Annotated in this window: 31 protein-coding genes; 7 read left to right on the top strand and 24 right to left on the bottom strand. The window is 39.4% G+C overall.

Features of this window, described 5'->3' with window-relative positions; all coding sequences use genetic code 11:
* Window positions 1-231: 231 nt before the first annotated feature.
* The 8 genes from icmF to KC820_RS10375 form a co-directional block, all read right to left on the bottom strand.
* Window positions 232-3,462 carry a fused isobutyryl-CoA mutase/GTPase IcmF gene (gene icmF, locus KC820_RS10410; protein ID WP_212370817.1) on the bottom strand — a complete coding sequence of 1,077 codons (3,231 nt, stop codon included), beginning with the start codon at window positions 3,460-3,462 and terminating at the stop codon, window positions 232-234.
* Between the two features lie 19 nt (window positions 3,463-3,481).
* On the bottom strand, window positions 3,482-4,099 hold the full coding sequence (locus KC820_RS10405) for a TetR/AcrR family transcriptional regulator (protein ID WP_212370815.1): 618 nt from the start codon (window positions 4,097-4,099) through the stop codon (window positions 3,482-3,484).
* 5 nt (window positions 4,100-4,104) lie between these two features.
* The gene (gene meaB / locus KC820_RS10400; protein WP_212370813.1) at window positions 4,105-5,046 is read right to left on the bottom strand and encodes a methylmalonyl Co-A mutase-associated GTPase MeaB; all 942 of its coding nucleotides are present in this window, start codon (window positions 5,044-5,046) and stop codon (window positions 4,105-4,107) included.
* Window positions 5,047-5,141: 95 nt separating this feature from the next.
* Complete coding sequence (locus KC820_RS10395; RefSeq protein ID WP_212370811.1) at window positions 5,142-6,281, bottom strand: acyl-CoA dehydrogenase; 1,140 nt, start codon at window positions 6,279-6,281, stop codon at window positions 5,142-5,144.
* Window positions 6,278-6,601: a hypothetical protein gene (locus KC820_RS10390; RefSeq protein ID WP_212370809.1), complete on the bottom strand. Its 324-nt coding sequence runs from the start codon at window positions 6,599-6,601 to the stop codon at window positions 6,278-6,280. The genes KC820_RS10395 and KC820_RS10390 overlap by 4 nt, the downstream gene beginning before the upstream one ends.
* Before the next feature lie 27 nt (window positions 6,602-6,628).
* The gene (locus KC820_RS10385; protein ID WP_212370807.1) at window positions 6,629-7,765 is read right to left on the bottom strand and encodes an acyl-CoA dehydrogenase; all 1,137 of its coding nucleotides are present in this window, start codon (window positions 7,763-7,765) and stop codon (window positions 6,629-6,631) included.
* A 48-nt stretch (window positions 7,766-7,813) separates the two neighbouring features.
* Window positions 7,814-8,665: a 3-hydroxybutyryl-CoA dehydrogenase gene (locus KC820_RS10380; protein ID WP_144089067.1), complete on the bottom strand. Its 852-nt coding sequence runs from the start codon at window positions 8,663-8,665 to the stop codon at window positions 7,814-7,816.
* 31 nt (window positions 8,666-8,696) lie between these two features.
* Window positions 8,697-9,881, bottom strand: coding sequence for an acetyl-CoA C-acetyltransferase (locus KC820_RS10375; RefSeq protein ID WP_212370805.1), 1,185 nt, complete (start codon window positions 9,879-9,881; stop codon window positions 8,697-8,699).
* Window positions 9,882-10,176: 295 nt separating this feature from the next.
* Here KC820_RS10375 and KC820_RS10370 point away from each other — a divergent pair, with 295 nt between their 5' ends.
* From KC820_RS10370 to KC820_RS10360, 3 genes are all read left to right on the top strand, one after another.
* Entirely contained in the window at window positions 10,177-11,058 is an 882-nt protein-coding gene (locus KC820_RS10370) for an ABC transporter ATP-binding protein (protein ID WP_144089069.1), read from the top strand.
* 2 nt (window positions 11,059-11,060) lie between these two features.
* On the top strand, window positions 11,061-13,574 hold the full coding sequence (locus tag KC820_RS10365; protein ID WP_212370803.1) for an ABC transporter permease subunit: 2,514 nt from the start codon (window positions 11,061-11,063) through the stop codon (window positions 13,572-13,574).
* Window positions 13,575-14,766: 1,192 nt separating this feature from the next.
* Window positions 14,767-15,417 carry a VC0807 family protein gene (locus tag KC820_RS10360; RefSeq protein ID WP_212370801.1) on the top strand — a complete coding sequence of 217 codons (651 nt, stop codon included), beginning with the start codon at window positions 14,767-14,769 and terminating at the stop codon, window positions 15,415-15,417.
* Window positions 15,418-15,457: 40 nt separating this feature from the next.
* Here KC820_RS10360 and KC820_RS10355 read toward each other — a convergent pair whose 3' ends face one another.
* The 3 genes from KC820_RS10355 to KC820_RS10345 all read right to left on the bottom strand — a co-directional run bounded on the left by KC820_RS10355 (window position 15,458) and on the right by KC820_RS10345 (window position 20,447).
* Window positions 15,458-17,578, bottom strand: coding sequence for a (Fe-S)-binding protein (locus KC820_RS10355; protein ID WP_144088933.1), 2,121 nt, complete (start codon window positions 17,576-17,578; stop codon window positions 15,458-15,460).
* A gap of 763 nt (window positions 17,579-18,341) precedes the next feature.
* The gene (gene argS / locus KC820_RS10350) at window positions 18,342-20,012 is read right to left on the bottom strand and encodes an arginine--tRNA ligase (protein WP_212370798.1); all 1,671 of its coding nucleotides are present in this window, start codon (window positions 20,010-20,012) and stop codon (window positions 18,342-18,344) included.
* Window positions 20,013-20,015: 3 nt separating this feature from the next.
* Window positions 20,016-20,447 (bottom strand): YwiB family protein, encoded by a 432-nt coding sequence (locus tag KC820_RS10345; protein WP_212370797.1) that lies wholly within the window; start codon window positions 20,445-20,447, stop codon window positions 20,016-20,018.
* Window positions 20,448-20,701: 254 nt separating this feature from the next.
* On the opposite strand from KC820_RS10345, the gene KC820_RS10340 reads away from it, so the two are divergent.
* Window positions 20,702-22,639 carry a transglycosylase domain-containing protein gene (locus KC820_RS10340; RefSeq protein WP_212370795.1) on the top strand — a complete coding sequence of 646 codons (1,938 nt, stop codon included), beginning with the start codon at window positions 20,702-20,704 and terminating at the stop codon, window positions 22,637-22,639.
* Between the two features lie 191 nt (window positions 22,640-22,830).
* Here KC820_RS10340 and KC820_RS10335 read toward each other — a convergent pair whose 3' ends face one another.
* From KC820_RS10335 to KC820_RS10315, 5 genes are all read right to left on the bottom strand, one after another.
* Complete coding sequence (locus KC820_RS10335) at window positions 22,831-23,361, bottom strand: YwhD family protein (protein WP_212370788.1); 531 nt, start codon at window positions 23,359-23,361, stop codon at window positions 22,831-22,833.
* An 88-nt stretch (window positions 23,362-23,449) separates the two neighbouring features.
* Entirely contained in the window at window positions 23,450-23,857 is a 408-nt protein-coding gene (locus KC820_RS10330) for a hypothetical protein (protein ID WP_212370786.1), read from the bottom strand.
* Between the two features lie 20 nt (window positions 23,858-23,877).
* Window positions 23,878-24,246 carry a DUF423 domain-containing protein gene (locus KC820_RS10325; protein ID WP_212370784.1) on the bottom strand — a complete coding sequence of 123 codons (369 nt, stop codon included), beginning with the start codon at window positions 24,244-24,246 and terminating at the stop codon, window positions 23,878-23,880.
* Between the two features lie 23 nt (window positions 24,247-24,269).
* On the bottom strand, window positions 24,270-24,599 hold the full coding sequence (locus KC820_RS10320; protein WP_212370782.1) for a DUF5327 family protein: 330 nt from the start codon (window positions 24,597-24,599) through the stop codon (window positions 24,270-24,272).
* A 145-nt stretch (window positions 24,600-24,744) separates the two neighbouring features.
* Window positions 24,745-26,100 carry a sodium-dependent transporter gene (locus KC820_RS10315; RefSeq protein WP_336511042.1) on the bottom strand — a complete coding sequence of 452 codons (1,356 nt, stop codon included), beginning with the start codon at window positions 26,098-26,100 and terminating at the stop codon, window positions 24,745-24,747.
* A 586-nt stretch (window positions 26,101-26,686) separates the two neighbouring features.
* On the opposite strand from KC820_RS10315, the gene KC820_RS10310 reads away from it, so the two are divergent.
* Window positions 26,687-28,042, top strand: a complete 1,356-nt coding sequence (locus KC820_RS10310; RefSeq protein ID WP_236782630.1) for a YjiH family protein — start codon at window positions 26,687-26,689, stop codon at window positions 28,040-28,042.
* Between the two features lie 82 nt (window positions 28,043-28,124).
* Here the strand turns inward: KC820_RS10310 and KC820_RS10305 are convergent, their stop codons facing one another.
* The 8 genes from KC820_RS10305 to KC820_RS10270 form a co-directional block, all read right to left on the bottom strand.
* A complete protein-coding gene (locus KC820_RS10305) occupies window positions 28,125-29,426 on the bottom strand; it encodes a helix-turn-helix domain-containing protein (RefSeq protein WP_212370776.1) in 1,302 nt (433 codons plus the stop codon).
* A gap of 108 nt (window positions 29,427-29,534) precedes the next feature.
* Window positions 29,535-30,770 (bottom strand): aminopeptidase, encoded by a 1,236-nt coding sequence (locus tag KC820_RS10300; RefSeq protein WP_212370775.1) that lies wholly within the window; start codon window positions 30,768-30,770, stop codon window positions 29,535-29,537.
* Between the two features lie 176 nt (window positions 30,771-30,946).
* Window positions 30,947-32,026: a hypothetical protein gene (locus KC820_RS10295; protein WP_212370774.1), complete on the bottom strand. Its 1,080-nt coding sequence runs from the start codon at window positions 32,024-32,026 to the stop codon at window positions 30,947-30,949.
* Between the two features lie 350 nt (window positions 32,027-32,376).
* The gene (locus KC820_RS10290) at window positions 32,377-33,207 is read right to left on the bottom strand and encodes a TerC family protein (RefSeq protein WP_212370772.1); all 831 of its coding nucleotides are present in this window, start codon (window positions 33,205-33,207) and stop codon (window positions 32,377-32,379) included.
* A gap of 245 nt (window positions 33,208-33,452) precedes the next feature.
* A complete protein-coding gene (gene dctP, locus KC820_RS10285) occupies window positions 33,453-34,559 on the bottom strand; it encodes a TRAP transporter substrate-binding protein DctP (RefSeq protein WP_236782629.1) in 1,107 nt (368 codons plus the stop codon).
* Window positions 34,560-34,641: 82 nt separating this feature from the next.
* Window positions 34,642-35,916, bottom strand: a complete 1,275-nt coding sequence (locus KC820_RS10280) for a TRAP transporter large permease (RefSeq protein WP_212370769.1) — start codon at window positions 35,914-35,916, stop codon at window positions 34,642-34,644.
* A gap of 35 nt (window positions 35,917-35,951) precedes the next feature.
* Window positions 35,952-36,560, bottom strand: coding sequence for a TRAP transporter small permease (locus KC820_RS10275; protein WP_236782628.1), 609 nt, complete (start codon window positions 36,558-36,560; stop codon window positions 35,952-35,954).
* A 1,061-nt stretch (window positions 36,561-37,621) separates the two neighbouring features.
* A complete protein-coding gene (locus KC820_RS10270; protein WP_212370767.1) occupies window positions 37,622-39,424 on the bottom strand; it encodes a cation:proton antiporter in 1,803 nt (600 codons plus the stop codon).
* Window positions 39,425-39,545: 121 nt separating this feature from the next.
* Between KC820_RS10270 and KC820_RS10265 the strand changes: the two genes are divergently transcribed.
* Together KC820_RS10265 and KC820_RS10260 are read left to right on the top strand one after the other, a co-directional pair.
* Window positions 39,546-41,117 carry an FMN-binding glutamate synthase family protein gene (locus tag KC820_RS10265; RefSeq protein WP_212370766.1) on the top strand — a complete coding sequence of 524 codons (1,572 nt, stop codon included), beginning with the start codon at window positions 39,546-39,548 and terminating at the stop codon, window positions 41,115-41,117.
* Window positions 41,118-41,298: 181 nt separating this feature from the next.
* Window positions 41,299-42,060 (top strand): zinc ribbon domain-containing protein, encoded by a 762-nt coding sequence (locus KC820_RS10260; protein WP_212370765.1) that lies wholly within the window; start codon window positions 41,299-41,301, stop codon window positions 42,058-42,060.
* Window positions 42,061-42,138: the final 78 nt, after the last annotated feature.

The raw sequence follows: 42,138 nt of genomic DNA, 5'->3' as shown, positions 1-42,138 counted from the left end.
CTCTGAGGATACCCTACCTCTTTTTTTGTCTTCAAGAGTTTTACACAAACTATTGTACGTCATCTGGCCTTCAACATTAATCCGCGAATCTTCAACATTAATCCGCGGAACTTCAACATTAATTCGCATTCCTTCAACATTAATTTGCAATCCTTCAACATTAACTCGAGAACCTTCAACAAATGTAAAAAATCCGAACGAGACTGATGCGTCTCGTTCGGTTTTGTATGATTACATATTTCTTCTGTATTGTCCGCCGACTTCGTATAGTGCATGGGTGATTTGTCCAAGGCTTGCGACTTTCACGGTTTCCATTAGCTCTTCGAAGATGTTTCCGTTTGAAGCGGCTACTTTCTTCAAGCGTTCCAAAGCTTCTTTTGCTTCTGCTTCGTTCGCTTTTTGGAAGTCACGTAGATTCTTGATTTGTTGTTCTTTTTCTTCTTGCGTTGCACGGGCAACTTCCATTGAGTTAATTTCGTCCTCTGATTGAGGATTTGGATTTAGATACGTGTTCACCCCGATGATCGGAAGCTCTCCGGAGTGCTTCATGCTTTCGTAATAAAGCGACTCTTCTTGAATTTTTCCGCGCTGGTATTGACGTTCCATTGCGCCTAAGACGCCTCCACGGTCGTTGATTCTCTCAAACTCTTGTAAAACAGCGTCCTCCACTAGTTGCGTTAGCTCTTCGACAATGAAGGAACCTTGAATAGAGTTTTCGTTTTTCGTCAGGCCGAACTCTTTGTTAATGATCATTTGAATCGCCATCGCACGGCGTACGGATTCCTCCGTTGGTGTCGTGATCGCTTCATCATAAGCATTCGTATGCAACGAGTTCGTATTGTCTTGAATGGCCAATAAAGCTTGAAGCGTCGTCCGGATATCGTTAAAAGCAATTTCTTGCGCGTGTAACGAACGGCCGGATGTTTGGATATGGTATTTCAGCTTTTGACTTCGGTCATTTGCGCCGTATTTTTCTCGCATCGCAATCGCCCAGATTCGACGTGCAACACGTCCGATGACAGTATACTCTGGGTCGAGCCCGTTCGAGAAGAAGAACGATAAGTTTGGTGCAAATTTATTAATATCCATTCCACGGCTTAAATAGTATTCAACATACGTAAAGCCGTTCGCAAGCGTGAATGCCAGCTGACTGATCGGGTTCGATCCCGCTTCAGCGATATGGTAACCAGAAATCGAAACAGAATAATAGTTACGAACTTCGTTATCGATGAAGTATTCCTGAATGTCACCCATTAAGCGCAAAGCAAATTCCGTCGAGAAAATACACGTGTTTTGTCCTTGGTCTTCTTTCAAAATATCCGCTTGAACAGTACCACGCACGACGGAAATCGTTTCTTTCTTAATTTGTTCGCGCTCTTCGTCGTTCGGTTCACGACCATTCTCTTCTATAAATTTATCGATTTGCTGGTCGATTGCCGCGTTGAAATAAAACGCTAAAATAATTGGTGCTGGACCATTAATCGTCATGGATACAGAAGTCATCGGGTGCGTTAAATCAAACCCGTCATACAACTTTTTAATATCTTCAACGGTACAAATATTGACGCCTGATTCCCCAACTTTTCCGTAAATGTCCGGACGCTCATCTGGGTCTTCCCCGTATAATGTAACGGAGTCAAATGCTGTACTGAGTCGTTTAGCTTCCTCATTTTTCGATAAGTAATGGAAACGACGGTTCGTACGCTCTGGTGTACCTTCTCCAGCAAATTGACGTGTAGGATCTTCGCCTTTTCGTTTAAACGGGAAAACACCTGCCGTATAAGGGAATGAACCTGGTACGTTTTCCGTCATCAACCAATACAGACGGTCGCCCCAATCGCTGTATTTCGGAAGAGAAACCTTAGGAATCTTCAAACCAGAGATCGATTCTGTGTTCAAATCGACAGTGAATTCTTTGTCACGCACTTTATATGTTAACTGATCTTGTTGATATTGTTTCTTAAGCTCATCAAAGTTTTCGAGTTGCTCCAAATTGTCACGGTCAATTTGTTTTTCATAGGTTTCGATCAACTCATCAATTTCTTTGACTTCAGCGTCGTTCATCGCTTCTTTAGCGCCTTTTAGTTGATACAATTTGCGCGCAGCTTCACTTTGCTTTTCGGCATCTTTTTTATAATTTTGCACCGTGTCTACAATATCTCGCAAATATTGACGACGTTCTGGTGGAATAATTAAATTTTCTTTTTCGACGATCTTAATTTTCGTATCAAAAGGCACTTCAACATCCCAATCATAGCGTTCATTCAACGTTTCAATGATGGAAGCGAATAACGTATTTGTACCTGGGTCATTGAACTGACTCGCAATCGTTCCGAATACCGGGAATGTTTCAGGGTCTTGATGAAATAACATCCGGCTTCGTTCGTACTGCTTGCGAACTTGACGGAATGCATCTTCTGAACCTTTTTGCTCGAATTTATTAATGACGATAAAGTCAGCAAAGTCGATCATATCAATTTTTTCAAGCTGAGTCGGTGCACCGAATTCCGCTGTCATGACATACATGGAAAGGTCGGTGATTTCAGTTATTTCGGCATCCCCTTGTCCAATACCACTTGTTTCGATAATAACGAAGTCAAAATCAGCCGCTTTTACGACTTGAATTGCTTCTTGAATCGACTTGGACAGTTCGCTTTTCGAATCTCTCGTTGCCAGGGAGCGCATGTAAACACGCGGCGTAAAGATTGCATTCATACGGATTCGGTCTCCAAGCAATGCACCACCGGTCTTCTTTTTCGTTGGGTCGACAGATAAAATCGCGACCTTTTTATCCGGTACTTCGTTAATGAATCGGCGAATTAATTCATCCGTCAATGAACTTTTACCAGCTCCACCCGTACCTGTAATCCCTAAAACAGGGACATTATCATTTTTCGTTGAAAGCTTACTGATGATATCTTCACTCGCGACATCTTCATTTTCCACATGACTAATTAAACGCGCAACTGCTTGATAGTCGCCTTTCTTGACAGCTTCAACGTCTTTATCAATATCCATCGGTGTTGGGTGATCACATTCCTCAAGCATATTGTTGATCATACCTTGAAGACCAACTTCACGCCCATCGTCCGGTGAAAAAATTCGTGCAACACCGTATTCATGAAGCTCTTTAATCTCACGAGGTAAAATAACCCCGCCTCCTCCACCATACACACGGATGTGGCTAGCACCTTTTTCCTTCAACAAGTCGACCATGTATTTGAAATATTCAACATGGCCACCTTGATAGGAAGAGATCGCAATACCTTGAACATCTTCTTGAATCGCTGCATTTACTACATCTTCAACCGAACGGTTATGCCCTAAGTGAATGACCTCGGCACCGCTCGCCTGTAAAATTCTTCTCATTATATTAATCGATGCGTCATGGCCATCAAATAAACTCGATGCCGTAACAAAACGGACGGCATGCTTTACATGATATGGTTTTGTTTGCTGCATGAATGATTCCTCCCTCATTTTAAGTTGCTTGAAAAGCCAGCTGACTTTTCAGTAATTGATACTGCATTTCCATATATTCTTGAAGGGTAAATTCTTTTTGGATTAACCATCTACGGAAGCCCCACATTTGTCCTTGTACGTATACATTATTGGCGACCAACTTCACATTTTTTTCGTCTAACACATTGGCATAGCTGTTGCTAATCACTCGTTCGAGAATCCCAACCATTTCACGTTCTTTTTGCATGACATATTCTTGCTCTTCTTTTGGAAGGGCTTTCAATTCTTGATATAAAATCAATACTTCATCTTGCATTTCATCCATGATTTGAAAATATGCGAACACTGCTTGCCTGAGGGCTTCTTCTGAAGTGGAGTTTCGATCAATGACATTTTCCATTCGTGTCTTGACTTCATCATGTACGGCATCGCAGACTAAAAATAAAACGTCTTCTTTTTTCCGAATATATTCATATAATGTTCCGATGCTGAAACCTGCCGCTTTGGCGATTTCCCGGGTCGTCGCCCGGTGAAATCCCTTTTGTTTAAATAATTGGACAGCACCTTTTTGTAACTGGTTTAATCGTTTCTTAACCAGCGCTTCATCTTTCGTTGATGAAGTGATCCGGTGATCCATCCAGTTCACCCTCTCTTTTTCTCTTTCCACTCTTTATACCAGGCTTCTGCCAACGCATAAGAGTTATCCTCATTTTGAAGCGTCAACTGCTTTGATTCATCTGTTTCAATAAAGCTTTCGACATCTTTCCAAATAGCTTCCTGGATTAATTCATAAACTTCATGACGCAGCTTGTTCGCGCGTCTTTTCTTTCCAAGATCCGTATCTTCGAGAAATCGTTGATGATTTTCGATCGCTTCAAACCATTTATCGAAGCCAAAGTTTTCAACGACACTCGTTTCAACAATTTCCGGCTCAAATGCACGATTTTCGCTGGAAAGATGGATGAGGTCCTTAAGCTGACGTTTTAATTTTTTTACTCCAGGAATATCGGCTTTATTTAAAATAAATAAATCAGCAATTTCCATAATGCCTGCTTTGAACACTTGTAATACGTCTCCGCTATTCGGAGTCAGGACAACAGACGTCGTGTCAGCAACCTTCATAATATCGAGCTCTGACTGCCCAACACCGACCGTTTCAATTAAAATATAGTCGAATCCATAAGCATCACAAGCACGGATGGCATCTTTTGTTGCACGCGCCAATCCACCAAGACTGCCACGTGTCGCCATGCTTCGAATGAAGATCTTTTCATCAGAAAAGTGTTGTGTCATTCGGACTCGGTCACCAAGCAGCGCTCCTCCACTAAATGGACTCGTCGGATCGACCGCGATGACAGCAACCGTGAAGCCTTTTTCGCGTAATAATGTGAGAAATCGATCGACCAATGAGCTTTTTCCTGCACCCGGTGAACCGGTAATCCCGATATAATGCGACTTTTTATCGCTCCGATTAATCAAATCCATTAGTTTCAGCTTTTCTGGATGGTCGTTTTCAATCATCGTAATGGCACGCGCAAGCGCTCGCTGGTTCCCGTGTTGAATTCTTTTTACGAGTTCTTCCATGTGGATCTCCTTCCAGAGATACTTACTAAATCCCAAAAATTCTGAAAATATTTGGTAAAGCGGCACTCATTTTTCGTGCCGCCTTGTACTAAACCTTATTTTGTCACCATACGTCCAACGACTAAACGTTGGATTTCCTGTGTTCCTTCATAAATCTGTGTGATTTTCGCATCACGCATATACCGTTCAACTGGATAATCTTTCGTATAACCATATCCACCAAATACTTGAACCGCTTCTACAGTTACACGCATCGCCGTATCACCAGCAAATAGTTTCGCCATCGCGGATTCTTTTTGATATGGTAAACCTTCTGACTCATTGTAAGCGGCTTGGTACGTCAAGAGACGAGACGCTTCAACTTCTGTCGCCATATCTGCTAGTTTGAAAGAAATACCTTGGTTTTTCGCAATTGGTTTACCGAACTGTTCACGCTCTTTTGCGTAATTCGTCGCAGCGTCAAGCGCACCTTGTGCAATACCAACAGCTTGAGCGGCAATTCCGTTACGACCACCATCAAGTGTCGTCATTGCAATTTTGAATCCGTCGCCTTCTTCACCGAGCATATTTTCTTTCGGAATACGGCAATTTTCGAAAATTAATTCAGTTGTAGGGGATGAACGAATTCCTAGCTTTTTCTCTTTCTTACCGAATGAAAAGCCCTCTGTTCCTTTTTCTACAACAAATGCTGAGATGCCTTTATGTTTCGCATCTTGGTCTGTCTTGGCGAAAACGACATACAAGTCAGCTACTTCACCGTTTGTGATCCATACTTTGTTTCCGTTTAAGATGTAGTCATCGCCATCTTTTTTCGCTGTCGTACGCATGGAAGCAACGTCACTTCCTGCACCTGGCTCAGATAGCGCATAAGCACCTAGCGCTTCACCGGTCGCTAAACGCTGAAGAAAGTTTTGTTTTTGTTCTTCATTTCCATATTTATAAATCGGCCAGCTTGCTAAGGAAATATGCGCAGATAATGTGACACCGATCGAAGCATCCACCCGGGAAAGCTCCTCAACGGCAATCGCATAGCTGACAAAGTCTGCGCCGATTCCGCCATATTCTTCAGGCCAAGGAATCCCTGTCAGGCCAAGCTCTGCCATTTGATCAAAAATTTCTCTGTCGAAACGTTCTTCTTCATCACGTTCCGCTGCTGTTGGCTCGACATCTTTCGTTGCAAAGTCACGAACCATCTTTCGTAACATTTGCTGTTCTTCTGTTAGTTGAAAATTCATATATAGTCCTCCTCGTGTGTTTTATTAATAAGGCTTTTAATTCGTCGATTGACAAGAAGTGGTGCTGATCGTTGAAGTGGACGCTGTGTCTGTTTAAGTGTGCGCGCTGAACGTTCAATGGCTGCGGCTAACTGTTCAAAGATTGCGTTTAACCGTTCAAACATGCGCGCTATTCGTTCAAATGTTGCACTTGATCGTTCAAACATGCGCGCTGAACGTTCAAATGTTGCACTTAACCGTTCAAACATGCGCGCTAAACGTTCAAAGGTTACGTTTAACCGTTCAAAGTCACGCTGTAATCGTTCAAAAGCTATGAACACTCAAACGGCTAAAACAACCCCACCATCCTACTTCAACAACTGCCGACTAATGACAACATTTTGTATCTCGTTTGTTCCTTCGTAAATTTGAGTGATTTTTGCATCTCGGAAATATCGCTCAACTGGGTAGTCTTCTGTGTAGCCGTAACCTCCGAACACTTGAACCGCTTCGATTGCTGTATTGACGGCTGTTGTGGAAGCGAATTTTTTCGCCATAGATGCTTCTTTACTCGTATCTATGCCTGCTTGGTATTTGGATGCGGCGTTATAGACTAATAGTTTTGCTCCTTCGACAGCTGTCGCCATGTCTGCAAGCTTAAATGAGATTCCTTGGTTTTTAGCAATCGGTTTGCCAAATTGTTCGCGTTCTTTTGCATAGTCGGCTGCCGCTTCGAGTGCCGCTTCAGCGATACCGAGCGCTTGTGCCGCAATGCCGATACGACCGATATTCAAGTTAGCTAAGGCAATCTTAAAGCCTTCTCCTTCTTCTCCAAGACGCTGGCTTGCAGGAACTTTCATATTGTCAAAATTTAACGAAACAGTACTAGAGCCATGAAGACCCATTTTCTTTTCGGATTTTCCAATCTCTAGTCCTGGCGTATCTTTTTCAACAATAAAAGCTGTGACACCTTTGTTGCCTTGGTCTGGATTCGTACTTGCAAAAACAATAAATGTATCGGCGTATTCACCGTTTGTAATAAACACTTTCGATCCGTTAATCACATAATGGTCGCCTTCTTTTTTTGCTTTTGTTTTCAAAGAACCTGCGTCACTACCTGCTCCTGGCTCTGTTAAACAAAAAGCGCCGAGATATTCACCGCTTGCTAGTTTCGGTACATAGTGATCTACTTGTTCTTTTGTTCCGAACTTTAGTATCGGAAAAGTTCCGACAGATGTGTGAACGGATAAAATGACGCCAAGTGTTGCGCTCACTTTTGATAACTCGTTAATGGCGATGATATAGGATGTGTAGTCCATACCTGCTCCGCCTTGTTCTTCGTTGACAGGGATTCCCATTAATCCAAGTTCTCCCATTCGCTTGATAATCTCTGATGGAAATTCTTCTTTTTCCATCGATTCAACTTTTGGAGCAACTTCTTTCTGGGCGAAGTCACGGACCATTTTGCGCATCATTTCTTGCTCGTCTGTAAATCGCAAATCCATCCTACGCCCTCCTTTCTAGTAAATTCTTGTTAGTAAAAGTTTCATAGATTACTCGTAAACGTAAAATCCTCGACCAGATTTCTTCCCTAACCATCCTGCATTTACATACTTACGCAGTAATGGACATGGTCGGTATTTGCTGTCGCCAAATCCTTCATGCAAGACTTCCATAATATAAAGACATGTATCCAACCCGATAAAGTCCGCCAACTGTAGAGGACCCATTGGATGATTCATGCCGAGCTTCATCACTTCATCAATCGCTTCAGGCTCTGCTACACCTTCAAACACGGCATAAACTGCTTCGTTGATCATCGGCATTAACACTCGGTTAGCAGCGAATCCAGGATAATCGTTCACTTCCACCGCCGTCTTATTAAGCTTTTCTGCTGTTTCAGCAATTGTTTGATACGTTTCATCAGACGTTTGTATCGCTCGAATCACTTCAACAAGCTTCATAACCGGTACAGGATTCATGAAGTGCATACCAATCACTTGCTCAGGACGTTCTGTAACGGCCGCAATGTCCGTAATCGGAAGTGACGATGTATTGGATGCTAAAATCGCGTGTTTCGGTGTAATTTGATCGAGCTGTTGAAAGACTTTCGTTTTGACGTCCATATTCTCAACGACTGCCTCAATGACTAAATCACAATCATTTGCCTCATTCAACGAGGTTGTCGTTTCGAGATTGTTCAACGTGTTCGTCTTATCCGCTTCGTCCATGCGACCTTTTTCCACATTTCTTGAAAGATGCTTTTCAATTGTTGCAAGACCTTTTTGTAAACTTTCTTCTGCAATGTCGTTTAGTTTCACCTGGAAGCCAGACTGGGCGAATACTTGGGCAATCCCTGCACCCATTTGTCCGGCCCCGATGACCATTACTTTTTCGACTGCCAACTATATAACCTCCTATCGTGAAAAGTTTCGTTTATTGTTTTGGTACTTCGATTAAAATTGCGTCACCTTGGCCACCACCTGAACAAATTGCTGCGATGCCAAGTCCGCCACCACGGCGTTTTAATTCATAAGCCAAAGTCAAAATAATTCGTGCACCACTCGCACCGATCGGGTGACCAAGCGCAACTGCTCCGCCATTTACGTTTACTTTTTCTGGGTTAAGATCTGCGATTTCACCACTAGCTAAGCTGACCGCTGCAAATGCTTCATTGACTTCGAATAAATCAATATCATCAATTTTATAGCCTGTTTTTTCTAGCAGCTTATTAATGACAAGTCCTGGCGTTTCTGGGAAGCGATCTGCTTCAACAGCTAATTCTGCATTTCCAAGAACTGTCGCAAGTGGTGTTTTTCCACGCTCTTCAGCTTTTTTGTCAGACATTAACACCATCGCCGCTGCACCGTCGTTCACGCCTGGTGCGTTTCCGGCTGTAATCGTTCCGTCTTTGTCAAAAGCAGGGCGCAATTTAGCTAATGCTTCTTTAGAAGTTTCACGAGGTGCTTCGTCCGTATCGACTGTAATCGGATCTTTTTTCCGCTGAGGTACTTCAACAGGTACGATTTCTTCAGCGAGTTTGCCCTCTTCAATTGCTTTAAGCGCACGCTCATGACTTTTCGCAGACCATTCGTCTTGTGCTTCACGAGTTAATTTGAATTTTTCCGCCGTACGGTTACCGTAAGTTCCCATATGCACGTTTTCAAATGAGCAAGTAAGTCCATCATGGACCATACTGTCGACAACTTTCTTGTCGCCCATACGCAGCCCCCAACGAGCGTCTGGCAAAACATACGGTGCATTGCTCATCGATTCCATCCCACCAGCAACGATGACTTCTTCTTCGCCTGAACGAATTAACAGATCGCCGAGGGTCACACTGCGAAGACCTGATGCACATACTTTATTAATTGTCTCCGTTTTCGTTTCCCAAGGAATTCCTGCTTCGCGCATAGCCTGTCTGGATGGAAGCTGTCCTTGCCCACCTTGTAAGACGTTTCCGATAATGACTTCTTGCACATCTTTTCCTTCGATTTCTGCACGCTTGACCGCTTCTTTAATGGCGATTCCACCAAGCTGTGCCGCTGTTAACGGTGCAAGAGCCCCGCCAAACTTACCGAATGGCGTACGAGCGCCAGCTACAATAACTGTTTTTGTCATGAAAATTCCTCCCCTTTTTGGTTTCTCATTTCAAATATGTTGACTGAATATTTTATCTTGTAAACGTTATCATCCATTATAACATACTTTCGACTGAACGCTCGCTCAATTTGGAATTTTTGTGAAGGAATTAAGTAGATATACTTTTTTTACACCCTTTTTGGGCATTAATAGCTACTCTTCAAAAAACAACCAAAAGTTTTAAAAGAAAAAAGGAAATATCAATTATTTATAGAAGTAATATACTATGAAATTAATGTTATATTGAACATTATTTAGAAATGAGGTTAAAACAGTGATTTTAGATGTACAGAACGTTCATAAGTCCTACGGAAAGGAAAAAATATTAAAAAATCTTTCTTTTGCTATTGAAGAGCCAAAAATGGTCGCTCTAGTAGGACCAAATGGGTCAGGTAAAACCACTCTTCTTAATATAATTACTGACCTAGTGAATGCTGATTCAGGTGTGATTAAGATAATGAATTTAAGTAATAAAAAACCCGAAATATTTAAAGAGACTTCATATATGCAAGATAATTCAGTCCTTTATGATTATTTGACAGGCTATGATCACTTACAATTCATCGGAGATATTCAGGGGTTATCAAAGCAACAAATATTTTTGGCAGCTGAACGTATAGGTATGGAAGGCTATCTCTTTAAAAAAGTTAGTAAGTATTCTTTAGGGATGAAACAACACTTATTATTGACAATGGCTATATTAAATGATCCAAAATTGCTTATCTTAGATGAACCATTAAACGGTTTAGATCCATCTAGTGCTATTAGAATACGGAACATTCTTTGGGAACTCTATAATGAAGGTAAAACAATTTTGCTATCTTCTCATAACCTTTCTGAAGTGGATCGTTTAACATCACATATTTTGTTCTTGAAAGAAGGCCATCTAATTGCTGAGGATTTATCTCTTAATCAAAGAACACTTTATGAAATAACTGTTAATGACCCACGGGCAGCTGAAAAGTATTTAGAAAATCATAATGTGGGGGTTAAACATATGGGAAATAACCAAATAGCTGTATTTATGCATGGGGATACTCTCCAAAATGTTTTGCAATCATTATTAGATAACAAGATAAAAGTACTCGATTTGAACAAGAAAGTTACGGGCTCTGAAGATCGTTATCAAATGGTTTTTGAACAAAAGGATGTTTAATGATGAACCTGCTAAAATTTGAGATCAAAAAGATTTGGAGACAGAAAAAGATATTTTGGTTACTACTTATTTTGATTTTATTTATGAGTTTCCAATATTACCAAAATACATTACACCAAGATAGTTTTATAGATCGTTTATACGAGTCAACTGAACCGTTAAAGGCCAACGTAACTGAAATTGAAAGGGAATTAGATGAAAAAAGAGTAAATAACCAGTTAAATGAGTTAGAAAAACAACAATCTGTATATATTAAAGATATGAAGGCTGCCCTTCAACATTGGAGAAGTGCCATTTATTCAGAAGAGTTACATAACCTCCCTCAGCTAGAGCATGAATTTCTAAAAAGCTTGCAAAATTACTTGAATAAAGATGGTGAGTTTGAAGCTTTAACTGGACTTAATCTAGAATATGTAATCCTAAAAAATACCTGGATGATTGATCATAATTTATCTATTGAAGATGAGGACTATCCCATCTCACCACATTTATTTATGTTAGAGACAGGAGATTTATTATTTGGTGTTCTTGGAATCATCCTGTTATTGCTTATTTTCGGGAATATATTATCCATTGAAAGGGAACAACAAACGTGGTTTACATTGAAAACTCAACCAATTAAAAAATCCAGCATTATACTGTCTAAATATTTTACATTAATAAGTATGTTGTTTCTTTATGTAGTTGTGGTTGTGTTTATCGGAATGTTATTGCCTATTATACTAAATGATCACCATTTACTTTTAAACTATCCTCAAATCATATTCTCTGAAAACAAAATTAGGATTATTTCTTCGTTAACATATTTTTTATTTAAAACACTATTGTTCTTTGGAGCTGGAATTATATCATTTAGCCTATTATTACTGATTAGTATGGTTTTCAAGAAATCGTTTAGTAGTTTAATAGCAACTTTTTTCGTTTTACTAATTGGCCATTATCTAACTACGATTACAGATTTTTCAGCTCCCATGAATTTGTTTCATCATTATCAACTCGGAGATATTATCATCGAAAATCGAGATATCTGGTATTATCCATTATTTGCAGTTTTATGGGCTATATTAATAGTACTAATAACGCTTTACATCCCAGAAAGACAAGCAGACCTTTTAAACGCCCAGTATCAAAAATCGGTCTTTAATTCAGGTGATACAAATTCAAAAAGAGGAGCACTTATAAATACGGTTATATTTGAATTAAGGAAACTGTTTCGAAAAGGTTATTTTCTGCAAGTAATATCCATTCTTTTTTTGTTAATTGTTATAGGTTATTTTTTTCTTAATCAAGAAGCAGATAAAATAGAGACTGAATACTTTAAACAATTAAACGATGAAGCGGTTGCTATCCAAGAAGAAATGATCCCTATGTATGAAAAAAAATTATTTGAATACGAGGATAGGTATGAGAAAACCAACGATAAAAGTGAACGTGAATATATTAAAAAATACATTGACGGAACAACCCAAGTTATTAATTTATATAAAGAACGTGTAGAAAAAATCGAAAAAGGAGTTAAGGAATATGAACTAGGTAACTGGGAAGCATTTCACGAACTACAACTATTTACAATAAAGTTGGTAAACGGCGATTTTGATGAGTCTTTACATTATATAGAACATAATTTCGATCATCAATTCCAGTATGAAGTAAGTGTCGAAGAAAAGGAATGGTCTATTAAAAATAATATTCAACCTATTTTTCCTGGTGAATTTAGGCCTACAGTCCACGATGACTGGGGAGATAATCCTCAGGGGGAAATCAATCGTGATGCTTGGGAGGAAAGAAATCATAAGGTTAATTCAAGTGGCTTATATACCCTTTATCACTTCTATGAATACTATCTTTATCTAATACCGCTTGGTTTGTTTTTGTTTCTATTAGGTGGTGGATATGCCGCTGAAAGAGGTAAGAAAAATACAATTCATTTTCTTCAAACGCAACCAATCTCTAAAACAACTATTTTTTTAGGAAAAATTTTGTCCTCTTCCTTGATTTTCATCGTAAGTTATATTGGGTTAATGGTTTTACTCCTTTTTCTAGGTACGATTACTGATCGATTCGGGGATTGGAACTTTCCTATACTACACTATGATAGTTTAAGTTCAACGTCTTCAGTAGGTTATACGGGCACTATAACAGATTATGAAAATTATGGATTTCACTTCACACCATTAGGCAACTATTTATTGAAATGTATAGGTCTTCTTTTCATGTTAACCATTTTGGTTATTACTTTATCTGGTTTCATATCAACCTTTATCAAAAACACCTTTGCTGTGATGGTTTTTACAGTTTTAGTACTAGTTAGTGGACATTTTATTAGCATTGAATACCTATCAAAGTGGGCATTTTTATCACCTTTTATATACTTGGATCTGTTTAAAGTTTCAAATGGTACAATGGCAACCTTATTAGATCAAAGCTTAATTAATACTACTATGGGAATCGTAACTTTATTTGTTTCCAGTTGTTTACTGGTTTATTTTAGTTGCATTATATTGAAACGAGATTAGTAACTGATAATTTATTTCCTTTCCCTTAAAGTTACTTCTTTACTAACACAAACTTAACACTTTTTTCTTCCAGTAACTTTTAAATTTCTTATGATGTTTCGGTTGATAATATACTCGTTCAGAAAACTCGATAATTATCTATAAAAATATTTTTATAATTTTCAAATAATTTTTAAAAATTTATTTATAATATAAACCATTTATAGTATAATTGGGAAAATAAAAAGAAAGGAGGTTAAAAACTTTAAGAATAATAAAGTAATAATAATATCAATATTTATGGTTCTGTCAATGCTCTTCATTTCAACTACAGCTTCTGCCTACGCACCTGACAGAATAGAGCGGATGTTCCAAGAGGTTACAAAAAAAGGTGATTATGAGTTTTATGGAACAACTGCTTACCAAAGGTATTACCGAGGATATCTACCTTATTTAGGACTAGGACTATCAGGAAACTTTCATATTTATTCGGGTTATCTTTATAGAGATGACTTACCTTATCCTATTTACTAGATTAAATGATAATTACACCGGTAGCCTATTACACGGATTGTTTTCAAATTTAAAATTCAATAATAAACATATGAGTAACTTAGTCATAATTCAGGAAATAGCCATGGGGAGCTGGGACAAATCTAAATTATAAACTCAGAAACACGAATGACAATCTAATTTTAGCGTAGGAAATATACGAAGACTTCTGCGGGAGCAAAAGCCTAGGTGAGACCCCGCAGTGCGAAGCACGAGGAGGCTCAACAGCTGCCAGCGATATAGAAGACACTGCGATTTATCGCAGATGTCGCCTTATGCCCTGTGGGTAAAAGCGGAGTATATTTCCGAAGCGAGTTTTTTTCCGCATTACTAAATTAGAATGTTCGTATCTGAGTCAACTTTAAAGATTTTGTCCCAGCCTCTTCATGATTCTTCGGAGAAATATAAAATGGTATAAATATATCTAACTACTTCTTTTATGGACAATTAAAATACGTATAGATACTATTAAATAGTGTTCGAGACCTAAAAGAACGCTCACGAGAATATTGAGAGAATTTCACAGTCAAATCACGAGCTCATCTAAAAACGCAGAATATTTACAGAGGTACAATATAACAATTTGCTTTCAAGCGACTGAACGAAGAAGTGATTTCACTCATGGAAAGAGCCACCATAATCTATCGGGAGAGTCGAAATAATGAATAGAAAGATAGCTTTGTTGGATTTAATATTTTATGTTGGCCTACCGTTACTCATTTGGAATCAAGGCAGGGAGCTCATCGGTGATTATCCAGCGATGCTACTATCAACGGTTCCTGGATTCATCTATACGCTTTATCGATTTTGGCATGAACGACGGGTGAATATTACCGGGATTTTCATCATTACCACATTATTGATTGGTACTTCGCTTGACTTGCTTGCAGGATCTGCGGAAAAAATGCTTTGGTATCAAGTTTATTTCGGTTTTGCAATAGCCGGATTTCATGCAATCTTTTTATTGATTCGAAAGCCATTAGCGCTATACTTTGCTGTCGATTTTGTTTCCTTACAAGGGTTTGACCCGGCTGATAGCAAAAGACTTTTTAACCAACCGACTATATTCAAATGGTTTCAATGGATTCAATTTCTTTTCGTTATCCGGGGAGTTACTTTGGGATATTTAAAAATGTGGCTACTTCAAACGTACGGCATCGATGGCTATGATGCTATGTTGATCTACTTGCGAGTGGTTGGGTGGATTTTCGGAGGCACAATCACGGGTCTATTTTTTTATACAAGCATACCGATTCAGAAGTATTTACAATCAAATGGCATGCTGCAACAACAAAATTCCCTAGAAAGATAGTCTTTCGCATCTTTCTAGGGAATTATATTTTTCAAAACTATTACGCTGGTTGATCTTCTTTCTCTGGAACTCCAAAGATTGATTCTTCCAATACTTCAGCAACGTCTCGTGTTTGAACGGTTTCATCGACTTCTTTTGCTTTTGTTCCATCACTGATCATCGTTAGACAGAATGGACAAGCACTGGAGATCGTCGTTGCTTCTGTACGTAAAGCTTGTTCTGTACGAGCCACGTTGATGCGGTTTCCTGTCGTTTCTTCCATCCACATCAAACCGCCACCAGCTCCACAGCACATTCCGTTTTCCTTACTACGTTCCATTTCAACGACTTCAACGCCAGGTACGTGCTCCAAGATGTAACGCGGCGGGTTGTAAATGTCGTTGTAACGTCCAAGGTAACAAGAATCGTGGTACGTAATTTTCTCATGAATTGCTTTTTGTGGCTTCAAGCGACCTTCTTGAATCCACTCGGCCAGAAGCTCTGTATGGTGGAATATTTCCGCTTCTAGACCAAAATCAGGATATTCGTTTTTAAAGATATTATAAGCGTGTGGGTCGATTGTAACGATTTTCTTAATATCGTTTTTCTCGAATTCTTTAATATTCTTCTCCGCAAGCTCTTGGAACAAGAATTCGTTTCCTAAACGACGAGCTGTATCACCAGAGTTACGCTCTTTGTTTCCAAGAATCGCGAACTTAATGCCTGCTTTGTTCATCAAGCGAGCGAACGCTAATGCGATCTTCTGACTACGGCTGTCATAAGAGCCCATGGAAGAAACCCAGAATAAGTATTCAAATTCTTCGTCTTCTTTTTTCAATTCTTTAACTGTAGGTACTTTAAGCGTATCATCTTGGTCTCTCCAATTTTCACGGTCTTTCTTGGAAAGTCCCCAAGGGTTTCCTTGACGCTCGATGTTCATCATTGCACGCTGTGCTTCAGGGTCCATTTTCCCTTCAGTCATTACGAGGTAACGACGAAGATCGATAATTGTATCGACGTGCTGGTTCATAACCGGACAAGCATCTTCACAGTTACGGCATGTCGTACAAGCCCAAAGCTCTTCTTCTGTTACAACGTCACCGATTAGATTTTTTTCCATAACTTGTTGAGCTAGCGTACCGTTTGGTTCATCTGCTACTTGATTTCCAGTGCGTCCTGCAAATGCATACGTTGGAACCCAAGCGGAACGTCCAGTCACTGCAGCCCCTTTTTCAGACAAGTGGTCACGGATTTTTAGTAATAAATCCATCGGAGAAAGCATTTTACCTGTGCCGGATGCTGGACAAACGTTTGTACAACGGCCACATTCAACACACGCATATAAATCTAGTAGCTGCAGATCGCTTAAATCTTCTACTTTTCCTGCTCCGAATGTTGGTTCTTCATCGGATTCTTCCATTTCATCAATGTTGAAATCAATTTTTTTCAATTTTCCATGCTTCTTATCTTTCGTGAACAATACGTTTGCTGGACCTGCAATTAAGTGAGCGTGCTTGAATTGTGGCACGTACACTAAGAAGGCCAACAACACGAGCAAGTGAATCCACCACATGACGAAGAACACAGCTGCTGCAGCGGTTGGACTCATCCAGCCGAATGCCCAAGCGATGGAGGATGCGACAGGCTCTGTCCATGTTAAATCATGTCCATGCCAAATAATCGCCATTCCGTTACCTGCTAAAACAGTTAACATTAGTGATCCGATAAAGTAATACACGAGGCCCGCTGCAAATGTTTTCTTCAAGCGGACAAGCTTTTCGATGTAACGACGGTAGAATCCCCAAATGACCGCAAATAAAATAACTAATGCTACGATCTCTTGGAAAAACTTAAAGCCTGGATATAAAAATCCGAGTGGTAAATGGGAGCCTGGCACGAGTCCAGCCCAAATGAAATCGATTGCACCAAACTGCACTAAAATAAATCCATAGAAAAACATAACGTGAATGGCACCGGATTTTTTATCTTTCAACAGCTTTTTCTGTCCAAACACATATACCCAAGCATCTTTCAGGCGCTGTTTAATCCCTTCATCAAACTCTGTTTTTCGACCGAGCTTAATATAAGCAATTCTTGTTCGGACAATTTGTACGAATAAGAAAATCGCGTAGGCCGTTACAGCAAGAAAGGCAAGCGCATTAATGATCAACAACGTCTCCATTCTTTTCCCCCCATATTCTTATGATGAACTGACAATTGATTATTCCTTATCACTATCTTAACAAAAAAAGTTGTTTAAAAAAGGAATAATCTGAATTATTTCGTCTAATTAAGGAGCATCCCGTTTTGAGATGCTCACAAATTAAGTATTATTTAGCTCTATTATACAATGAATGAGCATTCAGTCAATCGATTTATTTATTTTCAGACAATTGTTTAGGGTGGCGCTAGCGCATCAGGCCCTGTCTTTCTGGTGATTGACGGGCTCTAAAAATTTTACGGGAGGTGTGCATTTTTCGAACACGGAAGGACACATAATTTCATTTGTTCCGTTCTTGAGAGCGCTCCTCGAACACGGAAGAAGGCGTTTTTTCCTTCCCGGCTTGAGAACATAAAGTTTGAGTCACCTTAAAACAAAAGAAGAAAGCTTTTCTCGCTATTCCTCGTTTTCTTGTCTTAACAAATCTTTCCGCTGTTGCCCCTTACTCAAAGTTTAAGTGAGGGGGTTTTTTCATGGCGATTACTCATTTTCGTTTTTCATTCTGGCACAGTGAGTTCCTGCCTTCAGCGTTTTTGGCGAATCCTTCAGCGTTAATTCCCTCAGCTTCAGGGTTGTTTCCGAATCCTTCAGGGTTAATTCCCTAGGCTTCAGTGTTATTTCAACATCCTTCAGTGTTTATCCGCCCAGCTTCAGGGTTAATTGCTTTACCGCGCACACCAAAAAAGGCACCGACCAAAGTCAGTGCCAATTTACGCTACTCTATTTACATTTGTTCTGGTGCGTGAACGCCGATTAAATTCAACGCATCTTGAATAACAATGCGAACCGCTTTAATGAGCGCGATTCGTGCGTGTGTTTGTTCCGTATTCTCTAAGTCGATGACTTTTTCTGCGTTATAAAAGCTGTGCAAGTCACCGGCTAATTCAAAGACGTATTGTGGAATGCGGTGTGGCATTTTCTTGTTGGCTGCCTCCGCGATCACTTGCGGATAATCTCCTAGCCGCTTCAATAAGTCAATTTCTTTTTCAGATGTCAGCAGAGAAACGTCTGCATCAGCTTCCACATCGACACCTTTTTCTTCAGCTTGCTTCAGCATGCTGCAAATTCTTGCGTGTGCATACTGAACATAATATACCGGGTTTTCGTTGGATTCGCTTGTCGCTAAATCCATATCGAAATCAAGGTGAGAGTCATTGGAACGCATAATAAAGAAATAGCGTGTTGCATCCAAGCCCACTTCGTCGATCAATTCTTGCATCGTCACGGCTTTTCCTGTTCGCTTACTCATCTTCACTTTTTCACCGTCTTGGTAAAGGTGAACAATTTGAACGATTTTAATGTCTAAAATATCTTTTGGGTTTCCTAATGCTTGGATTGCCGCTTTCATTCGGTTAACGTAACCGTGGTGATCGGCTCCCCAAACATTAATGAGTTCATCGAATCCGCGATCAATTTTATTTTGATGATATGCAATATCTGGTGTTAAATACGTATAGGTTCCGTCTTGTTTAATCAATACTCGGTCTTTGTCGTCGCCGAAATCAGTACTCTTAAACCAAGTGGCGCCATCTTGTTCATAGACATAGCCATTTTCTCGTAGCTGGTCAACGACAAGGCCGATTACACCTGTTTCATATAAAGATGTTTCAGAGAACCATGTATCGAATGGCACACGGTACTCTTCCAAGTCTTTTTTAATACGCTCAAGCAGATGATCCAGTCCATGTTGTCGGAAGGCTTCTAACCGCTCTTCTTCTGTCACGTTGACAAAGTGGTCCCCATACTCTTTATATAAATGATTCGCTAGCTCAATAATATCTTTTCCACGGTAACTATCTTCAGGCATTTCAACGTCATGTCCGACTGCTTGGAAATAACGGACCTCAATTGATTTAGCTAATAGATTAATCTGATTTCCTGCATCATTGATATAATATTCACGATCAACTTCGTAGCCAGCTTTTTCCATAACGTTAGCCAATGCATCACCGTAAGCTGCACCTCGTGCATGGCCTAGGTGAAGCGTGCCGGTCGGGTTTGCAGATACAAATTCAATTTGTACCTTTTTCCCTTTACCATGATCCGTCGTTCCGTATTGGCTTTTCGCATCGTTAATTTCGGTAACGACTTTTGTTAAAAAGGATTGATCCATAAAGAAATTGATGAAGCCTGGTCCAGCGATTTCGATTTTTTTCACCGATGCTTGACCCGTATCAATCTGTTCTACGATCTCTTCCGCAATTTGTCGCGGCGCTTTTTTCGCAATCCGCGCTAGCTGCATCGCCATATTGGTCGCATAATCACCGTGTTCCTTTTCTTTCGGTGATTCCAATATAATTTCTGGAATCTCTTCTTCACTTGCTAATTCCGCTTTTAAAATAGCTGCTTTAATTTCACTTTTCAACTGCTGTTCTACTTCAGCGACTATATTCACGTGTTAATCCTCCTCTTGAAAGTTCACCTGCAATGTATGTCTACGTGGCTCTTGGTCATTAATGACAACATCATAATCAACGAAAACTCGACCAGAACGCTGATTCATCCCTTTATAGAATTCCATTCGGTGGGTTGTCGTTTCTAAACGAAAACTACCATAAGGATGGGTATATAGCGCTTCTGTTTTATTGCCAATTCGAAAAACTTGGTGGAGCTTTAGTGTACCTTCTCTTTTCAAAACAATTTTTTCTTTTTGAATGATGATTGTCGTTTTCACCTTACCGAAATCATCCATCTGTTCGTCATATTTTATCACATGCAAGTCATTTTTGTGGATATATTCACCCTTTTCTTGCTTTTTGATTGATTCTTCTCCGTCTTCATCTATTATTTCTGCATTAACTTCGATATCAACACGAATTGGTTCTACCATAGCCATTCCCCTTTCACTTTCTCTCACGGTGTGACGGTTATATGTATCTTCATTTAACGCTTATGTTATAGAGAACTGGTTTAATCAGCCTAGTAAGTGAAGTCTCTTTTTAAAACGTGCAAAACCTTTTTCAGTCTAACGCAAGACAGCCTTCCTATCAAAAAATTCATCTCGATGTTTATATTCTTCCCAACTTTTCCATACTAATAAAGATAATATCGGCCAAAATTCACGTAACTTCAGGGGTTATCGACATGTTCAAAAAACTATTCTTCTCAATTATAATCGTCGGCAGTTTTATGCTATCCGCCTTTGCTGTCATTGTATTGTTCACCTATTTATTAGGTCCGCCAGATACGAATCTTCATCAACAAACACAGTTTTTCGACCGTGACGAGAATTTGCTTGAAACGCAGACACTCGTCAATCAACGAGAGTATATAGCCATTGAAGAAGTTTCTCCGCATTTAAAAAATGCTTTTACGGCTGCGGAAGATCAACATTTTTATGATCATCACGGATTTGATCTTAAGCGGATTGGCGGTGCACTGTATCAAAATGTCATTCATCAAGACAAAAGACAAGGTGCTAGTACAATTACCCAACAGTATGCCAAAAACCTTTATTTTACGAATGAAAAAACATGGACGCGAAAATTCAAAGAAGCTTTAGCTTCCATGCGTTTAGAAATGTTTTTAACCAAAGATGAGATCTTTGAAGGCTATTTAAATACCATTTATTTTGGCCACGGGCAATATGGCGTCGAAGCAGCAAGCCAATATTTTTTTGATAAAAGTGCTCGAGATTTAGAGGCTGATGAAGCCGCTCTTTTAGCTGGCATTCCGAAAGGCCCAGCGATTTATTCACCACTCAACGACTATGAACGCTCACTTGAACGGCAACAATGGATTTTACGTAGAATGGTCTCACTCGATTTACTCGATCAGCAAACCTTTGATGCAGTAAAAGATCGAGAAGTACCAATAGTAACAGCTGTCGCGAATGAAACGAATAAAGATTCATTGTATTTCATGGACACTGCCATGAAGCAAGCAGCCGAGTTACTGGGTATTAGTCGCGAGGAGCTGAAACACGGTGGCTATAATGTTTATACCACGATGGACGTACAAGCACAAGAGCACTTGAGTGCAACAGTTAAAGAAAATTTGCCTGAAGGAGAACTGCAAGTTGGATCAGTAACAATTAATCACCATGCGGGTGAAATCGTTGCCCTTCAAGGCGGAAGAGATTATAAACAATCATCTTATAATCGGGCGACGCAAGCTAATCGAATGACTGGTTCAACCTTTAAACCAATCCTTTATTATGCTGCACTATTGTATGGCTTCACACCTGCAACGACATTAGAGAGTACTGAAACGACTTTTCAACTAGAAAACGGCAAGACGTATAAGCCATCCAATTATGGTGACCTCTATGCCAATGGACCGATCACGTTAGCACAAGCTTTAGCGATTTCTGATAATATTTATGCAGTGAAAACGAATCAATTTTTAACATCGGATAATTTAATTGAAGCGGCGCGTACATTTGGTATTGAGGACGATTTGCCAAGTGTTCCTTCATTGGCGTTAGGTTCAGGATCCACGTCTGTGATGGACATGACAGAAGCTTATAGCTTGTTGGCGAATGGGGGGTTGTCGGTCGATCCTTACATCGTGAAAAAAATAACGAGCGAGGATGGCGAAGTATTATATGAGCAGGCGGCCGAACAAACCGAAAGAGTTCTCGATAAGGATTATGCTTTTGTGCTTACCCACATGTTAACGGGGATATTTGATGAACGGTTAAATAGCTATAGTCGGGTGACTGGTGCAACGATTGCACCAATGCTTACTCATCATTATGCCGGAAAATCCGGAACGACACCGAATGACAGCTGGATGATTGGCTATAGTCCACATTATACGACTGCGGTTTGGACTGGATATGATGATAACCAAGAAATCGTTAAGCGTGAAGACCTCGTTGCGGCGAAGCAAATTTGGGCTGAATATATGGAAAAAATCCATGAAAACAAACCGGTTCAGCCTTTTGAAGTTCCAGATGGTGTCACGGGAGCTTATATCGACCCTAATACAGGCTTTCTACAAGGGCCTGCTTGCGAAGACCGCGCGCGCCTGATGTATTTTATTAAAGGAACGGTTCCTAAAAATGTGTGTACGGAGTAAAGGGAGCGTCATGTCGATTGCATGTATTTGATTCAATAAAAAGATAAAAAAACGGGACTGATCACTCGTCTAGTGACCAATCCCGCTTTTTTGTCCTAATAAACATGTAAAAGACCCATGTTTAATCTTATTGTAACGAGGATTTTACAAAAGTACAATCAGAAAAGATATTGTTCACAATTCATTCAAAATTAATCAAATGCCGCTTTCAATTCATCTTCTGCATTTTCCCAGTACTGTGGGTTAAATTCAATCAAAAAGTCTTTTAATAATTTTTTCGAATGGTCATCCATGTGGTCAATGACAACTCTACCTTTTAGCGACTTGTCCATGCGGTTGACATGCTCGGCAAGGATTTTATAGCCACGGCGAGCTTCCCGGTCGACTTCCAAGAAACTAGCGGCAATTCCATAGTAGAACGGCCCCGCCTCGCTTCGTTCAACCGTCGTCCATACAATCCAATACGGTTTACCATTTGGCACTTCATCTTTATCCGTAACAAATCGAATTCGTTTTTCCACTTCACTTCGAGCATGCATGGCACCCATGTCTACCCAAACCCGATTCTCATTCGGATCGACGATTAATGGCGACATATTCTCTAAACTGATGGCACCTCCACCAGAGAAACCGGGATGACCATCAATCGGATCATCTTTCATGATGGTAAATTGATTACTCTTCTTTCCCGTTGTTTTTTTATTTTGATCAAATGATTTCATCACCATGGACCTCCTCGACATCTGTTCTATGATAAGTAGTCAACTTCTATTGTGCCATATTTCGTAACTGTTACAAACAGAACCGCTTTTAGAATAGACTTGCGAAGAAATTAAAGATGCTCTTAAAGAAATTGCCGATTGCAGTGAAGAATCCACCATCGTCTGGCTCTTCAATCTCAAAGTTTTGTTCTAAATAGTCTAGAACTTGTTGATTGTAGTCTGATCCTGTTAGTTCATCGCGACTAAAGAAATCATGTAATTCAGTGGCAATCTGGTCATCAATTTGATTCGTCCATTCGTTTCGGATATTTTCTTTATCTGTAAAGGCTGCGTCCATTGTATATAAAACAAAATGCAAATCGATTAATTCATATTCGCTTCCGACTTCACGAAAATGATTTTCGACGTCGATTCGATATTCGTTTTCTTCCATTGCATAAGATGCAAACGGAATCATCCATAAAATTAGTGTAATGAGCAGTATCTTTTTTTTCATCTCTTAATCCTCCCAGATTACTAAACCATCTTCATGATGGCGTAGCCCAATACGATCCAGCCTATCAAGAACGCAACGCCACCGATTGGTGTAACCATCGCGAATGTCTTCGTTTCAGTCAGACTATATAAATATAGGCTTCCAGAAAAAATAATGATTCCGGCGAAAAAGAACCAACCTGCAGTCATATAATTTCCGAGTCCTGTTTTCAATGCCAAAATGCCTGTTGCGAAAATCGCAATCGTATGAAACATTTGATATTGGACTGCTTTCTCCCAAGTGCCCATTAATCTTTCTGATAGCTTTCCTTCCAAACCGTGCGCTCCGAATGCACCGAGTGCAACTGCAATAAAGCCATTTATTGCTCCGATTAGCAGTAATGCTTTCATATTTATTTCTCCTTTTTATGTTGTTAAAAGTCAAAAATGGAGTCTCCGTTGGCATCGTCTTCATCCAGTCTTTTCCCTTGCTCCAGATCATGCTGCTTGTTTTGAACTTTTGGCGAAATTCCCATCACTTTGGCCTCGGCTTCTTCAATCGAGAAGTTTTGGGGTTGATCAGATACAGGCATGCTGAACTTGCCTTGCGCCTCGTTAGTTGAACGATCTGACCTTGTAATTAACGTTGCCATTGATTGAACAGAATACATTTTTGCTTTCAGTTGATCTGTTGATGTATTCGCATCAATGGATTGCAATTCTTTGATCATCTTTTCAATGATTGCTTGGTAAGAAACTGACATTGTGTTCCTCCTGTATTCATTTCTCAGTTAAATAGTATATCATTGATGGGCATTGGATTTCTTCTATGAAGGCTATGTTCAACATAATGAGTTTTTCTAAAAACAAAAAGCCCCAGCACATGGCTGGGACAATCAAATGAATCTATTAACCAAAAATGCTTGTGATCGCAACAACCAAGACGACGACTGGAGCGATATAGCGAACGATAAAATACCAAATGGATTGTAGTGAATGATTATTGATTTCACTACTTTTAATCGCTTGATCTTTCGTCCAATACCACCCAACGAAAATGGCGATTAACATGGCACCTAATGGCAAAATAAAGTTCCCCGTAACATAGTCGATTGAGTCTAAAATACCTTTATTGCCAACAATCGTTACATGACTTAAAATTCCGTAACCTATCGAAACGGTAATGCCAATTGCGAAAATGACTGAGCCACAAAGAATCGAGGCCGCTTTCCGGCTTAATCCTAATGTACGGTGGAAAAAGGCAACTGGAATTTCTAGCATAGATAATGCGGAAGAATAGGCCGCCATAACTAATAAAACGAAGAAAGCAGTACCAACTAGACCGCCGGCTGGCATACTCGCGAATATGCTCGGCAACGTGATAAATACTAATGGCGGACCGGATTGAACATCTACGCCGAAGCTAAACACAGCTGGGAATATGACGATTCCTGCAATGACGGCGAACACCGTATCCATCACACCAATTCCGACCGTTGCTGCAGGCAAGCGGTCCTTGCTCTTTAAGTAACTAGCATATGTCAGCATCCCCGAAATTCCTAAGCTAAGTGAGAAAAAGGCTTGCCCCATTGCTGCTAAATAGACTTGTGGATTGCTGAGCTGACTCCAATCCGGTGTAAATAAAAAGGCTAATCCTTCACTTGCTCCATCCAATGTCAATGAATACACGGCTAGAACAACCATCAAAATGGCTAATGCCGGCATTGCGATTAAATTTGCACGTTCAATACCTCGTTTAATGCCGCGAATGACAACAAATACAACTGCGACCATGAATAGAAATTGCCAAATCAACGGTCCCCAAGTACTTGATGTCCAATCTTCAAAACCTTGACCAAATCCACCCGTAGGTTCTGTCCAAAAGTCCCCAATTAAATAATGAAATAAATAATATAATGACCAACCAGATACCACACTGTAAAAACTTAAAATAAGTGTGCCGCCGATCACACCCATGACACCTGTCCAATGCCATTTTGTTCCTGGTGCTAATCGCATAAAGGAGCCTACCGCATCTTTTTTACCCGCTTTCCCGACACTGAATTCCGCAAGTAGTAGCGGTATACCGAACGCTAAAATAAAAAAGATATAGATGAGCAAAAATGTAGCGCCACCATTTTCACCAGCCACGTAAGAAAAGCGCCAAATATTCCCTAAACCGACAGCCGATCCCATGGCAGCTAACATAAATCCAAGTCTTGATTTCCATTCGTCTTTTTTCATTCCTTGATCCAACTCATCCACCTCTTTTGTTCAGAGAATGCCCAGCCTTATCGCTATCCACATTCACTATCTTTTAACGTTAAGTTCATCATATGTATGATACAAAATAACTTTTTATTACTATAACACAGTTATTGATTAAAGGAATAGAGAAAATTTATTTTTTCATACAATTAAATCGTTTGGAATATATTAAAAAAACACCACTCAAAAGAGCAGTGTTTTTTGACGAAGGTGTTTTTTCTCTGGTGAGAAATGTTGTTTACGGGTTTGTTGATTTACCATCCACGATATTAAATCCCGTTCTTTATTGCATAAGTTTCTTCCAAGCTTTCCTTCAAATCTTCCGACCAACTCTTCGAAATGCATCATAATTAAGAACGTTACCTCCCCTGTTACAACCATCTCTGTGTATGATATCTGTTTATGTATACGCTTTTAATTGATTCCATCTTTAGTATACACGAACTTCCACTAAATGTTAAGTAATATTTCAAAATTGTTAAATAATTTTTTATCTGCATTATTCTACAAAATATTTATACTTGTTATTGCATAAATAGTCATAAGGGTTTAAAATAAATTCATTATTAGGGGGGAGTTTTCGTTGAAAGAAAAGTATGCTGGTATTCATCATTTGAAGTTTATTGTTTTATCTTTAATTGGAATCGGATTATTCATGATCCCTATTCCAATTAAAGGAGAAACGACAATTGCAGTCGCCTTTTTAGCCGATCAATTTTTAAAGTTGCTAGGTGATTTTGCACTTATATTGGTCGTTCTATTAATTTCTGTCGCTGCTATATTGTCTGTCATTGTGTACATCATAACATTATTAAATCCTAATAAAATAAATCCGAACTCTTTTTTCGGTTCATTGTTCCGGGTCAATTTATTTTGGACAATCGTTCGTGTGATTGCCATGGTGTTTGTATTATTTACTTATTTCAAAGTCGGTTGGGAAGCTGTATACTCTGGTGCTACAGGTAGTATGATTTTAAATGACCTGCTCGTATTTCTAATCGCTGTCTTTTTAGTCGCAGGCCTTTTACTGCCACTCCTGTTGAACTTTGGTTTGTTAGAATTCATCGGTGCATTGCTAACGAAAGTCATGCGCCCTGTCTTCACACTACCTGGAAGATCGACAGTCGACAACTTGGCTTCTTGGTTAGGTGATGGGACAATCGGTGTATTATTGACGAGTAAGCAATATGAGGATGGCTATTACACGAAACGTGAGGCTGCAGTTATTGGAACGACTTTCTCCGTTGTTTCCATCACCTTCACCATCGCCATCGTTCGTCAAGTTGATTTAATGCACATGTTCTTGCCTTTATACGGTACAGTTGTATTAGCTGGTTTCGTTGCAGCGGTCATTATGCCACGGATTCCGCCATTGTCTAAGTTCGCTGATATGTATTTGAAAGAAGACCAAGAACCATTGGATGAGTCCGTTCCCGAAAATTATACAGCGATTACTTGGGGGTATAAACAAGCGGTCGATCGAGCGAGCAAAGCTCCTAATCTCCTGAACTATTTAAAGATTGGCATTAAAAATGTTCTGGATATGTGGATTGGGGTCTTGCCAATTGTCATGGCGATTGGAACATTAGGTGTTATCGTTGCTGAATTTACATCTTTCTTCACTTGGATTGGTGCGCCTTTCGTACCAATTTTGGAGTTGTTGCAAGTTCCTGAAGCAAAAGCGGCAGCAGAAACGTTGCTCGTCGGCTTCACGGATATGTTTCTCCCAGCGATCATTATCGAAGGTGTCGCCAACGACATGACACGCTTTGTCGTAGCTGCCTTGAGTGTGACACAGTTAATCTACCTTTCAGAAGTCGGTGGTGTGTTGCTTGCTTCTAAGGTTCCTGTGAACTTCTGGCATCTACTAGTCATCTTCTTAATGCGTACGGCAATTACTTTGCCAATCATCGTCGGTATTGCCCACTTAATCTTTTAATCTTACATGTCCAATTAAAAAAGCGATCCCGAAGTCAGGTATATGACTTTGGGGTCGCTTTTTTGCATGGCCTCCACAATTATTAATACGTTAAAAGCGGCAAGCCTGGTTTTACTTTTGCTGATTTCGGGTTCGGCAAAAATGAATCTTCACTGCGATTAACCCTATAAGCAGCCATTAAGTATTTCGTCGCATCTTTATACCGCTTCATTTCGTTCATCACACTTCCAGCCAATAAATAATAACCGCATAATTCATGATCCTCTTCTAATTTCTGATAGAAAGGGATCGCTTCTTTAATCAATAGTTGATGCAATTCTTCATGTTGTTCACGAAAGTAATATAAGATCGATTTCAATTTATGTTGATAACGCGTGTTGTGATACGATCTTGCTATTTCTAACCCTCTGTTCAATTCTTGAATCGCACGATTATTTTCACCGAGATAAAAATAAGTCATAGCCAAATAATGACTTGAGATTAACTCAACTTCATGATTTGTTTGTCGTGAAATCACTTTTTCAAAGTATTCACGTGCTGCTACATATTCATGCTTTTGTATGGACATAATACCGTCACACATATAAATGACCGATTTGATTAACCCGCCTACTTGAGCTTCATCCAGATTCCTAAGCTTTCCAAAATAACTTTCAGCTGTTTCTAGGTCTGCAATTAAACAATAATTCAAACCCAGAATAATTTGACAGCTAATTACACGTGTATAGTCCAAATTTGCCTGAAACGTCTGAAAGGCCTTTAATGCATATTTATTGGAACGAAGAATCATTTCCATACGCGTATATGCACTTGCAATCATCAAATAAAGATTAGGATCGGATGTCTCTTTTATCAATTTCTCTGCCAATTTAAAATGCTTAATTGCATTCGCGCAATAAAATTTCGTCAAATAATAATAACCGACAAACTTGTGATAGCTATATGGATAATGCTCCTCCAAAATCCATGAAAAACTTTGTAAATACGTGAACTTCTCGTCCAACTTTTCGTGTTGACCCGTGTACACGTAATGAGCGAATAACGTCAATTCATATAAGTAACTAAGTTCAACAGCTATGTTTTTTTCATCTTGCAACTGAATTTCCCGATACAGAGATTCAGCTTTGTTTAAATCATAGCTGTGCAATGCTTCGATCCAATCTTCTAACATCTTTTTAACCTGCTCATCCGAAGAACTGATGAACTTTTCAACAGGGAGCTCCATTCGCTCACATAATTGGCTAACAATCTCTTTATTAAGAGAAATTTGATTGTTTTCTAATTTGCTTAAATAAGCGCTTGAACAAATACCTTCCGCTAACTGCTCTTGTGTGATTCCTTGGCGCATGCGATGCCATTTGATTGTTTGACCAATAAGCGACAATCCAATCTCCACCTTCTATTCCAACTTATTGTTCTATTATAGTCCTTTTTGACTAGGTTTTCCACAAAAACTATCAAATTTTACCAAGGAATCACAGCAAAAATTTAGCTATGAATGAATTGCCCACTCTCCGTCTTTCAAAATCTCCTCTTTTTCGCCATTTTCGGTGACACCATATACAGTTAAGTCACTGGAACCCATCATGAAATCTTCATGAATTAAACTTTTGTTGATTCCAGCCTCTTTTTGTTCGTCTGCACTCATATTTTCACCGTTCTCCAAATTGGTTGGATAGGCTTGCCCGAGTGCTAAGTGGCAAGAAGCATTTTCGTCATAAAGCGTATTGAAGAAGATTAAGCCTGACTGAGAAATAGGTGATGAATGAGGAACTAAAGCTACTTCACCGAGCCGAACTGCCCCTTCATCCGTATCCAGCAAATGTTTAAGCGTTTCTTCTCCTTTACCCGCTTCGAAATCAACCACTTTACCATCTTTGAATGTCAGCTTAAAATCATCGATTAAATTACCGTTATAGTTTAACGGCTTTGTATTTCTGACAGTTCCTTCTACACCTTCTCGATGCGGTGCAGTAAATACTTCTTCCGTCGGCATATTTGGATTGAAAATAATTCCTTTTTCCGTTTTTGCCGTTCCGCCTGCCCAAATATGGCCTTTAGGTAGCTGAATGCGAAGGTCTGTAGTAGCTGAGTGATACTCTAAGGCGACATATTTTTTTTCATTTAAATAATCTCGAATATCATGCAACGTTTCATTATGGTCTTCCCAAGCTTGAATAGGATCATCTTGATCGACGCGTACGATTTTAAATATTTCTTTCCACAATTCAGCCATCGCTTCTTCTTCATTTTTATCAGGATATATCTTTGCTGCCCATTTTTCCGTAGGAACTGAGACGATTGACCATTGAACGCGGTCGCTCATCATATATTCACGGTACTCACTCAATGCTTCTCCGGCTGCTTTGTTTGCTTTGGCAATTTTTTCTGGTTCGATTCCATCCAACAAATCCGGATTCGGTGCATAAACACTCAAAATACATCCACCATTTTTGACGTGACCGGTTTGCTTATCGACCAACCAATCCGGAATACTTTCTAACACATGTAGTGGTTCGTTCTCATATTTCTTTCTAGTAATGACTTCATCTGACCAGTTCACCGTTACATTTTCTGCACCTACTCTGTAAGCTTCTTCTACTACATGGTGCACAAAGTCTCTTGCCTCGATTGGTGCATTAATAAAGATTGGCTGTTCTTTTTGGACATTTACACCAACCTTCACAGCAAGCTCGGCATATTTCTTTAATGTAGCCTCTGTTGGCATCATACGACACTCCTTCTTTTTCTATTATGTCTTATTATTTCATATTCCGAATAATTTAAAAAGTATTCGTATCACTTATTGACAGATATTTTTCACATTAAAAAAAGATGATCTCTAAAATTTGATTGAGACCATCTTTTAACTAGCTGTTAACGTTCACTTCGTTTCTCGTTTAGTTACTTTTTTTCATCCACCCAGTTCATTAATTCTTCTTTCGCTACATTATAAAACTCAGGAATCGTATTCTCTTGATAAATTTTTTCAAATTCATCCTGAAGCTGCTTAACTTGTTTCAAATAAGCCGTGGCCTCATCTACCTTCAACCGATAGTCGATTTTTAAAATACTAACCTTCTGTTGATCTTTTCTCGAGACGGTGTGCGTCGTGAATTTTTCAGTTAGGTTAAGTATTTCATCGTTTAGTAAACTTGGCTCTTGCTCGTGTGGAGCGGTTGCGTCGAATATAGATAGCCCTAGTTCAGGAAGGTTTACCATATCCAAGCTCGACGGATCAAATCCACAATGATACACTTCGACATCAAACCCACGATCCTGTGCTTCACGAGCAATTTTTCGAAGAATGGTTGATTTCCCCGACCCTGAAGTGCCTTTCATAAAAATTCTTCGATTTGCTTCGTTTGTTAAATTTTGAATGAAATCAACCGGTCCTTCTGGTGTAGCTGCACCTAAATAGCGATGTTGTACGCTTGACGGTTTATTCAACATGTTCTTTTCAAATATTTCTTCCTTCAATCGTTCTGTCTCTCGGTCAGCTTCTTCAAAATTCATATAAGGTCCATAGACGCCTTCAACTTCATGATGAATCGCAAGTGCTTCTTGGAAACTTTGAACAGCTAGTGTGTGCACTTCTTCTATTTTTTTTTCTAAATCTACTAAAGTTTGCTTCTTTTCAATTAAACCTTCTTTGTCATATCCTTCTCCGCAGAATAATAGACTTTCTTTGATTAGTGGCCATTTCATCCGCCGAATATTCATTTTTGAACGATCGAAAATACCTGCATTCAGGTCTGTAAAAACGATACCTTCAAGTTCGTTTCGCTGAATGTGATTGTAAATATAGTCTATATTTAGTTGGTTCTTCATTTGGTCAGCAACATCTTTTAGCAGTGGGCTTATTAACGACGTATGCCCACCTTCGATGTAAAGAACATGATCGAGTTGTTCGATTAAGTTTTCATAAAAATTGACATATCCTTTTGCTGTGGTGCCTCCCATAATATACTTATGTCCCGACATATCATCATCCTCCCGGTCTCCCTTATTGTATGAATTTAAGCTTTGAAAAAGACCATGGGACAAGTGGTTTTAGATAATTGGGCGAGGGACATGTATATGAACAAAAAAGGCTGGGACAAAATCTTTAAAGTTGACTCAAATACGAACATTCTAATTTAGTATGGCGGAAATACCGCTTCGGAAATATACTTCGCTTTTCACGGGCAGCTGTTGAGCCTCCTCGTGCTACGCACTGCGGGGTCTCACCTAGGCTTTCCCTCCCGTAGAAGTCTCCGTATATTTCCTACGCTAAGTTAGATGGTTATTCGTATTTCTTGAGTTAATAACTTTGATTCGTCCCAGCCTCTTGCTTATTCATCTTTATTTTCCAATTGAGATAACGCTTCTTTTTCTTCCTTTGACAGATCTGAATCGGCATCCTTTGAAGGTCCAGAGGAAAACCAACCAATTAAGGCAATCAGCACGAGTACAATATAGAAAGTAAGTTTCCATATCGTTGATTCTGCGAAATCATGTGGAATTAACGCAATGTCTTCATGAGCTAAGGTAAGAACAAGAAGTTTCACCCCTACCCAACCGACAATAATAAATGCAGCTGTTTCTAAACCTGGTCGTTCATTAAGCAATTTGACAAAATAAGTCGCTGCAAACCGCATGATAATGACACCGATCAATCCACCAGTTAATATGACAAGAAATTTACCGCCATCCATTCCACCAATTTGCGGTAAATCCGTATTCGGCAAAGCCATTGCCAGTGCAACAGCAGCTAAGATGGAATCGATTGCGAACGCAATATCCGCAAACTCAACTTTGACGACAGTCATCCAGAAACCTGTACCCTTTTTTGGTTTGCTGACGGCTGAGTCTTCGGCAGCTTCATCTGCTTTATGAAGTACGAATTTCCGAAACAAGTGATTCAGCGCAATAAATAATAAATAGGCTGCACCAATTGCCTGCATTTGCCATACATCGACGAGAAAAGAAATAATAAACAAAGAGCCTAGACGTAAAACAAAAGCACCAAACAAACCATAAAACAGAGCTTTCTTTCGTTCTTCTTCTGGCAAGTGCTTAACCATAATAGCTAAAACAAGCGCATTATCTGCTGCGAGAATTCCTTCCAATCCAATTAGGACGAGGAGTACCCAGCCATATTCTAGTAATAAACCCCATTCCATTTCGACAAACACTCCTCAACGTTTAACACCTTTACTAATCCTTATCTTCCCCAAACCATCCTTCGTTTAACAGTCACATTCTTTAGATGGAGTGAATAAAGCAGGATTATCCAAAATAACATATTACGAGTATACACTTTTCTTGTCGAAAATTGAATTACCAAATGCTTTCTGCAAAACAAAAAAGCTAGCCGCGGTCTAACGCAGCTAGCTTCAGTAATTGCCTATTTAATTCAATCGTTTACTTACTCACCTGTAACTTCTTCGATTTCACCTTTCAACTTATCGAATAATTCAGGGTCAATTCCTTCAACTTCTTCACGGTAATACTCATGAACTGGTTGAATAGCTTCTCTGAATTCAGCAATTTGGTCTTCATCAAATTCAATGACCTCAGTGCTTCCTTCATCTTTGATTGCTTGAAGTCCAGCTTCGTTTTGTTTCTTCTGTTCATCGAATACCCAGTCTTGCAATTCTTTTACTGTTTCATCAACTACAGCTTTTACGTTGTCATCAAGACCGTTATACCATTCAGTATTCGCAGTCGTCATCGCTACATAGTTGTTATGACCTGAAATCATCATATAATCTTGTACTTCATTAAAGCTTGCAGATTCAATAAAGAAGATCGGGTTTTCTTGTGCATCGACCGTTTCACGATCTAATGCTGTGTATAGCTCACCCCAGCTTAATGACTGAACGGTAGCACCATACGCATCATAAGATTCACGCATTAAAGGTGATTCTTGTACACGAACGTTCAAGCCTTCCCAATCAGATGGAGATTTAATCGCTGTGTTACTTGTCCATGCCATCTGACCCTCACTCCAATAAGCTAGTGGAGTGATGCTATGCTCTTCGTATTTCTTACGCAGGTCTGTGTTCAGCGCTTCACTATCCTTTAAAATTTGGTGAATCTGCTCTTGATCTGTCGGGAACAAATAGTGCATAGAGAAAATTTGACCGTCTGGAACTTGTCCGCCCGTAAATCCTGGAGACATGACAGCCAGCTCAACTCCACCTTGCTGTAGTAACTGTGCCTGGTCTGTTTCACTACCTAGAGCACCATATTCAAGCGCTTCAACTGTAATTGCGCCACCTGTTTTTTCTTCAATTCGTTTTGCAAATTCTTGTGCATAAACAAACTGTACTTCGCCTTGAAGTTCTTCCGTCACCATACGCCACTGATCGGATTCAAAGTCTCCGGAAGCTTCTTCACTTCCTTCACCTGAACCAGAATCGGACTCTTCCTCTGATCCTGAATCTTCAGAGCCTGTATCCTCAGACTCATCACCATCTCCACCGCCACAAGCAACTAGCAGTAGACTTAAGGCAAAAATTGATGCTAACATTAACAAATATTTTTTGTTAAAAATGTTCATTACCCCCTGTAATGTATTTATTGTTTAAAGGAACTGCATAAGACAGTTCTCTTTAATCCTGAATAAGTACTAAAGATAACTCTGGGAAGAATACCAACAACAACCCAATTGCGATTAACATCACGATATAAGGTGGTGTACTTTTGATAACTTCCAGATAAGGTTTGTTAAACACCGCACTTGCGGTAAATATGTCAACACCAAATGGCGGTGTTGCAGAACCTAATGCTGCTTGGAAAGTCACGATGATTCCAAGGTGGATCAGGTCAACTCCTGCCGCTTCAGCAGCTGGAGCAAAAATTGGTGTTAATACTAAGATAACGACGATTGGGTCAACAAACATACACCCAACGAAGAAAAACACACTGACCATCAACAGGACGAATAACGCACTCGGATCTGTCCCAAGAACTGCTTCAGTAATCATTCTTGGAATTCCCGCAAAACCAATTACCCAAGTGAAAAGCTGTCCACCAGCAACCAAAATGAAAACGGCTGATGTAACTAAACCTGTTGAGAGTGAAATTCCAGGAAGTTCTCTCCATTTAATCGTCTTAAATATCAATACTTCCAAAATTATTGCATACAATACGGAAATACCTGATGCTTCTACTGGTGTAAATATACCAGTGTAGATTCCACCGACAATAATAATTGGAAATCCTAACGGTAAAAGTGCTTTTCTAAAATGAACAAATCGTTCTTTCCAGCTAGCTTTTTCACCTAGTGGAATGTTCTTCACTTTTGCATGAATAATATTATAGATTGCGAATGCTAAAAATACGATTACCCCTGGAATAATTCCAGCAATAAACAAGTCGCCGACGGATACCGAACCTGCTGCAAGTGCATAAATGATCATACCAACACTTGGCGGTATTAATAATGCCACGTCACTGGCATTAACAATTAAGGCCATTGCCTGCGAATCTTTGTATCCCATTTTAAGTAATCTTTCTCTCATCGGTCGTCCAATGGCGACCACTGTTGCTTGTGTTGAACCTGAGATGGCACCGAACATTGTACAGGCTGCTGCAGTCGTTACGGCATATCCCCCACGAATGTGACCGACGAACGAACCGACGAAATCTAATAAACGCTGTGAAGTTTTACCAGCTGTCATAATATCCGCAGCGAAAATAAATAACGGCACACATAACAGTACAGGTGATTCAATGCCTGTCATCAGTTGCTTCATGAGAATATCCATGCTTAAATTTGGATTGTAAATAAGCATAATAACAACGGGTGCCAGGATCAGCGGAATCATCATCGGGAAGTTCAACAGCAAAAGAATAATCATTATAGATAATAATGTCGCTAACATAGATTTTTCCTCTCTACTCTAATCGATTTTTGACGTTAGATGGATATATCTTCCATCTTTAGATCTTTCTCTCTTTGATCGTTATAATCAACGGCATCGATTCCTAAATAAACTTTATCTTTTGCTTTCGCTGTGAAGTTCACAATTGTGTTTCTAATGTATTGAATCCCAGCTGTCAGAAAGCCGATTGGAATAAACACGGCCATTAAGTATCTAGGGACTTCCAACGAAGTCGTAATAGCCCCGGTATTATATTCAAATAGAACAAAATTATAAGTATAGTACGCCATGACAAACATCACGATTGCGGTCACTGCATTAATCACAATCATCATCACTTTACGAACCTTCATAGGAGCAAAGTCGTAAAAAGCAGACATACTGATATGCCGTCCTTTTCGAGCTGCATAAGCAATTCCCATGAACGTTGCTATAATGATGGCAAATTTACTCACCTCATAGGCGAAATAAAAAGCACCTGAATTAAAGACTTCTCGGGCGATTACATTACCGACGATCATAATTGAAATTAAAATGATCGAGAAGGATAATATAAACTCTTCTAATCTCATCATTACTTTATCAATAAAATGAAATACTTTTCCTATTCCTCGAATAAAGCCATTGTTACTCAAGCTTCCCAAAAAACTTGCCCCCTCTCGAAAAGAAAGACTGTGTATAATTGATAAATAAATTACACTGTTCATTTCTTCTATTTAAGCGTATATGATTCTGCTAGAATTATTCAACTTCCAAAAAAACACACATTTTATAGTTTAATAACCTATTTTGCGAGGAAATAAACATAAAATTCAAATTTCTATAATATAATCGAAAATACGCGCAGATTATCGTGTATACTCCAAATTTACTAGTTGATTGCTTTTTCAAAGTTTGTTATGAAAAAGCCTTCATATCATTGTTTTAAGGTGATAATTTCATCTTTTTGGGTTTATCTTTTTTAAAAGTGTCATGAAGATTCATTAGATTGGATGTAAATCCTGAGGATAAATAGGTGATTTTTTCAAGCGTTCTATCTAAATTAAATGTATGTATAGTGTCCTTTTATATGTATCATTCGATGGTGACCAGGAACATCCCTGCTAAACATTTTAATTAATTAAATATTTTGTTATTTATGGGGTGTTCGTACCTAGATTGAACGAATCCATTGCTCCTATATTTTTTTGAGGTTGCACTCTAGGGCCAAAGTCACTTATCTACTGCTTATTTTAGCGTCGTTATTTGTTCTCGATGACTTTTGGACTGCACACGCACTCATTCGGGGATCGAGATGCATTCTCAATGACCTTTTCAACTAATATTTAGTCTGTTCAGTCATTGAGAGCATTCCTCAAGGACGTTTTCAATGCTTATCCACTTCTTCCGGGTGTTGAGACGCGTTCTCGACGACAGTTTCGATGCTCCCATGCTTCATTCGGGTGTTGATACACGTTCTCAACGACGATTCGAAAAGATTCAGCCCTCATTCTGGTATTGAGATGCACACTCGATGACAAATCAAACTGATTCCGCTCTCATTAAGGTATTGAGACGGTCTCTCTACGACAATTCACACCGTTCCACACCTCATTCGAGCGTCGAGAAAGGCTCTCGTTGTTATCAAGACTTTCTATATTTAAGCACAAGAAAAAACCAGCTAGGGACCACTTTTAGTCCACTAGCTGGTTTAGGATTGTTTAACTTATCCTTGTCGATTATTCGGCTTGGATAAACTGATGACAATATCATTTGATTCGATTTTTGGCTCGCGATTTGGAGAGAAGAAACTAATCTTCCCATTCCCTTTAATAATCGCCAATAAAATCGATTCATGATGTAAGTCTTTTTTCAGCATTTCAAATGTATACTCTTCTGTAACCTTCGTTTTCTTAAATACAAATCCTTGGTTGATCTTCTCATTCAGTACTGTCCAGTTAGCCTGTTCACTAAATAGAATATTTCCGCTTATATGGTTACTGACTTCATCTAAACGATCGCCATTGTCCATTTGAATCGGTAATTGGTACAAAAATTCCCGACCGAACTCTGGCTTAAATGTTGTACTGATTAATGTGTTGTATGAATCAAATTCCGTCATACTGATCATATATTCATAAGGAGTCATATCTAACTGGTAATCGGTTTGTTCAGAAAGCACTTCGCCATGTTTGTTTGGCACATCGAGTCTACGTGCATGAGATAATCTACTCCATGATGAATCAATGATCATAACCGGTATTTCATAGTCATCCAATACTTTCGCAAAGTTGGCTGTGAATTTACTAGATCCAACCATTAGAATACCTGGTGTGCTTTCAGTAGATAAATTTAATTTTTTCGAAAGCCATCCAATTGAAAAGCCATGAGCCAAAACTGTCGCAAACACAAGGCCAAACGTTAATGAAGTTAACATTTCAGCTTCCTCATAACCTTCAAGCATCAACACTCCGGCAAAGTAACCAGATACCGTCAAGGCGACAATTCCTCGTGGCGCTATCCAACCTGTCAGTAATTTCACTTTAAACGGTAAACCTGTACCGATTGTTGAGATGAAAATCGTTAACGGTCGAATGACAAAAAGCATTAGTAAGACGAACGAGATGATCGGCCATTCAAACATGGCAATCAATGTTTCTCTTGTCAATGACGCTGTTAACATAATGAAAATCACAGAGATCAACAGAATAGATATATTCTCTTTAAAGTGACGTAAATCTCCAATAGATGAAATTCTCATATTTGCAAGGGTTATACCCATTACCGTTACGGCTAGCAAGCCTGTTTCGTGCATAATCGTATCACTGATTGTAAAGGCAGTCACGACACTGGACAAAACAAATGGAGATTTTAAATACTCAGGTACCAAACCATTCTCGAATAATTTACCAACGCCTAAACCAAATCCAATCCCAATCAGAATAGCTAATATCGATCCACCGATAAAGAATAAAATAGTGATGAATGTCACATCGTCAAGGGTAATGAATTGAATGAATACAAATGCGAAAACAGCAAGCAAGGCACCTAAAGGGTCTACGATAATACCTTCCCATTTAAGAATTGCAGAAGGAAGTGGCTTTAGCTTAGCCTGCCTCAAGAGAGGTAAAATAACTGTCGGTCCTGTGACAATTAAAATAGCTCCGATTACGAAAGATACAGCGAGCGGTAGTCCTGCGACATAATGTGCGGCTAATGAGCCTAAAAGCCATGCTAATAATGCCCCAATTGTCACGATACGATAGATCGGTTTACCGATTCCGCGAACTTCACGAAAATCCAAGCCTAGGCTTCCTTCAAATAAGATAATCCCAACAGCAATGGAAATCAATGGACCATATACAACTGCGAGGTTTTCCTCAGGATTTATAACTCCAAAAATAGGTCCTGCCAGTAAACCAACGACCGACATCACGACAATCGCTGGTAATCTATAGCGCCATGCAACCCACTGTGAGCTAACGCCTAAAAATAAGATGAGCATCAGTTCAAACAATAAATTGTCCACCGTGCGCCTCCTTCCTTATGGGCTAGTATGCTTAGTTCCCTAATAGATGTGGTATAACCCATATATACGATATTTTTTATATATACGCTAGCAATTATATAATTCACTAGGGGGGTAGTCAATGGCGGATATCGTAAGCGTCATTCTATTAATTATTATTTTGTTTGTTTTAGTTTTACCTGCATTCTTCGTATTGTATGCATACTTTGTCGACCGTAACCAAAAAAGACATTCTGTACTTCGGAATTATCCGGTACTTGGCCGCATTCGATATATGTTTGAAAAAATTGGACCGGAATTAAGGCAATATTTTTTCCGAGACGATACAGAAGGTAAGCCTTTTTCAAGAAAGGATTATCATGACATCATCATCCCAGCGAAATATGGTCATCGTTTGATTGGCTACGGTTCACTCAGAGATTTTGAAGAGCCTGGCTACTACGTAAAAAATTCAATGTTCCCTAAACAACTAGAAGAGTTAGCACTCGGTGAAAGTCCTCAAATCAGCTCATTCGTTTACCAAATTGATAAAGATTCATTGCTCGGTAGAAAAGAGCACCGCGAAGATAAAATGATGGAACCTTTTTTACTTGAGGAAGAATATGAAGTCGTCATTGGTGAGGATACACCGAACCCGTTCCATGTAAAAGGACATATTGGTATGTCTGCCATGAGTTATGGAGCACTTGGAGATCGTGCCATAACCGCATTATCGATTGGACTTGGCCGTGCTACTGGTACATGGATGAATACGGGTGAGGGCGGACTTTCAAATCATCATTTAAAAGGAGATGTCGATCTCATCATGCAAATCGGCCCTGGTTTGTTCGGTGTTCGTACGGAGGCGGGTGAGTTTTCGTGGGAAGAATTAAAGAAGAAAGCAGAGATTGAACAAGTGAAAGCGTTCGAATTAAAGTTGGCACAAGGTGCAAAACTTCGAGGCGGTCACGTTGAAGGTGATAAAGTCACCCCCGAAATTGCTAATATCCGTAACGTCGAACCGTATAAAACGATTAACAGTCCAAACCGATTTAACGAATTTGACGATGTGCATACACTTCTTGATTTTATTACTGATATTCGAGAAGCAACCGGTTTACCTGTTGGAATGAAGATCGTCGTCGGGCAAGAAAAATACGTCGAAGATTTGGCTAAAACGATGAAGGAGACTGGTAAACACCCAGACTTCATTACCGTCGATGGCGGCGAAGGCGGAACGGGTGCTACGTATCAAGAGCTTGCTGATAGTGTTGGATTGCCATTAAAGGCAGCATTGCCGATTTTGCATCAAGCACTCGTAAACGAGGGTGTAAGAGACCGTGTGAAGATTATAGCTTCTGGGAAGTTAATTACACCAGATAAAATTGCAATTGCCTTATCATTAGGTGCGGATCTCGTTCAAGTAGCCCGAGCCTTTATGGTGACTGTCGGTTGTATCATGGCACAAGTATGTCATACGAATGAATGCCCTGTCGGCGTGGCAACGACGGATCCAAAATTACAACGTGCATTAAATATTGATGAAAAGTCTTATCGTGTTACTAACTTTGTCATTGCCATGCGTGAAGGTTTGTTTAATTTAGCAGCGGCAGCAGGGTTGGAATCACCATCTGAGTTCAGAGACGAGCATGTTGCTTACAAAGATTTATATGATGTCACCTATGATAATCACTTGAAGACCTATCAAGCTTAAATGACTCAACTATGTATTCTTACTCCGATTAATTGTAAAAGATTCCGGGATAGGAAATTCGCTAGATGAGTTCTTACTACCGGGATCTTTTTTTGAAATACTTATTGATTGATTGTGTTCTTTACTTCTTTTCTTATATGATAGTTACAAGTGATGTGTAGGATAAGAAAGGGGTGTTTTTATGCGTTGTCCATCTTGTGGCAGCTTTGTTGAAGAGAATATTCAGTTTTGCCCTAACTGTGGTGAGGATATCGAAGCTTCAATTATTACAATTCGTTCAGATGAGGTATTACCTAGCGAGAATGTCTACGGTGTTTTAAAGAAAATCTTAAAGCAGCCGTCTGCGAGTAAACATCTAACACCGAATCATTTAGCAATTGGTTTGATTTCCATTGCAATTTATTCTTTATTAATTGCTGGCTTTATCTATTACTCTATGAAAAGTATCTCTTCTAATTTGCAAAACTCATTTAATGACCTCGGATTAGGCAATATACTTGGTCAAAGTGTGGAAGTTAGCTTTTTTGACTATTTCATCTTACCGTTTATAGGATTTTATGCACTACAAATTATTATGATTTTGCTTATCTTTATTTTGGCCAAAATTTCTGGTGAAATAAAAGACTTACGAGCATTGACCGCTCAGTATGGTGGATATTTATTTCCGTTCTCAGCCATCTTCTTGATCGGCATTTTATTCTCCGTTTTGAATCTAAATTGGTTGGCAACTGTTGCATTCATCATCGCAACCCTTGGTGTCATTTTTATGTTACCAGCCATTCTTACTAAGCATGGAGTCGAAAACACAGGGGGCGGAACCGATCGCGTTTATCTCTTGTTAATTGTTTATTTTATCGGTGTTTTAATTTTAAGCTTTGTTGCTAGAACGTATATCGAAACGATGGTATCGAGTTTTATCAATAATATTACGAGTATTTTCTAAAAAAACATACTAAGATTAGTGGGCAAGGTCATCGACGGATGATCTTGCCCACTATTTCTTTTTATACGATATAGTGAG

The organism is Allobacillus saliphilus, from assembly GCF_018138385.1.
Lineage (GTDB): Bacteria > Bacillota > Bacilli > Bacillales > Alkalibacillaceae > Allobacillus > Allobacillus saliphilus.
This window is presented reverse-complemented; position numbering and strand designations above follow the sequence as displayed.

Coding starts and splice junctions, on each gene's coding strand:
- icmF (WP_212370817.1), bottom strand. CDS start 3,462: ATGCAGCAAACAAAACCATATCATGTAAAGCATGCCGTCCGTTTTGTT.
- KC820_RS10405 (WP_212370815.1), bottom strand. CDS start 4,099: ATGGATCACCGGATCACTTCATCAACGAAAGATGAAGCGCTGGTTAAG.
- meaB (WP_212370813.1), bottom strand. CDS start 5,046: ATGGAAGAACTCGTAAAAAGAATTCAACACGGGAACCAGCGAGCGCTT.
- KC820_RS10395 (WP_212370811.1), bottom strand. CDS start 6,281: ATGAATTTTCAACTAACAGAAGAACAGCAAATGTTACGAAAGATGGTT.
- KC820_RS10385 (WP_212370807.1), bottom strand. CDS start 7,765: ATGGATTTGCGATTTACAGACGAGCAAGAAATGATGCGCAAAATGGTC.
- KC820_RS10375 (WP_212370805.1), bottom strand. CDS start 9,881: ATGACAAAAACAGTTATTGTAGCTGGCGCTCGTACGCCATTCGGTAAG.
- KC820_RS10365 (WP_212370803.1), top strand. CDS start 11,061: ATGAACCTGCTAAAATTTGAGATCAAAAAGATTTGGAGACAGAAAAAG.
- KC820_RS10360 (WP_212370801.1), top strand. CDS start 14,767: ATGAATAGAAAGATAGCTTTGTTGGATTTAATATTTTATGTTGGCCTA.
- KC820_RS10355 (WP_144088933.1), bottom strand. CDS start 17,578: ATGGAGACGTTGTTGATCATTAATGCGCTTGCCTTTCTTGCTGTAACG.
- KC820_RS10345 (WP_212370797.1), bottom strand. CDS start 20,447: ATGGTAGAACCAATTCGTGTTGATATCGAAGTTAATGCAGAAATAATA.
- KC820_RS10340 (WP_212370795.1), top strand. CDS start 20,702: ATGTTCAAAAAACTATTCTTCTCAATTATAATCGTCGGCAGTTTTATG.
- KC820_RS10335 (WP_212370788.1), bottom strand. CDS start 23,361: ATGAAATCATTTGATCAAAATAAAAAAACAACGGGAAAGAAGAGTAAT.
- KC820_RS10330 (WP_212370786.1), bottom strand. CDS start 23,857: ATGAAAAAAAAGATACTGCTCATTACACTAATTTTATGGATGATTCCG.
- KC820_RS10325 (WP_212370784.1), bottom strand. CDS start 24,246: ATGAAAGCATTACTGCTAATCGGAGCAATAAATGGCTTTATTGCAGTT.
- KC820_RS10320 (WP_212370782.1), bottom strand. CDS start 24,599: ATGTCAGTTTCTTACCAAGCAATCATTGAAAAGATGATCAAAGAATTG.
- KC820_RS10300 (WP_212370775.1), bottom strand. CDS start 30,770: ATGCCAACAGAGGCTACATTAAAGAAATATGCCGAGCTTGCTGTGAAG.
- KC820_RS10295 (WP_212370774.1), bottom strand. CDS start 32,026: ATGTCGGGACATAAGTATATTATGGGAGGCACCACAGCAAAAGGATAT.
- KC820_RS10290 (WP_212370772.1), bottom strand. CDS start 33,207: ATGGAATGGGGTTTATTACTAGAATATGGCTGGGTACTCCTCGTCCTA.
- dctP (WP_236782629.1), bottom strand. CDS start 34,559: ATGTTAGCATCAATTTTTGCCTTAAGTCTACTGCTAGTTGCTTGTGGC.
- KC820_RS10280 (WP_212370769.1), bottom strand. CDS start 35,916: ATGTTAGCGACATTATTATCTATAATGATTATTCTTTTGCTGTTGAAC.
- KC820_RS10265 (WP_212370766.1), top strand. CDS start 39,546: ATGGCGGATATCGTAAGCGTCATTCTATTAATTATTATTTTGTTTGTT.
- KC820_RS10260 (WP_212370765.1), top strand. CDS start 41,299: ATGCGTTGTCCATCTTGTGGCAGCTTTGTTGAAGAGAATATTCAGTTT.